We start from the raw sequence: 56,803 nt of genomic DNA on the forward strand, positions 1-56,803 counted from the left end.
TACCTGGATAATACAAGCCAACTTGAATCCTAGCTTATTACTTTCGTATATATGTCTTTCTTTTATATCCATAAAAAGTCCTCCTATCCCTTATAACTAAGAGAATATATTGATTTTTATTTATTTTCAACAAGGTTCACAGTTTGTTACGCTTTTTTAGTATAAATGTTCATCATTAGCTATTTATAACAATAAAAAATACCTTCTTGAAATATCATTCCAAGAAGGTATTATAGCTCAAATTTATTATTCTGTTACAACGTTTTCATCAACATCAGATGTATTTTCTTTATTGAATTCACCTGCTGCTAATTTCTTTTCGTAACGTGTGTAAATAATCCATGCAGCTAATCCGAAGATTACTGGACCACTTAATGACCAGAATGTTGTCTTCCAATCGCCATCAAGAGCTGGCTGAATAATAGCAAATGCGTTTGCAAAGAACAATGTAAGTGTTACAACATAGCCCCAGATATTTGCAGACTTCTGTGTCTTGAATACTTCGAAGCTTCTGTCGATGTTCTTCATCTTCTTAAACTTAGGGAATGCAAATGAAATAAACATGTATGGTACTGTCATACCAACGTTTACCATAGCTGTAAGGATAACGAAGAACTGCTGCATTGTATCTCCACCAAATGAAACTAAAAGAACCATGATGCAAACAATTGCACACTGAATCCACATAGCGTTCTTTGGCATACCATCCTCTGCGATTTCACCCATCTTACCTGGCCAAAGCTCCTTTGGAGTTCCGTCGATAATCTGCTTAAGTGGTGAATAAACAAGTGTAAACATAGCACCCATAAGTGCAAGAAGCATGATAAGTGCGTATACTCGAGCGAATCCGTGAGCAAGCGCAACCTGTGTAGCTGCTGAAGCGCCAAAAGCCTTACCAAATGCTGCTGCAAAGTTTGACATGATTACATATGAAACATTTCCAAGTGTAATATTGTCTGAGCCAAGGATTTCGCTGTAGTTTGTAAATGAACCTACAAGCATGATAAGAAGAGCATAACCAACTACGATTACCATAGCTGCTGTAACAATTCCCTTAGGGAAGTTCTTCTTTGGGTTCTCTGTCTTGTCAACAAGACCACCAACTGCTTCGATTCCGCCGTAAGCGAAAAGTGCATATACAATAAATGATAAAATCATGATTGGGCTGCCCTGGTATGCTGCATTAAGAGGGACCATCAATGACTCTGTGCCAAGGAATGGCTGCTCAAGCTGACCATGACGAGCAATAATCATAACGATTGAACCAACTACTACCATGATGTTGATTACAAGAACTGCTGTACCACCGATTGATGTTACCTTGCTAATCTTATCAATACCCTTTGAATCAAAGTATGTGATAAAGATAAAGAAGATGATTGCCATGATACCAAGAAGTCTTGAGCCAGAAAGGATTTCTGAGCCAAAGAAAGACCAGCTTGATGTGCAATCCTCACCAAAGATAAGGTTTGATACAGGTACCCAGATACCTGATGAAACATTTACCATCCAAAGTACATATGATGTGTACCACATGAATGTTCCGATGAATGCATACTTAGGACCTACTGACTTGCACATCCAAGAATACATACCACCTGTCTCATCCTTAAATGCAGAACCAAACTCTGCTACCATAAATGCAAATGGTATAAAGAATAAAATACCAGCAATTACAAACCAAGGAATTGCTGCATATCCCATCAAGTAATATGAACGTGGGATATTGTTGAATCCGTATACTGATGTAAAGATCATCAGTATGAGGGCCATGAGCCCTAATTTCTTTTCTTCTTTCATTACTACTTCCTTTATAAAATATATTCTGTATTTAATTTTCTTATACACGCAGCGTCCTCGATTATACCATGATTCTCAATGTTTTTAGGGCTCTTAAACACAGAAAATACAATGCATTAGCACTTTAAACTTTAGAACTTTAAATACTAAAATTTCATGCAACAAAAAAACCTCCCTGGATATTTCTATCCAAGAAGGTTTTGAAAATTTATTTTAATACAACTTAGCACCAGCTAGTCAATATACTTTGCATTAACATACTTTGTAGCTCTTGCTCGTCCAATCTTTTTTACAGAGCCCTCCTTTACCATTTTACCAAGAACAGCTTCTACTGTTGTTGGACTAACATCTATCAGCAATTCACATATTTCAGATTTAGACACTGGTAGTACACTATTTAAAACTGTTTGTTCTATTCTTTCACTTTTAGGAATTTTCTTTCCATTAACTGTCGAGAATCTTTTATCTAGTTCTTTATAGCATCTGTATAAAGTTGATAAAAAATTCTTCATAAACTCAAAATAGGAATTTTCATTCTCATGCCATCCTTGTGAAGAATCATGTAACGCTTCATAATAAAAATCCTTCGAATTATTAATTTGCTCCTCAAATGAAACGTATTTACAAACATCATATCCACTCTTATACAATAATAAAATAGATAGCAATCTGGAAATTCGTCCATTACCATCTGAAAATGGATGTATACATAAAAAATCTAAAATTACACAAGGAATTAAGAGCAACCTATTAATTTTAGGATTATCTCTAGCATCTATATAAGCTAATATAAGCTGCTCCATTGCTTCATTAGTCTCATTTGCTGGAATTGGAGTAAAACGTACTTTTCGTCTTCCATTCTCATCAACTTGTAGAATCAAATTATCCTCTTCCTTATATTTTCCGGATAATTCATAACCAGCTAGATTTGTCATCATATGATGCATGTGTAAAATTGTATTTTCATTAAAGCTCATAGATTGATGATTCTTATGAATCTCATCTAATGCGTCTCTGTATCCTGCAATTTCACATTCACTATGATTTAATGGTGCACTATCACCATCTACAATTTCCTTAATCCTTGCATCAGTAGTAATGATTCCTTCAATAGCATTAGAACCCTTTACAGACTGCACTCTAGCGATTTTTTCGAGTTCTGTATAAATACTTTGGTTTCCATCCTTGCGCTCAGATGATATTGCATCAAATGCAGCAATTGATGCTGTCAAATTAACCATTTCAGCAGGCAACATTCCATCATCTAAAAATGAATAATCAAATTTATGCATACTGTACCTCCTCAAGTATCTGCATATAATATACAAAAAAATATGCAGATACTCAAGCAGTATCTGCATATAATTCTCTATTTTATATGCAGATACTTGATTCATCTACTTGATATCATATGCAGTAGGATTCTTGTTGGCAGTGCTACTATCAAAATCTTCTTCGGTACTGCTTTTTCTTCCCAAGTCAGGTAATTCTGCTGGCTGGTCATTGCCAATAGTTTCATAAATTGTACTCCAGTTCTTTCTATTCAACACTATATGATGCCATATAATTAAAAAAAGTAAACATACGCATAATACTTTTATTATTTGTATGCTTACTTTAATATAATACTTTTTAATTAATACAACTTCGCACCAGCTGGAATGTGGTTATCTATATTTTTCCAACAATTCTCTCGCCATATCTACACAGCATGATTTTTTCCACCCCTTTGCATCGCCCACAATATACAATCTATACCTTGCTCTGGTTACTGCAACATTAACTATATTCTTGTTAACAAAGCCTATACCTGTATTTTTATCGCTATCATCACATCCCAGAAGGAATATAACTTCATTAGCCTCCTTACCTTGGAAAGTGTGTACAGTACCGATTTTCTTATACTCATAGTCAAGCATATAGTCTTTGTCTATTTTAGTATCAGGATGATTTTTACAATATCGCTTTATATATTCTTTGATGCCTGCAACAACAGTTGTAAAAGGACTAATAATATATAAGCTAGGCTCAGGATTCTTACTAAAAGCTATTTCTAGTAATTCGCAGACCTTTTCTCCCTGTGCTTCTACAAAATGATCCCCATTACCTCTTTCTTTTCCTACTACATCAATCCACTCAGATCTATCTTTAATAAATTGTTTTTGTAGCCCAGCTTTTGGCTCTGCAGTTTTCTTTTTCATGATGCCATTGTAGGAAATCGCATTGGAAATATCATACATAGGAGAAATGCACCTTCTATGAACCACTAAAGGTGATCCAACCCATTCTTCTCCACCTTCATTATTATCCAAATTGGTCCCTAAACAATTAAGGGTATCTGCAAAGCTCTGCACTGATAAAGTTTTATTTTTATAAAAATCAAGGTCACTATCGCTAAAAGCCATTTTCAAAAGTGCTAAATCATCTGTAACTACTGGCTCTACCTGCCTTGGATCTCCTACGATAATCGCCTTCCTGCTTCTATACAATGCTCCAACTGCCATCTGTGGTTGAGCCTGTCCTGCTTCATCTACTACAAGAGTACCTATCACAGAAGGTCTCTTAACATCTCTTAAAAAATTTCCTACCGAAGCAAAAGTTGTTGATACCACCGGTACAAACAAAAATAATGTCTGCAAAACTGCTGGCACAAAGTTATCCTTATCACTCTGAACAAAATCAATTTTCTTTCCATCATCTCCCATACGGACACCCCAATAATGGCCCAGGGTCTTAAAGTTATCTCGGCAATGGTTGGAGGATAATACAAATTCTTTATTGAGCTTCATGGCAAGTGCAAATAGCTTTTCTCTCTCTCTGTTATACTGCTCAGTAAGCCATGGATTTTCTACCTGTGCATCAGTTGATTCTTCAGTAGTTGAAAGAAGTTTTTCTATAAACGCAGCATCAGCTATTGTAAGTTTTCTCATGCAGTCATTTTGATCATAAGCTTTTATCCGCGCCTCATATTTTGAAACAGCCTCATTATATTCATTCTCACTTGCTACAACTCTCATTTTCTCAGACTCAACATCAGATTTTAGCTTATCAATCTTAGCCTGTTTCTCTTTTAAATTATCATCGACTCCATCGAGTTTATACGTATATTCTGAATACTGTCTCTGCATTTCTGCAGCTGATTTTTGTACTTCCGCAATTGATTTTTCAATTACATTTAATTCTTCCTGCTTCCTTGCAGCCTCCGATTCATAATTGTCTGCCAGACGGTTTGCCGAATCATATTTTTTCTTATTTAGAAGTTTTGTAATAAACGATACACTTCTTCTAGTATTGAACGAGAGTTCATTATTTTCTTTAATCTGCTTATAAAGATTTTCTTTTTCCTGTCCTAAATTCTGATTCTTATACGCAAGCTTTCTTAAAAGTTCAGACCTCTTATCACGCTCTATCAAAAGCGTTTCTCTGTTTTTCTCTATATCAGCCAGTTCTGTCTGTACAATATTTATTTGCTCTGATATCTCGTTAATTTTATTCTTGCTATCATTTCTTGTTTCTTCAATACGCTTCCTGCTTTTCGTACATTTCATCATGGCTAATTGAAGGTTATCCAAGTCTTTTTGATGCTTTAGTACTATAGCAAGCTGCTTGTTAAAAGCATCTCTAGCCTTAATATATTTTTCTCGTCTCTTAACGGCGGCTTCCTTATTGACGTAGAAATCCATATCAATTTTCATCAAAGCATTCCCATAAAAACGAGAAAGATTAGATCGTTTTCCAAGAGGAGCTGCTATCAATCCCCATGCACTAGCATCATCCAAAAGCTCTCGGGCGTATTTTGTGAAATAAACATCTCGATATTCATCACCCGATTTAGTCGTTTCTATATCTTCTGATTTATCCGGATCAAATAGATCTTCCACTTCCCGCAGCTTTTCCTTCAATTCATCAGAATCATTGGCTAAAGGTTTAAGATCAGAAAGCATGCTCTTTGGCAATTCTTTTGAAATATTCTCAACTGCAGCATTATTGCATGAAGTTACAAGCATACTGTAATCATTTATGGAGTCATTTTTCAATGAATACCATTTTTGAACAAACTTTGAATATGCGTTATTTTGCTTGTCACCATATTGAAATCTATGCTCATCAAATGCATCATCCGGATTATCATACTTCGATAGCAGTATCGCTCTGTTTACTATATTTCCTACTATAACTTCTTTTAAAAGAGTTGTCTTTCCTGTTCCTGGAGGTCCATTAACAGAAAAAATATTACCATTACCATCAGTTACATCATCTACACCATTCAACGCTGCATTTATAGCCACCTCCTGCATCATTGCTGGCATAAACCTAGATGGCCACTTACCCAGCGGAGCTACTTGTGGTCTTAGTAACATATTCAATACACATTCATGGAAATACTTATTTATCGGATTTATAAGATCTAACTGTTCATGATTACTATTAGCAGCAATTTCAATGTACTTTTGGAGATCTTCTGTCATCTTGCCAGTTTCAACAAGCTTATTGTTTTTGACCTTTTCCAAAACCATATTAATATCTGTCGAAAAATAATCGTGACTAAGCCCTAAGTAATTATCATCCTCTTTCTTATCCTTAGTTTTCTCATCGGCAAACACTTGAAATGACAATCCATAAATCACTTCATATGCATCAGGATTTTCATCTGTAATTTTGATACTTCCTCTTACATATTCATCAACAATATAAGAATAGAGTTTTTTTACTGTTTCCAGCTTAACAGCTTCAACAGCCAAACTCTTAGCAGTTGATACCTTGTTAACATCAGTAACAATATCTGTACTTTCATGCCTTTCAATATTTTTACCAAAAAACTTTTCTTCAAGGTCTCGGCAATCCGAACTATAATTTTTGGCCTTAAGATACTCTGATAAATCACCATCTGTATCCTTTAATTTATTCATTGCCCACAATACTGGAGATAGTGACAATGACTTTTCAGCGAACTTTCCGTCTGATGTAATCTGGAAACTTACCATAGCAATTTTTTCATTTGATTTTTCAGGACGCTTTGGTAAATCATTATAATCAACTTTGATAAGCTTTGTTATCTCTTCAATACAACAATCTCGCTTTACCTTTCCAACATAGAAAGAAACATCTCCCCATAATTGCATTCCACATTTTTCTGTTTCATCGCTGATTATTTGAAACAGATCTTTATCCATATCGTCATCTTTAAGCTTGATAAATGTTTCGAGGCTTTTGGCACCAGTCGCTCCCATGGCAACTTTTTCTTTCTGCCTCCGAACTTTATTCATGACATCATAATTATCTGGATATTTATCCTGCGATAAAAACTCAATTGCAAACCAGTAATTTAAGACTTTCTCAGCAAGTAACTGTGATTTTTCCATAAATCTATGCCCTCCACGGAGCTTAACACTTAATTTATAAACGACATTAACCATTATACCGAATATTAAAGCGTCTGTCTGTCCCCGATTATACCGCTTAAATCGACCACGTCACTTCCGATTATTTCCTACCACTCAGGTCGATTTTCAGTCAAAAACAGGTCATTTACAATCTGTGTGGTCAGGCGAATGCCATCCCACTTCCCAACTATACATCCGCAATATATTTGTTTTTGCGGATAATTGGTAAACTACAATTGCTTTAAAAAGTCAATCAATCCTTTGGTAACATCTTCTGAATCAACTCCAAGCCAATTAGCATCCCTAGTTCTAAGTCTGCTCGTATAAGATTTATCCTTAAATACCATATTCACTCTTTTGATGATACCGGTTATATCTTTCTCACGCATTTTAGGATCATTATATACATATATTCCTAGACACTTTTTGAACTTATCCGCATCAACATGGCTACTCAGAAAATACATATCAAAGATATCCTTATAACGACTGGATAATGCTCCAAATCGAAGTAACGATCTCAGTTTTTCAGCAAACATCTGCTCGTTCGAATTAATGAGCAGACTGGCTCCATCATCATCATATGCAATGTCAAAGCAATACTCTTCCTGATCTATATCAAACTGCGTATGGACTCCAAGATCGAGTTTATTTTCAATACTAAAGCCCTTAGAATCGGTAATCTTTATGTATATTCGTTTGCCGTGATAATCTTGCTGCTTCAGTTCCTTAATCTCGCCAACTCTTTCAACTGTTATCCCGTCCAGACAATTCAGTTTTCTAACAAAAGCATTTATCGCTTCGTCAGCCAACGAGTATCTAATAAAATCAAGGTCAATATCCTGAGTTGCTCTACGAACATTTCCCGTTTTGCTCCTCATAACTACGCCGCCTTTTATTGTCACATTCCTATTGAGTGTGCTTGCGGAAATAGCTTTTAAAATAAGATCTTGGCACACTTTAGACTGCGCATTTGCATCTCCATAGCCATTTTCTATTTCTTTCTGAATCATTGCATCAATATCTATCATCACAATACCTCCAACTGTAATAGTTCCATTATCATTGAGGTTTTAGGAACCTCATATGCATAGTCTTGTATAAGCGGGATATCCAGATCATGTATCATGTCTCGGTAATTAAGAAGTATCTCTTTATAATAATCAAAAGGCAATTTACTTTTGTGTCTTAACAATTCAACAAGCATTCTTTCCTTGCTGTATATGTTAATCACACATCCTTCTCTTTCCATTTGTTCAACTCCGAGATTTAACAAATTCTTATTTTCGAAAATCTGAATTATATTTTTTTTGTAAATTTTTGCAGCATCCCTGTCCGTGGCTATACAATATTTTTCAGGAATTACGTCGGTCAAGCCATGATAGTAAAAAGCGCTGTCCATTGCAAATACAGCTTTCGGATACTTCATAGATATAATTTGTAATGCCGGAACATACTTTGTATCAGAATAAACACCTTTTTCCTGCTGAAAGAAGTCGCCTTCTCCAACAGCCTTTTTTAAAAGATATTTACTGCCAAACTTAGTAACAGCATCCTCATATGTATATAGCATTTCCCAAACCTCCGCATTTTTGTGTTTTTTGCGTATGTATAGGTAAATTATACATCTGATTTTGTTAATCAGCAAGAATTTAATCTTTTACATAAAATTTTTTTGGACAATCCTTGACTTCTTTTCTTTTTTGTAATCTCCGCTACACTCCTCGTAATACAGGCAAGTCAAACAACATTGCCCACATTGCTTCTCCTGAATCCTCCATTTTCTTCGAAGCCAATATATAAATCTTCTCATCGTCTGCGTCCTCCACAGTTGTTCATCTTCATAAGTTCTGCCAATACTGTAAACGGAAAAATTAAAATACAAAGGATAATCATATGTTACCTCCATGCTTCCGCCATACGTTTTCTTCTTACATCATCAATATACATTCCGACCTGTACGTTAAAAACGCCAGTTCTCTATAAAAAAAATAGAACTACCAACTAAGGTAGTTCTATCACATGTTCTCTTTTTTAATTAGTATAACTTAGCACCAGCTGGGATGTGGTTGTCAATCATAAGAAGGTGAAGCTCTTCATCCTCGCTGTCCTTAAGGTTGTTGACTGCTGAAAGAAGCATACCGCATGATTCGATGCCCATCATTGGTCTTGGTGGAAGGTTTGTAATAGCTACAAGTGTCTTTCCAACAAGCTCCTCTGGCTCATAGAATGCATGAATTCCAGAAAGGATTGTACGGTCTGTGCCTGTACCATCATCAAGTGTGAACTGAAGAAGCTTCTTTGACTTAGGTACTGCCTGGCAAGCCTTTACCTTTACAGCTCTGAAATCACTCTTTGAGAATGTGTCGAAATCAACCTGCTCCTCAAAAAGTGGCTCGATCTTTACGTTTGAGAAATCTAAGCCCTCGTTTGGAGCAAAGAATCCGTTATCAGCACCTGCTGCCTGTGGCTTTGTAGGGTTAAGTGACTTCATAGTTGGGAATAATAATACGTCACGGATTGCAGCGCTATCTGTAAGAAGCATGCAAAGTCTGTCGAGACCGTATCCAATACCGCCTGTAGGTGGCATACCAATTTCAAGTGCGTTAAGGAAGTCCTCATCTGTGTGCTCAGCTTCGTCATCACCAGCTTCTGCATTTGCATCCTGTGCTGCGAAACGCTCACGCTGATCGATTGGATCGTTAAGCTCTGAGTATGCGTTACACATCTCCCATCCGTTGATAAAGAGCTCGAAACGCTCTACCTTTGTAGGGTCAGATGGCTTCTTCTTTGTAAGTGGAGAAATCTCGATTGGGTGATCCATAATAAATGTAGGCTGGATAAGATTCTCCTCACAGAACTCCTCGAAGAAGAGGTTAAGGATATCGCCCTTCTTGTGACGGTCCTCAAACTCGATGCCCTTCTCACGAGCAAGTGCCTTTGCAGCCTCATCGTCTGCAACTGTATCAAAATCGATGCCTGCGTACTTCTTAACAGCATCTGTCATTGTAAGTCTTTCGAATGGCTTGCCAAGGTCGATTTCTACTCCGTTGTAAGAAATCTTTGTAGAACCAACAACCTTCTCTGCCAAGTATCTGAACATGCTCTCTGTGAGTTCCATCATACCTTCGTAATCTGTGTATGCCTGGTAAAGCTCCATAAGAGTGAACTCTGGGTTGTGACGAGCATCAACACCCTCGTTTCTAAATACACGGCCAATCTCGAATACACGCTCAAGACCACCAACGATAAGTCTCTTAAGGTAAAGCTCAAGAGAGATACGAAGCTTACGCTCCTCGCCAAGTGCATTGTAGTGTGTAAAGAATGGACGAGCTGCTGCACCACCTGCGTTCTCAACAAGCATAGGTGTCTCAACTTCCATGAAATCACGATTTGCAAGGAAGTTACGGATTTCGCGCATCATAAGTGAACGCTTGATAAATACATCCTTTGAATCCTTGTTCATGATAAGGTCAACATAACGCTGACGATAACGTGTGTCTGTATCTGTAAGACCGTGGAACTTCTCTGGAAGAATCTGAAGTGACTTTGAAAGAAGTGTCATCTCCTCAGCATGGATAGAAATCTCACCTGTCTTTGTTCTGAATGCATATCCCTTTACACCGTAGATATCACCGATATCTGACTTCTTGAAATCTGCGTATGAATCCTCTCCGATTGCATCACGAGCAACATAAACCTGAATGCTGTTCTGTAAGTCCTGGATATTGCAGAAGCTTGCCTTACCCATAACACGCTTGAACATCATACGACCTGCAATGCTAACGTGGATTGGATCTGCATCCATGATAGCACGACGCTCGTTGTAATCATCATTAATGGCCTGCTTTGCAGCCTCCTCATCCATTCCATCTGTGTTAACAGCTGGACGACCTGCTAAAAGCTTTGCCTCATGCTCCTCGTAAAGAGCGCGAACTTCATCGCTGTGATGAGTCTGATCGAATTTTGTGATCTGGAATGGATCCTTGCCAGCTTCCTGAAGTGCAGAAAGCTTTTCACGGCGAACCTGAAGTAACTGATTAATATCCTGCTCTGCCATAATTTCTCCTTATCTATTTAAAAACATTTTAATTATTGTCAAACTACTTGATTATAGTCTAGTTTCCTCAATTGTGTCAAGGAACTATACTATCTGCTGAAGCCATACATCGCTCTTTACCATGAAATATCCCATGATGTTTTTGATGATTTCTGTTCCCTGTACAAAGAAGTACACCCAAACGATTCCAAGGCCAGTAAAATGAGCCAATACAAATGCAAGTGGAGCCATAACAACCCATGTAAATACTGAGTCGAAAAGGAATGTTACAAGTGTCTTGCCACCTGAACGAAGTGTAAAGTACGAGCAGTGGCTGAATGAACAGAATGGCATCCAGAGTGCGGCTACTGCAATAAACTTTGTAGCAAGCTCTCTGATTTCTGGTGTGACATTGTAAATGTGAGGGAACAATCCTCCAAATGCAAACATGATAACCGCCATGATTGTACAGCAGAATACGCTGAATGCAATCATCTTGTTATCTGCATCCTTTGCCTCCTCAAGCTCTCCTGCTCCAAGGTACTGTCCAACGATAATACTGATACATGCGCCAAGCTGGATAAATACAATATTGAAAAGGTTTCCTACTGTATTTGAAATGCTGAGTGCTGTAAGTACGTTCATTCCACGGATTGAGTAACTCTGTGTTACAGCGCTAACGCCTGCTGCCCAAAGTACTTCGTTGAGCATAAGTGGCGCACCTTTGATGAGAATCTGATTAAAAATCTTTCTTGGGATTCCAAAACCAAGATAAGCTCCTGCAAGATATTTGTTTTTGTCCGCGTGAGTGTGAGCCCAAATAATAACGATGGCTGCTTCGATATATCTTGCGATGACAGTTGCAATAGCAGCACCCTCAACTCCAAGCTGTGGGAATGGTCCAAATCCGAAAATCAAGCAGTAGTCCAAAATAGCGTTTGTAGCAACTGCCACCATACCTGCTACCATAGGAACTACCGTCTGGCCTGTTTCTTTGATGTTTGTGGCGTATGCCTGGTTTACAGCAAATGGAATCAATCCAACTAAAATAATACTTAAGTATTTAAGTCCAAGTGAAAGTGCAAGCTCTGGAGATGCACCTTCGCTTTCTGTAAGGAAAAGGGAAATAAGCTGGCTTCCCCAAACCTTGAACATCAAAATACCTAGTATAGTTACAAGCAATGTGGTGTAGAGCTTGAAACGGAAAGTGTACATATGACCCTTGTGGTCGCCCTTACCAAAGTACTGTGCTCCGTAGATGCTTCCTGCGGAAGCTGCACCAAAAACTGCCAGTGAAAAAACAAAGTTTAACTGATTGACTGTTGCGACAGCAGATATTGCTTCCTGCCCCAATTGTCCAACCATGATATTATCCAAGAAACTTACGAAGTTGGTAATTGCATTCTGGATAATCATAGGTGTTGCCAGGAAAATATATCGTCTGTAAAACGCCTTGTCACCGATGTATTTTTTCTTAAGTCTAGCTAGCATATTTTCCTCCTTTTGTCATGTGATTAATTTATAGGTACAAAAAAAGCGGCCCTGAATAGGCCGCCTTAATGTGCGATATTACTTGTTCTTCTTTGCAGCAAGAATCTTGTACTGGAATTCTCCAGCTTCTGTCTCTACTGTAACTGTATCGCCCTTCTTGTGTCCAAGAATAGCCTTACCTACAGGAGACTCGTTAGAAATCTTACCCTTAAGGCTGTTTGCCTCTGTAGAACCTACGATTTTGTACTCAACTTCCTCGTCGAACTCTACATCAAGAAGTGTAACGGTCCATCCAATGTTAATGTTCTTTGTATCGTGTTCTTCTGTAACGACCTCAGCGTTTTTAAGAATCTTTTCGATTTCTTCGATACGAGCTTCGATATCTCTCTGCTCATCCTTAGCTGCATCGTATTCTGCGTTCTCTGAAAGGTCACCCTGCTCACGAGCTTCCTTAATCTTCTGTGATACTTCTTTACGTTTATTGACCTTGAGATCCTCAAGTTCGTCCTCTAATATTCTAAGTCCTTCAGCAGTAAGTAAATTCTTCTTTGCTTCCATATTATTTCCTCCAGGGTCTATAATTTTCAAAAGAGCCTTGCTAAGCAAGACCCTACTAACTTCAATAACTTAGTGAATTATAAGCCACCCACATATTGATGTCAAGAATTCCAAATTAATTCATAAATTATTTAAAATTTGCCAAAAAGTTGTGGAAAAGGGCTTCTAATTCTTCGTATGATTCTACATCGTTTATCATGCCTCTAAGCTTGCTTGCGCCCTTGTATCCAGCGGTGTACCAAGCTGCGTGCTTTCGCATTTCTCTGATTCCAAGGTAATCCCCTTTGAATTCGATTTGAAGTCTTGCATGACGAAGCATGGTGTCTATCATCTCCTCGATAGGTGGTTTACCAATCAGCTCTCCTGTTTCGAAGTAATGGAGAATCTGATGGAATATCCAAGGATTGCCCTGTGCTCCACGACCAATCATAAATCCATCGCAGTTTGTCTGCTCCTTCATGGCGATCACATCCTTTGCATCAAGAATATCGCCATTGCCAATTACAGGAATTGATACTGCATTTTTAACGTCAGCAATAATACTCCAATCTGCTTTTCCAGAATAGTATTGCTCACGAGTACGTCCGTGGACTGCAACTGCAGCTGCACCAGATTCCTGTGCGATGTGAGCCATCTCTACCGCGTTAATATGTTCATCGTCAAATCCCTTGCGAATCTTAACAGTAACAGGCTTGTCTATTGCCTTAACCATCTTTTCAATGATTTCTCCTGCCAATTTAGGATTCTTCATAAGTGCAGAACCGTCGCCGTTATTAACTACCTTTGGCACTGGGCATCCCATATTGATATCAAGAATATCGAAATTACGATGCTCGATTTTGGCCGCCATAGCTGCCATGATTTCTGGGTCTGAGCCAAAAAGCTGAAGGCTAACTGGGCGCTCTCTTTCATCTACAGTAAGAAGGCTTTCTGTATTTTTATTGTTGTAGTAGATGCCCTTGGCGCTAACCATTTCCATGCAGCAAAGTGCAGCTCCCTGCTCTTTGCATAACAGACGAAATGGCAGGTCTGTTACGCCTGCCATTGGTGCCAAAATTAAATTATTGTCTAGTGTTACATTTCCAATTTTTAATTTATTAATCATTATCTCTTTTGCTTGTTATAAATAAACTTCATTCCATAGAGTGTAAGATTTGGATTGTAGATGTCGATGCACTTTGTTTCGCTGGCAATAAGATTGCCAAGTCCACCTGTTGCTACAACCTTGACGTTGTCATAGCCACTCTCTTCTATCATGTGTTTTACGATGTATTCTGTCTGACCAATCTGACCGTACACAAGACCAGCCTGCATAGATGAGATTGTTTCCTTTGCAAGAATCTTTTCAGGCTTCTTAATTTCGATTTCAGGAAGCTTTGCTGCATCCTCCCAAAGAGCCTTTGCGCTGATGCGGATACCAGGCGCTGTTACACCTGAAACAAATGCTCCATTTCCATCAACCAAATCGTAAGTGGTGGCTGTGCCGTAATCAATTACAAGAACTGGACCACCGTAGAGCTCATAAGCGCCTGCTGCATCAACAATTCTGTCTGCACCAATCTGCTTTGGATTCTCTGTAGCGATTCGAATGCCTGTCTTGATACCAGCCTCAACGATGATAGGCTGAATATCAAAATACTTGATGATTGCACTTGTAAGAGAGTGCATTACATTAGGAACTACAGATGCGATGATAACATCGTTTACCTTGGATGCGTCCAAATCGTTTGAACGAAGAATATCCTTGATTACGATACCGAACTCATCTGATGTTCTGTTTATCTTTGTAGTGATACGGAAGTTGCCAAGGAGAGTATCTCCATCAAAAACTCCCATAGTGATATTTGTATTTCCAACGTCGATTGTTAGTAACATTACATGCCCTCCCCAAGGAAAACTACTTTATAGTATGTCTCAAGTGCCTCGAATAACTCTGTGCGTTCTCTCTGCATTCTTTTTACTTCAAGTGCAGAGCCAATCTCGTCATAGAGTAAATCATCTTCGTTGTGATCTACGTCGATTCTGAGACTGCCATCCTCTTCGTAGATGAACTGAATTGTTCCACTAACTTCTTCAGTGTACATAACGCACATGATTTTTAATTCATCCTTAATCATTGGAGGGAGTCCCTCGAAGTCCGGATTCAAATAAAATTTTTTAGTGTAGCAGCTGGCGCCGCATAATACTACTTCTTCTTCCATATCAAATGTATCCATAGATTCCTCTAACAGAAACCTCTCCTGTACTAATTATTTGTTGCTGACCGTCAACTTCTATGATGAGCTGGCCGCGGTCATCGATTCCTCTAGCAATCGCTTCGTAGGAATTCTCCTGAGCCTCTATTCTAACACGTTCGTTCAGATTAGCAAGATATCTTTCGTATTCTTCCTTAAGGCCGGACATATCCTGGGTCTTAATGAAGATGTTGTAGTACTTCTGAAAGCTCTCCCAGATAGCCTTTGTGATTTCGGAACGATGTCCTTTTTCCCCGGATTGCTTTTTAAGCTCAATATCTACTGAAGTAGCCTTGAACGCAATCTCTTCTGGGAACTGAGTGTTGTGAACGTTGACACCAATACCTACTACAACGTACCAAACCTTGTTGTCCTTCATTTCCATCTCGGTGAGAATACCGCAGATTTTCTTGCCGCCCAACACGATATCGTTTGGCCATTTTATTTTGCCCTCTAGGCCATATAGGTTTGATAACGCATCCCTAACTGCCATTGCCGCAACTACAGTGATTGTTGGAATAGCTTCTAATGAGATGTCATCTGGTCTAAGCAAAAGCGAGGTGGATACTGAATCCTTTGTAGGTGATTCCCACTTTCTTCCGATGCGGCCCTTTCCTGCAGTTTGTGTGCCTGCTGAAATAACTAGTCCCTGTGCTTCGTTGTCATGAGCACGTTCCTTAATTCTGTCGTTTGTTGAATCTACTGATTCGTAATATTCGTATCGTATTTCCTCTAACATGAACCTAATGTTGCATACATAATAGCCTTGATGGAATGCATGCGGTTTTCTGCCTCATCAAATACTATTGAATGCTCGCCTTCAAAAATTTCGTCTGTAACTTCCATACAGTCTATTCCAAATTTGTCATGAATCTGCTTGCCGATTGTGGTATTCAAATCGTGGAAAGCAGGAAGGCAATGCATGAATTTTGCATCAGGCTTTGCATAAGAAAATGCCTTTGCATTTACCTGATATGGGCTAAGGTCGTTAATACGCTCTGCCCAAACCTCATCAGGCTCGCCCATTGATACCCACACATCTGTGTAGATAACATCAGCATCCTTGCAGCCCTCTGCTACATCTTCTGTAAGTGTGATTGTAGCTCCTGTATTGCTTGCAATGTCCTGGCACTGCTTTACAAGTGACTCCTCTGGGAAATATTTTTTGTTTGTGCAAGCCACAAAATCCATACCAAGCTTTGCACAAGTAACCATAAGGGAATTACCCATATTATAACGGGCATCGCCCATATATACAAACTTTATTCCCTCAAGTTTGCCAAAATGTTCCTTTATTGTCATCATATCTGCAATCATCTGTGTAGGATGTGATTCATTTGTAAGACCATTCCATACTGGTACGCCTGCATATTTTGCAAGGTCCTCTACGATAGTCTGCTCAAATCCACGGTACTCGATTCCATCATACATGCGACCAAGTACGCGTGCTGTATCGGCAATAGATTCCTTTTTGCCAATCTGAGAGCCTGATGGATCCAGGTAAGTTACATTAGCCCCCATATCGTAGGCTGCAACTTCAAATGAACATCTGGTACGTGTTGATGTCTTTTCAAAAATCAATGCAATATTCTTTCCGGCCATGTAATCCTTTTGAGACTTACCCTGCTTCTTTTCAGCCTTAAGCTGAATAGATAAATCAATAAGATAATTGATTTCCTCAGTAGTTAAGTCCAACATCTTTAAATAGTTCTTTCCCTTTAAGCTCATAACGTACCTCCTTAGTGATGTATATTTATGCATTTATTGTAATTAATTATGCATTATACAATAAAAGAGCTCTTGGGTAAAGCCCAAGAGCTCGATTTTTTGCATCATTATCAATATATTTAAAACTAGTAGAAAACGTGGTTACCAATGATAAGTCCATCTTTTGAACCTGCGCGTCTAAAGTGTGTTGCGCCACCTGTTGTATCAACACCTGCAAGGGCATCGTAAGCTGCCTGAATACAAGAAGCCTTTGGTCCCTTTGAGATAACTGATGACATACGTGAAGTTGCAAACTGTCCCTTAGCGAAAATAACTCCGCTGATTGTGTTTGCATAAGAACCGCTGCGAACTCTGTTCATAACAACAGAACCAACTGCAACCTGGCCCTCATAAATCTCGTTTCCTGCTTCAATCTGAATGATTGCTGCAAGAAGAGTAACATCGTCTGCAGAATCAATAATGCTTTGATTTGCTGCAGCGGCAGCAGCTGCTGCCTCCTTTGCCTGACGTGCTGCTTCCTCTGCTGCAGCCTTAGCCTCTGCCTCTTCTTCAAGAGTGATAGCTTCGCCAGTAACCATGTCCACCTGGACATACTCTGCCTTAACATATCCTGATACGCCTGCTGATGTAACTGCTACCCAGCCATCAACTACCTCTGCATCAGAATTAACTGTAAGCTTTGTTCCCTTAGAAACAACCTTGAGGATGCTAGAATCCTCTGAAGCTTCGCTACGAATGCGAAGTCCTGCTACATCTGTTGTAGCGTATGTATCACATACATCCATTGCAAGCTCGTAAGCTTCGATGCCTGTGACGCAGAAATCTGCTGATACAAAGCCGTGTGCATTACCTGACTCGATTTCGTACCATCCGTCAAAAACATCTACGAGTGTAGCAACATCGCCAGAACGAAGCTTTCCAATAACTTCTGAATCTGAGCTGGCTTCTGAACGAATGGAAAGATAATCGTCAACCTGTGCCATAACCTTGTCTGCCCACTCATCATATTCATCTTCTAAATCAGGCTCAACCTGATCTGTTGTAGACGCAACCACTGTAACATCCGCTGATGCATAAACCAGACTTGAATCTCCTGCTGTGAGCTCCATTGATGATACTGCTGAGAATACACCTGCTGTGCTAGTTGGCTGAACTTCTACAGCTGTAGTAGAAACCTCTTCCTCAGGTGCGCCTGTGTATGCGCCTGTAAATAAGAGCATCAATGCTACTGCAAGAGCTCCTGACTGCATAGTACGCTTATTGATATACTTTCGATTTTTATCGTACGCTGCAGCAAGATAATTGCTAAATTTAACCATAAGCCTCCGTTGTTTTTTACAAAAAAATTCTATTTATTACAACTTTGTTACGAAGGCTAATATAACATTCTTACAATTTTTTGTCAAATTACGGCATCAATACAGTCCCAAAGCTCTTGATATTTAATTGGTTTTTGGATGCAATACTTAGCTCCCATAAGCTTATATTTAAGCAAATCTGTCTTCTGTCTGCCTGAGCAAACTATGATTTTGGCATGCTCATCAAGCTGAAGAAGTTTATCAATCAACCAATCTCCACCGATGCCACCCTTCATCATAATATCTGTGATTACTACATCAGGATGAAATACTTCATACATAGTGTATGCGTCGTAACAATCCTGTGCCTCGATAATTTCTGCGTCATCAGAAAGGATTCTTTCCAAAGTGCGTCTCGCAAAAAGTTCGTCATCAACTATTAATACTTTCATTAACTATATTCCCCTTTTTTCATAATAGTTATTCTCCATAACTAATTCTATCACGTATTTTCGCAGGATTGTACTATTATTTGACTTTTAATTCACGATTGTTATCATGTAAATGTTCAAATAAAAATACTTTATATTTATATAAGAGGTTCTATATGAAAAAGATAGTAATGACAGGCGGAGGCACCGCTGGTCATGTCACACCAAACCTAGCTTTGGCTCCTCTTCTCAAGGAGCAGGGCTATGAAATCTACTACATCGGTTCATACACTGGAATCGAAAAGAAATTGGTAGAAAATGCCGGTATCACTTACTATGGTATTTCATCTGGTAAGCTTCGCAGATATCACGACTGGAAGAACTTCACTGATCCTTTCAGAGTAATCAAGGGCTTTTCCGAGGCAAATCAATTGCTCAAGCACATTCAGCCAGATGTTGTGTTCTCAAAAGGTGGATTTGTTTCTGTACCAGTTGTTATGGCGGCTGCTCGTCAGCATGTTCCTTCTATTATTCATGAGTCTGATATGACTCCAGGACTTGCCAACAAGCTTGCTATTCCATTTGCTACAAAAGTTTGCTGCAACTTCCCTGAAACACTTCAGTATCTTCCAGAAGGCAAAGCAGTTCACACTGGCTCGCCTATTCGTCGTGAGCTTTTCACTGGCTCAAAGGAAAAGGGTCTTGAGTTCACGGGATTTACTGCCGACAAGCCTGTAATTCTAATTATGGGTGGAAGCATTGGTTCCCGTTTTATAAACAATGCTGTTTGGGAATCACTTGATACTTTACTTGCAGATTTCCAGATTGTTCATTTAGTTGGTAAGGGAAATATCAACAAGGATTTAGAAGGCAAGGCAGGTTATCAACAATATGAGTTTGTCAGTGAACAATTAAACGATGTGTTCGCTATGACAGATTTGATGATTAGCCGCGCAGGCGCAAATTCAATATGTGAGATTCTTGCTTTGAAAATACCAAATATCCTTATTCCACTTTCAGCTGCAGCTAGCCGTGGAGATCAGATTCTTAACGCTGAAAGCTATAAAAAACAAGGATTTTCAACTGTTCTTCAGGAAGAGGAACTTACATCAGAGATTCTTATTAATGCTGTAAAAGATGTTTATGATAGAAGAGATTCTATAAAAGAAACCATGGCATCAAGCCATTTGCTAGATGCTAATAGCACTATTTTGAAGCTTATAACAGATATAAATAAGTAAAAAGAAAGGAGCCGGTACATTAAGTACCTGCTCCTATTTTTATCTTAGTACATTGATGATGCAATTGCAGCGCCGAAAACAGCGATCAAAATGATGTAAAGTACTAACACGATAGCTACCCAGATAAGTGCAGCTCTTGCCCAATTCTTCTTTGATGGCTTTGTGTTGTTGCTGAATGACCAAACAAACATCAATACGATGTTTACGATTGGAATACAGCAAAGAAGTGTTGTGAGCATCCACTCACCTAAACCAACTGTCTCATCAACTACAGGCTGCTGGTATACAGGCTGCTGATTAACTGGCTGACCTGTCATTGGGTCAAAGTTCATATTGTTGTCCATATCTCTTCTCTCCTTTTTGTTATGAAATTAACATACCTGTAAATTATAAATTTCTTAACAATCAGAGTCAAGAGATTAGTTAAATATTTTTAAAATAATTCTTCTTACTATTCTTTTATAATGATAATTTCTTTACAACTTCTGCTGTCTCTTCATCAGTGAATGACTGATGGCTCCATCCGCAGATTGTTTTATCAGGATCATCCTCATATCTTGGGATAATGTGGATGTGCAAATGATGGACTGTCTGACCTGCTGCCTCACCATTGTTTTGTACGATATTTACGCCGGCGCAGCCAAGTTCTGCCTTCATTTTATTTGCTATTTTTTTAGCAAGTGGTAATGCCTTTTCAAGCACATCATCATCTGCCTCAAGAAGGTTTGCAAAATGATTCTTTGGAAGGATAAGTGCATGTCCTTTTGTAGCAGGATCTGCGTCCAAAATCACCTTAAAATCATTATCCTCAAAAATAGAATTTGTTGGAATATCTCCATTTGCCAACTTACAAAAAATACAATTGTTGTCCTTCATTACATTATCCTCCTAGCTAAAAGTGAATATTTCGTCAAGCATGCGAAGGGTTCTGAAATTGCCCTTTGCTGTCATATCACCTACTGAAAATGCACGCTGGAATGTTTCACGGCCGGCCACGATGTTGTCCATGATTGAGCCTGAAAGCTTCATGTAAACATCGATATTGTCCTCTTTGCCGTAGTGACATTCAAGCTGCTCACCCATTACATTCATAAATAATGGCTGGCTTTTTCCCTCTACCATAAAGAGATATTTTGCATAGAATTCAGGGTTTCCTCTAAAGTGAACCTTGAAATCATTTATGTATTCATTGGTGCTGTCTTCCTGCTTCTGTCCCATCATATCTCTGAACATGCTTGTCAAATCAGCGATATCTGCCTTTTGTGTTTGAACATATTCATCGTCAGATACAAACTTTGAAAGCTGCTCTGATTCCTGTGGAGAAAGCTCAAGCTGAGCTGTTCTAAGAATACTTCGTGTGACAGCCTGATTGCTGGTTGGCAATCCCTTTGTATGCTGTGAAATTGTACGGTAAAGTGTCTCAACTTTCTTTTCGATGATGTGAGCATATTCCGCATTTTCTCTGAATTCTTTAAGATCTTCCACGTATCCGCAGAAGCCAGAACATGGCAAACCGCCAAGAATCTCCCACGCATTTTCAAGTGTAACCATAGCCTCACGCTCGCCGTAGGTCGTAGACATTACAACTGGCTGCATATATGTGGTAGCAAGGGCTGATTTGTCTGCATATAACCAACATGCATCCAAAAACTGATTCATATAGCCACCAATTCCAAGCCATTCCACTGTGGTTGCAAGAATGATTCCATCTGCATCCTTAAGTGTCTGTGGAAGCATAGAGATTGCATTCTTTTGTTCGTAAATATTGTAAAGGCGAACCTCAACCTGAAGCTCGGTTAAAACCTGCTCCATTTTGTTAATTACATATAAAGTTGGGTCCTCCAAAAGGCCTCTTCCGCCGTAATAGATATTAACTTTCATACATCATTCCTCATTGATATCATCCTGTTTTAAAGTATAATTTTTTTCGGACTCAAAATCAACGTGTGACCCCTTTATTAATGTAGGAATTCCGTAGGTAAAGAATGTAATGATTATGCCTGCAGTAAGTCCTCCCAGGTGGCCTACATTATCTGTTCCGGCGTAGGCAAATCCAAAATAAAGAGTAAGTCCTGCCATAATCAGCATTCTCTTGGTGCTTATTCCTTTATATTTTCCTTTGTGTACAAGAATAACGATAAGCATTCCACCAACTATTCCAAATATTCCGCCGGATGCTCCAGCCACAATATCATTTTTTCCCATCAAACACATAAAAAAGAATGACAAAAAAGAGCCAGTAAGTCCTGACCCTAAATAAATTCCCAAATAACGCACTGGCCCCACTGCTCGTTCGAAAATCTGACCAAGCAAGAATAAAAGCAGCATGTTATTCATCAAATGTTCAATTCCAAAATGCATGAATGTAGCTGTAAGAAGACGATACCACTCCCCCTCCACAAGTACTTTGTTTGGGTTCATGGCACCATTTAACAGCATGAATAAACCATCCGTAGTGTTTCCCATGATTTCCAACACTATGAATGTAATGATATTTATAGCTACCAATATATATGTTATTGGTGTTTCCTTTGGATTAAAATACTCGTCCCTCAAAACTATGCTAGCATTTCCTGTGGCATTCTGTGTAAGAGCTTACTCATAGCCACTTTGTGCTCTTCCTCCATCTCCGTAAGTGGAAGTCTAAGGCTTCCTACATTAAATCCTAACATATTCATTGTAGATTTAACAGGGATTGGATTTACTTCACAGAACAATGCATCCACTAGCTCAAGGTAATCAAGCTGTAATCTTCTAGCCTTTTCTTCGTTGCCATTGAGGTATTCCATAACCATGTCATGTGTACCCTGTGGTGCAACATTTGAAAGTACGGATATTACTCCGATTCCACCAAGTGAAAGAATTGGAATAACCTGGTCGTCATTTCCTGAATAGATATCAAGGCATCCTCTGCAGAGGCTGGCAAGCTTTGTAATCTGAGAAATATCTCCGCTTGCTTCCTTGATTCCTACGATATTTGAATTCTCAAGGCCAAGACGCATAGCTGTTTCTGGCTGGATGTTGCATCCTGTACGGCTAGGTACGTTGTACATGATGATTGGAAGTTTTACTTCATGAGCGATTGCTGTGTAGTGCTCGTACAAGCCCTGCTGTGTAGCCTTGTTGTAGAAAGGCGTAACAATAAGAAGACCATCTACACCAAGCTTTTCAAGCTTCTTTGAAAAATCGATAACAAGCTTTGTAGAATTGGATCCTGCTCCCGCAATAACAGGAATTCTATGATTAACACGTTTTACTGTAAAATCTATAACTGAAAGCTTTTCTTCCTCAGTCATTGTGGCTGGCTCGCCTGTTGTACCGCACACAACGATTGCATCTGTATGGCCTTCAATCTGTCTATCAATTAAAGTTCCGAGCATGTCATAATTTACGGTATCATCTTCGTTAAATGGAGTGATTAGTGCTACTCCAGCTCCCTTAAATAATGTCATGTCCATCCTCCTTAATAATCTCTGCGATAAGCTCGCGCTCATCCATGTGGTGCTTAACACCCTTAATTTCCTGATAATCCTCGTGGCCCTTACCTGCAAGTACCACAATATCCCCTTCTTTTGCATTCACAAGGCAATAGCGGATTGCTTCCTTGCGGTCAGGGATTGTTACGTATTCTCCATCAGCCTTTTTAACGCCGATTAAGATGTCGTTGATAATGTCCATTGGCTCCTCGTTACGAGGGTTGTCTGATGTGACGACTGTAAGATCAGCAAGCTTTGAGCTTACCTCTCCCATTTCATAACGACGGCTCTTTGCACGGTTTCCACCACAGCCAAAGAGGCATACCAATCTGCCTGGCTCATAAGCCTTTAAAGTTGTGAGAAGGCTGTCCAAGGCCATTGCATTATGTGCATAGTCAATCATGACTGTAAATTTCTTTGAAACTGGAACAAGCTCGATACGTCCCTTTACATGAACATCCTTGAGAGCTGCCTTGATTTTATCCTCTGCAACATCAAACTGCTTGCAGATTGCAACTGCTGTAAGTGAGTTGTAAACAGAGAATGTTCCTGGAACATTTACCTCAACATCCATGTTTTCCTTGCCGGCGATGTGATACTTAACTCCGAGAGCGCCGTGCTCCTTGAGAAGCTCAACATTTTCTGCTATAAGGTCGTTGTCCTTGCCGTAGCCATATTTAACAACATCGCATGTGTGTCCCTTAAGGATACCATCGATGTGCTCGCTGTCTCCGTTGAAGATACCAACCTTACACTGCTGGAAAAGAAGGCTCTTGCAGTGCATATAATCCTCAAAATCCTTGTGCTCATTCTCACCGATGTGATCTGGCTCAAGGTTTGTAAATACGCCAATATCAAAAGTGAAACCTGAAACTCTGTGAAGCATTAGCGCCTGTGAACTTACTTCCATAACAACAGCATCAAGACCAGCATCTACCATCTGTCTGAAAAGCTCCTGAACTCTGTAAGACTCTGGTGTTGTGTTTACAGCTGGGATACGCTCCTCACCAACAATAGACTCGATTGTGCCAATAAGACCTGTCTTGATACCAGCCTTTTCAAGGATTGACTTTACCATGTATGTGGTAGTTGTCTTGCCCTTTGTTCCGGTGATACCGATTGTCTTAAGCTCCTTTGCTGGATGACCGAAATATGCAGCTGAAAGGATTGCAAGGGCCTGACGGCTGTTCTTTACCTTAATGTAAGTAACGCCTGGAACTGCTTCAACATCTTTTTCGATAATGATCGTGCCTGCTCCCTTTTCGATTACATCAGGGATGAAATCGTGGGCATCTCTAACTGTACCTGAGATGCAGACAAACACTGAATCCTTCTCTACTTTTCTTGAATCGTATGTAAGTGTAGATATTTCGCGGTCTAATTCTCCTGCGAATAACTCATAGTCTAATTCTTCTAAAAGAGTTGTTAATTTCATTTTTATACCTCTATTTCTCCTGAAAATACCTCGGTTGCTGGACCTGTCATGAATACGTGATTGCTTGCGCGGTCGTATTCTATAGTAAGGTCGCCACCTCTCAGGTGAACTAATACTTTGTCTTCTGTCTTTCCGTTAAGGATGCATGCCATAACAGTGGCGCATGTTCCTGTGCCGCATGCCCACGTCTCGGCGCTGCCTCGCTCCCAAACTCGCATATTAGCCTCTGTTCGGCTAATGATTTGAACAAATTCTGTGTTGGTGCGCTTTGGAAATCTTTCATGATTTTCAAAAAGTGGACCGTATGTCTCAAGTGGGAAGCTTGCTGTGTCATCTACAAAAACAACTGCATGTGGGTTTCCCATAGAAACACATGTCATGTTCCATGTTTTGCCGCCAACTTCGATTGGTTCATCGATGACCTTGTCATTCTGAGAAACCACTGGGATGTCTGCAGGTGTAAGAATTGGCTCTCCCATATCTACGCGAACCTGCTGAACCTTGCCATTTTCAGGATAAAGGATAAGAGTAAGAACTCCGGCTCCTGTCTCTACTGTGATTTCTGTTTTGTCTGTAAGCTTGTGGTCGTAGACATATTTAGCAACGCAACGAATTCCGTTGCCACACATCTCTGCCTCTGAACCATCAGCGTTATATATATGCATTCTGAAATCTGCCTTGTCAGATGGACCAATTGTAATGAGACCGTCTGAACCGATTCCAAAATGTCTGTCGCTAACTTTAATAGAAACTTCTGCTGGGTTATCAAGCTGCTCCTCAAAAAGGTTTACATAAACGTAGTCGTTACCGCAGCCATGCATTTTTGTAAATTTCATAAGTTGTCCTTTCGAAACTAGTTAACTGTACTGTTTCTATCATACCACAAGTATACTCCGCACTTTTTAATATTATAATGCCGCTTTGTGCTTAAATTATTGCAAATAGTGCTGATAGATATATAATAAATTTAAGATATTTTAGGAGGTTTCCATGGATAGATACTCTAAAAAAGGTTATTTATACGATAATTTCAAGATTTTTCATCTTGTGGATTCCAATTTGGGCGAGATAGATTTTCACTATCACGATTTCCATAAGGTGCTCATTCATTTATCTGGAAATACTTCCTATTCAATAGAAGGGCAGACTTTCGATTTGCAAGCCGATGATATTGTTTTTGTCAGTGCCGGAGAGGTTCACCGCCCTATTTTCCACGATGATTCCCCATATGAAAGAATCATCATTTATATTTCGAAGGAGTTTTTGGCGGAGTATAGTCGAGAGGGAAATGATTTATCATATTGCTTTAGAAATGCCATGGAAAAAGGTTCCCATGTTTTGAGACTTCATTCTTTTAAGAATTCACGGGTTGCCGCTGCTGTCGGAAAGCTTACTGCAAATCTTGGTAAGGATGATTATGCCAATGAGCTGTTTATGCAGGTGCTGTTTTTGGAATTCATGATCGAACTTAACAGGGCAGCAATCAGCGATGAGGTGGAATATATTTCTACTAATTATGCCGGCTCAAAGATTGGTGAAATCATTCATTATATAAACGAACATTTAGCGGAAGATTTATCTGTGGATACAATCGCGGGGCAATTTTACCTTTCACGATATTATTTGATGCACACGTTCAAAGATGAAACTGGCTACACCATTGGAAACTATATTTCAATTAAGCGACTGTCATTAGCTCAATCCCTGATTAATTCTGGTGTTGCTATCGTAGATGCTGCTGAGCAAGCCGGCTTTGGTACATATTCTACTTTCCTCAGAGCATACAAAAAGACCTATGGCACTAGCCCTAAGAAAAAGGCTATGTCACAGGCCTCACTGTCATTTTAATCTATTAGAATAAGTAGCTTGCAATATATTCTGTTTTTTCTGGGATGGCAATTCCTGGATCTGCAAGCTTAAATGTAAGCTGCTTGCCTTCTTCGCGGCACTGGTTTTCAAAATGATACATGGCGATTCCTAAATCTACTTTCTGCAAATCATATGTGCCATTATCGTAACCACGGTCATTTTTCTCGTAGAAATGAACGCCACTTTCTGTTACTACAACTCGCCATGGCTGTTTATTTACAGCTGATGGTGCAAGGCGAACTGCCTCAAGAGCTAAAAGAATGCCACATTCCTTTGCCTCATCCTGTGTAAGCGGAGTGTTGAAATCGCCTTTAAAGAATAGCTCTGAAAAGTCGAATCTTGTGTCGGCTTTTACGCCTTTTCTCATGAGTACTTCTTTAACGCCCATTTTATCTGCCCTATATCCAATAGGGCTCATGCATGGCATAATTTCATCTTCCTGAAGATTTGAAGCTGCTTCAAATTTATCTCTTGGCATTGTTCCACCAATCCAAACTGAACCCATTCCTTTACTTTCCGCATACATTAATAATTCTTCAAAACTATAGCCATAGGCAACATCTGCATTTTCGCCTTTTTTGACTTTTGCTGAAATATAATGCTTTTCGCCAGATAGAACTGGGCTCGATAAATCATGATCTTCCTTATTTAAAAACACAAATTCAACTGGGATATTGTATGGGTTTACAATGCTTGTAGAGTAAGCCTGTAAATCCTTTAATTCTTCTTGAGTTAATCCCTCTCCATCAAAAGTTCTAACACTTCTTCTATTTTTTACATCATCAAAAAACATATACCGTACCTCCAATTAATTTACATTATACTATTTAATTGCGCTAAATCAATCTAAAGTGTTATAGATTTATGTTATAGCGGGTTAATCGCACTCTTTTTGTGCATTATATACATTTTGTGATTGTGTAAATTGTATAATTTGTATAACTTCTCAATGGAAGTTTTCAGAAATCATGGTATTCTATAGATGTTGATTGATAAAAATGTTTATAGGAGGTTTTGACATGAACATTTTCAGAGAGTTATTTGACAGCGAAAACGGCAAGGTTATGACATTTATAGATTATTTAAAAAGCAGCTACATCGACTAAGTCGATTAGCTGCTTTTGTTTTATATTTTCATTGTCTTTTTTCTTAAGAATAATTCCATTGCCATTGTGACAACTTGATTTAAAGTACATCCATTTTCTGCTGCATACACTGAAGCTTTTTCATGAATCTCTGGTGATGTTCTTACATTGAATGTTCCTGAAAACTCTTTTTCTGGAACCTTTCCATATTTTTCACATATTTCCAAATAATTATCAATAGAATCATGAAAAGAATTCTCTAATTCTTCAATTGAGCTTCCATGAAAATTCAATGAATCTTTTATCCCAAAGACCTTTCCAATAAATATATTGTCGCGGCTATCATAGCCTACTGTTGCTCGATATCCTTTATATTTCATCATATCTGATTTCATAAGCTACTACTCCTTTTCTCCAATATCATTTATATATTTTTTAATCATATCCATCTGATATTTATATAATTCTTTACCTGGATGTGGCCCATCAAATTGAACTATTCTACCTGTTTTAATATGAATATATCCTATACTTGAACCTCTACCTCCCTGAAATTTATCGCAATTGCATTTACTCATAAGAGCATCTAAATCTCTAACTGTGAAGTTTTTAGGATATGGTTTTCTAAATAATTTTTCTAATAACTCTTTCTTTTTTGGCATTTGAATCATGCAACTAAATTCTAGTTACATTTTATCATCCTTTCTATTTTTTTCAAATACCCAATTACATAATATATAATTTTTACTTTTTTAATATATCTACAGTATGAGCGCTGGCGCCGAGCAAGTCGGCGCGCTCGCAGACGGCCATTTGATAATTAATAAACTGCATAAACTGTTCCTCTGATAATGCATTAACTTCCCTTCTCATATGATTAGCCGGTCCATCTGGAGAAATAATCTGCATTCGCTCTAAACCAACCTCCTCATTTAGACTTGCTATATCTTCTGTTCGCATAAACATATACAAATCATCAGCGCCCGGCCGTACGTGGAAGGCTTCATCCAACTTTCCCTCAGCAATATTCTCTAAGACGTGTCCCTCTTTGATTCCATAGGTCAGGAAGGCATACTCATTCATTACATACGCAACTAGAATATATCCGCCAGTCTTTGTAACACGCTTTGCTTCTTTCAAAGCCTGAAGCTGCTCTTCTCTAGTCTTTAGGTGATACATAGGTCCAAACAAAAGCGTTAAATCGAAAGACTCATCCTCAAATCTCTTGAGCTTAAGTGCATTTCCCTGGAAAGCCTTTACACCTGTGCCCTTGGCTTTAAGCATACCAAGGTTGTGCTTTACCAATTCCACCGCAGTGACATCATATCCCTCTTCCCAAAGAGGGATACTGTAGCCGCCGGTGGCGGCTCCAATATCCAGAATCTGGATATTGGATTTGTCTTTTCCTGTCTCTGCTGCAACCATATCTAAATATTTGTGGACATACTTCATAGTAACAGTAAACTCCATAATTCCATGGCGGCTTCGCAGGCGTTTGTCCTCATTGAATTTGTTATAGTATTCTTCTAAATCTGTCATACTCAATCCTTTTAAAAGGGCCTCATACTTCGTATGAGGCCCCTAATCTTTATATTATTTTGCTCTACCGCAACATTGTTTATACTTCAATCCTGAACCACATGGACATGGATCGTTAGGGAAGATTTTCTTTTCCTTACGAACCTTTGGTCCTGAAGATGCTGTGTCGTCTTTGTTTGTACCAGTAACCTTAGCTACTTCCTCACGCTCAACCTTCTTTTCAATGCGGATTCTGTAAAGCATTGTAAGTGTATCATTGATGATTGCAGCGTTCATTGCATCAAGCATATCGTAGCTGGCTGCCTTGTATTCATCAACTGGATTACGGTTACCATAAGCCTGAAGACGGATACCCTGACGAAGCTGTTCCATATCATCAAGCTCTTCCATCCACTTGCGATCGATAACTCTAAGAAGAATAACTCGCTCAACCTCACGGAACTGCTCTGGCTGCTCGAATTCTTTTTCCTTTTTATCGTACATATCAAGTGCGATTTCTGTAAGCTTTTCTTTGAGCTGCTTCTTTTCCTTGATGTTACCAAGAGAAAGCTTTGTCATTACAGGAACTGGAATGACTGGGCAAAGGAGGTGGTTAAGCTCCTGAAGCTCCCAAAGGTCTGTCTCAACATCATCTGGAATAGTCTTTTCGATACATTCATCAACCTTGTCCTTAATCATACCGATGATCTGCTCATGCATATCCTCGCCCATAAGTACACGACGACGCTGCTTATAAATAAGCTCTCTCTGCTCATTCATTACCTGATCATAATCAAGCAAGTTCTTACGAGCTGAGAAGTTGTTTTCCTCAATCTTCTTCTGAGCCTTTTCGATGGCATCAGAAAGCATCTTGTGCTTAATCTGCTCACCCTCTGGAACACCAAGAGAGTTGAACATTGTGATGAGACGATCTGAACCGAAGAGTCTCATAAGGTCATCCTCAAGTGAGATGAAGAACTGTGATTCACCAACGTCTCCTTGACGACCTGAACGTCCACGGAGCTGGTTATCAATACGACGAGATTCATGACGCTCAGTACCGATGATCTTAAGACCACCTGCTGCACGAGCTTCCTCATCAAGCTTAATATCTGTACCACGACCAGCCATGTTTGTAGCGATTGTAACTGCGCCGTGCTTACCAGCCTCTGCTACGATTTCAGCTTCCTTCTCATGATACTTTGCATTTAATACGTTATGCTCGATTCCTTCGCGACGAAGCATCTTTGAAACGAGCTCTGAAATATCAATATCGATAGTACCAACAAGTACTGGCTGTCCTTTTTCGTGAGCCTTTTTAACTTCCTCAACAACTGCCTTGTACTTTTCAGCCTTTGTCTTGTAAACAGCATCATCATGATCGATACGCTGTACTGGACGGTTTGTAGGAACCTCTACAACGTCCATGCCGTAGATATCACGGAACTCCTGCTCCTCTGTAAGAGCAGTACCTGTCATACCTGCCTTTTTATCATACTTATTGAAGAAGCTCTGGAATGTGATGCTTGCAAGAGTCATAGACTCGCGCTTAACCTCTACACGCTCCTTTGCCTCGATAGCCTGATGTAAACCATCTGAATAACGACGACCTGGCATGATACGACCTGTGAATGAATCAACGATCATTACCTGACCATCTGAAACAACATAATCCTGATCCTTAAACATAAGGTTGTGAGCACGAAGTGCAAGGATGATGTTGTGCTGGATTTCAAGGTTCTCTGGGTCTGCAAGGTTCTCGATGTGGAAGAACTGCTCAACCTTTGCAACACCCTGTGCTGTAAGGTTAACTACCTTGTCCTTTTCATCTACGATGAAGTCACCAGTTTCGTTGCGCTCAACGCCCATGATGGCATCCATCTTTGAGAACTCAGGAAGATCCTCGCCTCGCTGAAGCTGGCGAGCAAGAACATCGCAAAGCTCATAAAGCTTTGTAGACTTTCCTGACTGACCGGAAATGATAAGTGGTGTACGTGCCTCATCGATAAGAACTGAGTCAACCTCATCGATGATACAGTAGTGAAGACCACGCTGAACCAAATCCTTTTCGTACACACACATATTGTCACGAAGATAATCGAAACCGAGCTCGTTGTTTGTGATATATGTGATATCACAATTGTAAGCTGCCTGACGCTCTTCCTTTGACATGTCGTTTAATACAACACCAACTGTAAGGCCGAGGAAACGATGCACCTCACCCATCCACTCAGCATCACGCTTTGCAAGGTAATCGTTTACAGTAACGATGTGAACGCCCTTACCCTCAAGTGCGTTAAGATATGCTGGAAGTGTTGAAACAAGAGTCTTACCTTCACCAGTACGCATCTCTGCGATACGACCCTGATGCAAAATAACACCACCGATGAGCTGCACTCTAAAGTGCTCCATGCCAAGGGCACGCTTACCAGCTTCACGAACTGTAGCGTATGCCTCTGGAAGAAGGTCATCAAGTGTCTCTCCGTTAGCAAGTCTCTCCTTGTATTCTATTGTCTTATGGCGAAGCTCTTCATCAGTAAGAGCCCCCATAGCTTCTCTATATGATTCAATTTTATCTACGATTGGATTGATGCGCCTTAACTCGCGCTGTGAGTGTGTTCCAAACACCTTATCGATAATACTCATTTTCGTTAACTCTCCTAACTAGGGAAAATCCCACAAACTTTTATTATTTTACCAAAAATAAAGGGAGTTAACAACAAAAGTTGGCACTTTACACCAATTACATAAACACATAGGATTCTGATGCAAATTGGATTATATCCATAGGTTTCAATTTGTATGGAATACGGTAGGACAATATATTTCCGTTTAACAACGTTCCATTTAAACTGTTGTTGTCTACAAGGAAGAAATCGTCTCCTTCCTTAGTAATTTTCCCATGGTTTCCGCTGACTGTACGAGCCTTTAAAATGGCATCATTATTCTTCGATGAACCAATCCTGAAAATATCTTTGTTTATGATGAAGTCATCCTCGTTATTATTGCCATCGTATACAAGCTTCCCAACAGCCTTGGCTTCAGTTAAAAGAACTGTTTTTTCTTCCAGCTCGTAATCTGGCTCAACAAGGAAATCCTCTGTATATATCTCCTCTTCATCTTTTACAGGTTTTCTCTTTGAAATAATATCTTTTGTGACTGACAAAAGCTTCTCAACAAAGGAATATTTTGGCTCATCTTCCTCATAATAATTTGTCAGGTAATCCATATCAGGGTCCTCCTCTAAGGTGACCTTTTCTACATATATCTCTGGTCTTTCGATTTCTGGCTCCTGCACATATTCATCGTTATCCTGATATGATTCTTTGTATTCTCTATCTTGAAGGCAATCAATTATTTCCTCCAAAGTGTAATCATCCTTAAGGCACAAATCATATGCCATGTATAATTGCTTTGCTGATTCCCTGTCAGCCTGAGATGCCTTTGAAAGAAAGAATTCCATCAGCTGTCTAAACTGTTCCTGAACTGACCCAAACTCACCAGGATAATAGCAAAGGCTAAGCTTATAATTCTCATTTGATTTTTCCAAAAACACTGATTCTTTGCTGAGCCAAATATGCTGCTCATCAATAAGGTATTTCCCTACTTCATCGAGAGCCAGCTGCAAATTGATAATGATTCGCTCCAACATTTCTATTGTTATATCGTGGGCATCAATAAAGTCTTCCAGATTTTCTTTTCTACTAATCGTATAACTACGCTTTTCTCTTCCATCCAATGCAAAGCTGCTCATGGTTAACAATGAAGATATATGGTTAGCGTTAATCATTTTGTTTTCATAATCAATGCTTTTCCCATTACCATCTATCACCATGAAGCTATCATTGTGCTTTCGTTCATAACTTATTTCCATATACTCTACTCCTTTATAGCATGATATATTCCTACAAGCCCTTCCTTTAATCTAAATAGGTTTACAGCGTCGAAGTTTCCTTCTTTGTATTTCACATACTCCAAGGTGATTTGAAATAATTCGTAGGCGACACCAATAGCCATGCCAAATAATATAAAACAAAAGCTGATAATAACTGCTGCTTCCACAGTGTAGCTTCCCTTCAGCTTCATAAAACAATTCCTCCTAAAACATGGATTAAATACATGATTATATAGGCTATTAAAAGGAAGGGTACAAATGGTATTTCCATTTTAGGATTATCGTATTTACGTATTAAAACCAATCCTGTCACTGCTGCTAATAGCGAACTGAGCCATAGCAATACTGCTGTATCTATGAATCCTAAATACAAGCCTGTCACCGTAATAATATATGCATCTCCCATTCCAATTTTCTCTTTTGAAATGTAACTAAATAGAATCGTTAAAAGACCTATTCCAACTCCACCTAACACGCTAAGTAACGAATGGGGTCTGTAAATTATATTTATAGCTATTCCAAATATTCCAAATACTATTATTTCTATTACTCGCACCTGCTTCGTTTTCAAATCATCCATAGCTGTTAATCCATACAAACAAGCCAAACCAATTGTTTCCATTCTCTTACTCCTCATCATGGGCTTCCCCTGCAGAGCATTTACTGCAAGGGGCCATAGTATCCTTTACTTCCTCGTAAAGAACCTTCTTTATGTTGTGTTTTATTTCAGTGCAATTTACATCATTATGGTATGACGTTCCATAATCAGTAATGTACAAAAAGCCATTGCCATCTTTGTTTTTGCATCTGTGACATTCATAATAAATCCCGCCACTTTTATTTCTTTTATCCTTAACCTCTGCCTTTGGCACCCTGTGAACCGATGGATTAAGGTAGGTGCAAAAATAGTTCACATGATAAACTGCCCCATGTTCTGTTACGTACACATAACGACCATCGGACTCGTATTCTGCTTTGTCATACCCCACCCATTTTCTGGTTCTGGCGCGCTGATTTACATCGAATGATAAATCGCCTAGCAAGCCAACAGGAAATGTCATGGTGTAGCTGACCTTTAAATCTATGTAGTTGCCTTCCGCTTCACTTTCTAAAAAGTTTAGGCCTAAAGCTCCACCGTCTATGAACTCTAATGGCACATTGTTTTTTACCACTTCTACGCCGGCCACCGCTATAGTCCCTGCTATTAGACCGCCCTCTGATAATTTTCCACTGACAGATGGATCCTGTTCATTAGGATTTACATCCTCATTGGACTCCCCTGTATTAGCAACATTTCCAAGAGTTACTGCCATGGTTCTGCTGGCAAAATCTATGGACTGTTGAATGCCAGACTGTACCTGCAACACCCTAAAAATAAACATTCCAAACACCATCAAGGATATGAAAAGTGGCATTATTATGGCCGCTTCAATGGTGTAACTAGCTTTCTTAAAGGAGGCATAAAAAGGTATCTCCATATCTTCTCTTTTGCAGTTAAGAAACACGGGCATATTACCTTTCTTTAAACTATTTATATAAACAATCATTTTTAAAACCAGTGCAAATGGTTTTATTAGGGAAACAGAATTGATATAAGACTGAGACACCTTTTTACACCTCCTTTCGCTAGAATTAATAAGAAATATATTTATGTTTACTCAAGCTGTATTCGCCTACGGTATTACTACTATCTAAGAGTGACATGAACATTTCATCAGCGGCATATGTTATGGTTACATCTGCTGCAAATGCCATGTTATCCACCTTTACATCCTTGTAATCCTCAGTGGCATTCAATGCATTTTCCATTACATCGCAGGCTCTCATAGCCAGAGTATTATTGCTATTTAAGGTAAGAAATCCTATGAGATAGTCTTTATAGCTAATTCCTGTCTCACTAGGTTTCGCTTTACAATTTACATCCAGGAAATTTGAAAGATGCCACACATCTGATGTCCACTGATCCAGATTTTTAATCAGCGGCACCTTGCCTCCTGATATCAGAAGACGAACATCCAGCGTGCTTTCGATGTATGCCCACGCTGCTATCACTGCATACTTTACTGCTTCGATTATTGCCGGATTCATGGTGAACCCAGCCAAAATATCTGCGACAGCCTGAGCCTGTGCAACCATAGATGGATGATCCATGATGGTAGAAAAGTTTGCTGCTTCTCTAATGAGCATGATTTCTTCTAGCACGGTAGCCAGTGACTGTATATCCGACTCTTTTCCTGCTATCAAATACTCAACCTCATATTTCATGCCATCATGTTTTAAATCCACACCGTAATAGCTGTAGCTTGTCAGCAGATAATCTACAAACAATGCCTTATCAACCAACACATTGCCATTGGTTATCTCCATATTTCCTGTATTTAACGTTCTGTGTGATGGCATGGCACTTAAATCGATTTGTACATCTGATAATTTCTCCGGATCTGCTACTGTAGACAAAAATCCTTTTTGGATTGATTCTTTCATCACACTAAAGGCATCCAACGGATTGTCCTCCACCTCTTCTGGCTCAGGGTAATCTGATGGATTTGTATCTGGATTATCGTCTGTAGCCGCCGCTTGCTTTTTCTCTTGCAAAGCCGCCTTCTCATTATCCAAGGCAGCTTTTCCATCTGATGCTTGCTGCTCCACAGAGACCTTTTCTACTCCGTTTATACTCTCTGCTTTCTGCTGCACTCCAGTGATTATCTGCTCAGCTAGGCCATCCTTTGCAGCCTTTACGCCAAGCATTACCACTCCTGCTCCTTTACTATCTGTAAGCAACGAATAGCTGGAAGCACTACATGATTCTGGTATGAGTCTGGCGTAATTGCTACCATATTCCATATTTGCGTTGTATGTACAATACTCTAGTATCTTTTGCTCTAATGTGGCTGGCCCAACATTTCCACTTCCATATCCCAAATCGATAGCCAAGATTCTATAATTAGTCCAAAGATATGGATTGTATTCTGAGAAACCACTTTCCACTGCCATGTCTGTATATTCCTGGCTAAAATCTTGTAATTCGTATATACGAATACATTCTCCCATAGTGAAAATCAGGGTCATCACAGAAACCATTATCAGAGCAAAAAATACCGTTAACGAACCCTTTTTCACTATACCTTCTTAGCCTGCTCGTTGATTGTTTTGAAGATGCTCTCAACTAATGAATTGAGCTGTTCCTTAAAAATAAGTACGATTCCGATTAAAACAACCAAAATCAAAATCATCTCTACTGTTCCAATTCCATCTTCTTCTGTAAGAAAATCTTTTAACTTTTGTTTAAGCATTAAATAATACATTCTTTACCTCTTTCTATATATTCATTTGCATAATTGCCGGCACTACCAAAATTACTATTACTATAAAAAGCATGCCTGCCATTGGTATCAAAAGCTTTGTTGAAGCTTCCTCTCCAGCTTTGATTGCTCGCTGCTTTCGCATTTCGAAAGCATATTTTTCCTCTTTCTCCAAACAACTAATTAAGTCCGCAGAACCCTTCCTCAGATTCTGTGCAAGGAGCATAGCAAGCTTTCTATACTCCTTGCTTTCGCTATTCATTCCCAGGTCTTCGAGAGCCGCTACTTCCCCTAAGCCATCACACATCTTGCGATAAGTGACAGATAAATCTTCATAGCCCGGACGAAGTAATCCCGATTTCTTTTTCTGGTTATATCTAGCAATAATTCGCTCCAATGCCTTTCTAAAGCTCATGCCTGCGCCCATCAGAATTGACAGCTCACTGACTATCATTGGATAATCTTTTTCCTTCTCTGCTATTTCTAATTGCTTTGCTTTTTTCTCATCCTTCTTTTTCCCAAGCTGAATTCCCAGCACTGTGACAATTCCAAGGATTATTACCTGTAATCCTCGATAATCCATCTTTTTCTTCCAGGAAAGCTTCATATCTTCCACTTCCGTTGGAAGGACCATTTTATCCTTATCACGTGTTGTGGAATCTACATTTTTTACAGCTTTCTCGATGGCTTCCAACTGGCCATCAAGTGTATTGATGCTTTTATGGCATACAAATACTGAGAAGCTATAAAGCTCTGTCCGCTCCTCATAACTCAGCTGAGCTACCAGATTTACAACTTCACCTTCTTCAGGGATTTCTGCCGTTCTTAGCTTTCCATCACTTGAAATCAATCCGTACTTATCAAAAGTCCAATATGCATCTATCATTCCGTCGCAATAGCTTGATTTCAAATTCAAGTCATAGCAAACCTCATTTGCAGATTTATTCCTTCCTAGATAAGTAGCTTCTATTTCTTCTATAGCCTGGCTAATCTTTGTAGATATCTCTTTATCAGAAAGACTCTGATCCGATACCTCAACCGACAATTCTTTATTCTGATCTAAAAAATTTAGCTCTAAATCTTCTGTTGTATTCCCTGTGCCTGCTGCACTTCTTTTTATAGTTCCATCAAAGTTTATTCTTGTTTCCAAATAGTCATGAATTAGTAAGCCTATCCCAAGGGCCACACACACAACTACTATTTCAATCAATTGCTTTGAGGTTAAATCATGATTCTTTTGCAAGACACCCACCTCCCTATTTTTAGACCTTAATATCAATTATCTTTTTTCCTAACGTAATCAAAAATCCATATGCAATTAGGCATGCGCTCATTATGAATATGCCTACTAAATTTCCATATAGTGGCGCTACAAATCCCTTTGATGTAAGGGTGATATACGCAAGAATTCCTATTGGCATAACACACATTACCTTTAGCTCCAGTCGCTTTTCTGTGGTGATTGTTTCTATATCCTGTTTGACTGCCAGATTATCTTCTATCTTCATGGCCGTCTCCCTGATATTCTTTCCATAATCTCCACCACTTCGCTTCGCAAATGCGATAATCTCCGCTAGGCTCATGGCTTCTTCCAAACCTACCGACAAGGCAAATTCCATAAAGGCCTTTTCCAGCTGCACATTCATAGAGATTTTTTGATTCATCACGTGAGCATATGGAAGTAAAACAGAATCGTCTGGATATAGTCTTTTTAGCTCGTTCTCTGCCTGCTTTATTCCTCGTTCCAGGGAATAACCTGTCTGAAGTCCTTGTACTATCAAAATCATGAATTCCTTAAACTCCACCAGCATTCTCGCCTTCCTTTTTTCAACTCTCTCTACTCTATTTAGATGAATCCAAAAGGGCACTACACCTACACCAATCACTAGTCCCATGAAGGATTTATAAAACAGAAATGCGATTACACAAGTCAGCCCTATTCCTTGGAACAGCGGTATCATATCATCCTTTGATAACCTTAAATCTGCATTCCATTTGCTTTTAACTTGTCTTGGTTTACCAGGCTTCCTACCTTTTCCCATTGGCCCACTATCCTTCCATTTACTTCTTCTATCTCTTCAAATCTATACAAGGGATTCAACTGAATTTCATTATCCTCAAGCCCTAATACTTCTGTTATCTCAAGCAGCTTTCTGGTTTTATCACGAAGTCTTCCAAGCTGGACAATAATATCGATTCCAGATGCAATCTGCTGCCTAATAGCAGGCAACGGAATCTCTGCGCCCATCAACACCATAGTCTCCAATCGTGACAACATATCCTTGCAGGAATTGCTATGACCAGTTGAACAACTTCCGTCGTGACCGGTGTTGAAGGCTTGGAGCATTTCAAGAGCTTCTGCACCTCTGCACTCACCAACAATGATTCTGTCCGGGCGCATTCTAAGAGAGGATTTAAGCAAATCTCGGATGGTAATTTCATTCTTACCTTCAAGGTTTGCATTTCGCGCCTCCAGACGAACCAGGTTGTCTACATTTTTCAGCTGCAGTTCTGCGGAATCCTCTATAGTAATAACTCTTTCATCACTAGGTATGAATTCACCCAGGGCATTCAAAAAAGATGTCTTTCCACTGCCCGTTCCACCTGACACAAATATGTTGTATCCGCTTGCCACCAGCTTCCGTAGAAGGTCCACCTGCTCCTCTGAAATGGAGCCAAAGGATTTCAATCTTTCCATGTTCATTTGCTCTTTTGGAAACTTTCGTATTGAAAGAATGCTGTAGTCTACAGCTGCAGGTTTCAACACAATATTCACTCGCGAGCCATCAGAAAGTCTGGTGTCCACGATGGGGTTTGACTCGTTAACGATCTTGTTACTTTGAGCTACGATATTTTGAATAATGTCATTCAATTTCTCCTCGGAAGAGAATTTTTCACTGCAATGAACCACTCGGCCCCTCTTTTCTATAAAGATATTCTCCGGGCCATTAATCATTATTTCCGTGATTTCCTCATCGTTTAGCAAGTCTTCAAGAACATCCAATTTTCGCAGCGAATTAAAAACATGATTTTCAATTCTCTTCCTATCCACCAGTGAAATTGGTCTGTTCTTTCCCTTTTCGATTATGCTGTTTTTAATTAGCGTTAATATTTCTTCATCAGATACATCTATTGATAAATCAATTGCGTTCATTACCTCCTGACGTATCTCTTTTTCTAAATCATCTGTAACATTCAATTGCATTTTTGACCTTCGTACTAATTAGCTTTTTTACAAATACTCCTAAATTGCCCTGCATCAGCTCCTGAATCTGGTATGTACCATCTGTCAAATTTCCTGCAGACATAGGAAGTATTACACTCTCCCTATCTACTTCTGCATTTATTCGCTCAAGATATTCCATAAATGCTTCCTGGCCCTTTTTGAAGTAATCTCCCGGTTTTCCCAAAACATAAAGGTGCTCAAATCTTTGAAGGATTGAAATAAATCCGTTTATTGTTCTTCCAAATAAAACTACAATCACGTCATAATCTGATTTGGCAAGAACATCAAACAGCAAATTCCATGTTTCTGCCTCAATCTCACAGAGCTCATTTGGATTTCTAAATGGCTGAATAAAATCAAATCCCATAAAGTTTCTTACATATGTAGTTATGTCAAAATCGCCTGCGCTTGTATTGATTTCGTATAGAAGATCCAGAAGATTTCTTTCCATTTCACTGCCGATTAAATCTGACATGATAGATATCTCTTCTAAATCCAAGAACAGAACTTTCCCACCTGTTCTGTATCCCTGACCCAGCGCCATTGAAAATGGCAACTGCAATTCATGATCAACAGGAGAATACACTCCTATAAACTTTGAATTTCCATTAGACTTTTTTATACTAGCGCCTACACCTTTTTGTTTTCGTAACTCAGTTATTTTTCCCAAGACGTTGTCGATAGATTGGTATTTATATATGTAATCCTCATCTTCAACATCCGGTTCTTCACATAAGAAGTATTTACGTTTTACTTCTCCCTTAGGTCTAAACTCGGAAACTTCTTTAAAATCCTCAGACATAATCGCCACATCATAGCAACCCTCATCAGAAAAGAAGCTTTCTGTTGTTGTAAAAATATGAATGCTGGCATCCACATTAGACATAAGATACGAAGCAAACTTTAATATGTAATCTTCACAGCAATCACATAAAGCAACTTCCAAATTTCTCATGGTAACTCCTCCATTATTTCTCTTGTTCATTTATACTGCAGTAAAAAAAACGCAGCCGTTATATAAAAAGAATAATGAAGCTTTCTTCTTATTAATTGCCCTTCATATATACTCACAACGACAATCGCGATCCCAGCAAGAATCACAGAAGTGATCATCGTATTTACGGTAATGTTTACACCCACCAGTGTTGCCATTACAGAAAACAATTTGATGTCACCAGCGCCAAGCTGTTTACCAAGAATATACAGCAGCGATAAACATGCTATTGGCCACATTGCTTTCATAAGGAAGTATGCAATTCCTATCCATCCATAGCTCAACAGGTTCACATAAATTCCTGCTAAGTAACCCAGGATGATTAGTTGATTTGGAATCCTGTACGACCTGGCATCAAACAGCGATGCCGACGTCAAAATGCTCCAGATCAAAAACGTACTCGTCTTTTTCACCTCCTGTCGACGCAACAGTATGCTCCGGATCCAGGAATAATTCCATAGCGTTTGACACTATGAAATTCGCTTGTATATTTTTAACAATAAATATATTTATAAAAAGCGCACAAAAAATGAGACCCTAGCGAACTAGAGTCTCATTTATTATTTACTACTGTTATGCCCAAAATCCTCTTCTTGCCTGGTTACCCATAACACTTTCATTCAAAGAATTTTTTCCATAAGTTATTCCTGCCATTACATGTTGTGTATTTTGCATAATCGGTGCGGACGTATCTTCCTTTGCCAACTGTTCAAAGGCATCTCCTAACTCATCCATCACCTTTTTTGCTTCTAATAAGCCGTCAGCGTTTGCCTTGTATATGGACTTGGATACATTTCGCTGTACATAATCGTAAAGCGCGTACAGATTTCCACTTACCTTGTATTCAAAATTTAAATCTTTCTGGAGGTGACTTACAACTTCTGCGCACTTTTTAAGTGCTGCGATTGCTTCTATCACTTGGCCAGCTTCAAAATTTTCCAGCGCGTCTGTTTCATATTCTTCATATATATCATAAAGAATTGAAATCAATCCACATCCATTGCTGGACGCTATTCTCAGGGTAAAAGCTGAAATCTTATCTCTGTTCATTTATTTCACTCCTATCAAAGGCAAACTGTTTCTTTAATTATCACTGAAGCAACTGTAATGCAAGTTGTGGTAACTCATTTGCCTGCGCAAGTGCAGATGTACCTGCCTGCTCTAATACGTTGAGCTTTGTGTACTCAACCATTGTTGTTGCCATATCAGCATCCTCTACACGAGAAATAGCTGATGTCATGTTCTCTTCTGTTGTATCGAGAGATTTTGTTGTATGCTCAAGTCGGTTCTCATATGCACCAAGCTGAGATCTGACTGAGGTCACATAATTGAGGGCTGTGTCGAGAGAATCAAGTGCATCCTCTGGACCATTTACTCTTGTTACACTAAGGTCATCAATGTACATGAACTCTGTTGTAACTGCTGCAATTCTTACTTCCATGTTCTGGTTCTTATTTGCACCAACATGAAGTGTCATTGAGCCGATGTCTGTAACGTTGAATTCTATTTTTCCACCTGTCACTGTATCTGTAGTAGAATCGAATCCTGCTTCTGCAAGGAATGATAATTCGAATCCATCTACGTCTGTAACAGTAATATGATTTCCATCGTATCCTGTAGTTGCCTGTGGGCCAAACATTGATGGTGATGTCTTGTCCAATTCAACAACAGCATCAACACCTACATTCTGGATAATTGCACCTTCTGTAATCTGGCCCTCAGGAAATCCTAATGCTACGGCAAATTCCTTAGAAGAAAATTCGATTTCCAAATCTGCCTTTGCACCATATTTTAATGAATAAATTGCAATGTTGTCATCTGGGTCAGAAATTGTTGCGCTACCTTTTTCACAAGCATCTCGCATAGCTTCGTATACTGCTTCACGAGACATTCCCTCTGTAAATTCAACTCCGTATCCGTTAATATTCATTGTTCCAGCCATTGAAAGAGCTGTAGCTGTTGCACTTCCAAGCAATGGATTAACTCCACCTGCTGTTCCACGAGTTGCAGCTGATGTTATAGTCAATGTATATAATCCTGCTGGAACTGTGTTTGAAGTTTGCATACGAGTTGCATGCTCAGCATAAGTTCTATTATCAAGTGAACCATTTAATAGGTTGATTGTGTTGAACTCTGTTGTTTCTGCTACTCTATCAATTTCCTCTAAAAGAGAATCAATTTCTTTTTGAATTGTCTCTCGCTCTGAATCTGAGTTTGTGCCGTTTGCAGCCTGAACCGAAAGTTCTCTCATTCGCTGAATCATATCTGTTACTTCATTAAGAGCACCTTCAGCTGTTTGAAGTACTGAAATTCCATCGCTACTGTTTGTAGAAGCTTTATCTAATCCATCAATCTGTGCCTGCATTTTGCCCGCAATAGCAATACCAGATGGATCATCTGATGCATGATTAATGCTAAAGCCTGAACTTAACTTTTCCATTACATCTGCAAGGGAACTTTCTGTACCAAGAAGTTGGTTGTTGGTAATCACCGCTGACATGTTATTGTTAATTCTCATAGTTGCCTCCTAAATAGCCGTAATAAAGCAAGTCTAGCATCCGTGCGGTGTATTTGAAATTGTTAGGTCTTCCATGTCCTTACACATTTAATATCGGACGAGCCCCCTTAAACTTAACCCAATATATGCAACTTTTCAGCTATAAAAAATGCAAGACCTTGTATTTCAAGGCCTTGCATTCTATAGTTTCTCACTATTCATTTTTTATGGTTTCTATTTAAAACAATTCTGCAATTACATTTATATAGCCACGGGCGATGCTATAGAGAGCCTGTGTTTGTATTTCGTCCTGGCTAGCTTCGCCGGAAACGCCAGCTGCTGCTATTCCTTCATAATTTCCCTGCTCCATATTATAGATGTCAGCGGCGCTGAGTCCGAAGGACTGTGTGAAACTGAAGCTAAAAGCGAAGCCTGTTTCTTCCTGCATGATCTGTGCAATCATAGGTGCCTGGCTGGCGAACATTTCTCGCATTTGAGCAGTTTCGCATTCTACTGATGCGCTAACAGAACCAGCTTCGTAGCGGAATGTAGTAGATACTGTGCCAGTTGTCTGCAAATGAAGTGCCATCTGGATTAAGCCGGATTCGCCGTCACCACGGACAATTTTCAGGTTCATATTGCCGGCCTCATCAGCAACCATAATAGGAATGTGATATGTTTCACCTGTGCGTGCCATTTCAGACATAACCTTTGTCTGCTGCACAACAAGCTTCATTCCATCCATATCTACAGTGCGGACATCCTCTGTTTCAATCATGGTCTTCATTACATTCTCAGCCAAAGTTCCCAGCGCTTCCTGAGCCTCTGCCATTTCCTCAGGTGTATGGCAAGCATCAGCGAAGCGTGAGTATGCCAATTCAATAATGTCGTCCACATCCATGCTTTCAAGAGCGCCAAAAGTGGTGGCTGCTCTGCCAGTTGCCTTAGAGAATAAGTCCTTGAATACCTGGCCATTGTTTTCAACCATTGCCTCAACTGCTGCAATCATGTTTGCAGAATGAGGTAAGTTGTATTCATCTAATATAGAAGAAACTTTTGCATCCTCTGCAATAGTTGTCTTTAACTGTTCTGTTACATAATTGTTGTAGGCAGCTTCTGTCTGCTCATCAGATGTCTCTTCCATGGCAGTTGCAAACTGGTCTACATTCATTTCCATGATTTGCTCTTCGCCAAAGACGTGCATCTTTGCAGGGGTCATAGCTTCCTTAGCGTCGCGGCAACGGTTTGTAAGGAAGACTTTCTCAATCTGTTCTGTAATAGAAAGATCCTTCACAACCATTTCGTCCAGCTGACCAAACTTGTCGTCTATTTCATACTCTCTGCCTGTGTGCTTGCTAGAGCGAACAGCAGTCATAAGATTTCGTAATGTTACCTCAGTACCCTGACTTATCAACGCACCGATGGCTGCACCATCAGACTTTTCCACTTGATGAAGAAGTCTGTACACCCCCACATAAGCATCTCTTTCTGCTTCAGAGATTTCCGCGTTGTGCTCTGCCTTCCAAAGGAACTTTGAAAAGCTTTCTTCATCAGATGTGCTACCCATTTCAGCCTTAATGCTTTCTGCTTTTGCCTTAAGACTTTCCATAGTCATATCAAGAGGATTCTCTCCTCGCTTAATCATCTCTGCAACAACAGCTGGCGTCATGCTCTTGAATGTGCGAGCCACCATTTCTGTAGAAGCTTTCATTGTAGTAACAGACTCTGCTGTGATTTCCATTTTGTTGTAGGCAAGCACGCGAACTGCCTTCTGGCTAGATTCTGTCGCCTCGATATCAAGGTCTGCCAAAATGTCATCCACGTTCTGGAATGCCTTGTTCATGCTGTCGCCAAGGTCTGTTCTTACCTCTGTTCCAACAGATTCATAGGTCATTTCCATGCGAGAATATTCTGCTGTAACAGACACACTGACTTCGTGTACGTAAGAGAATGTCTCTGCATTGATATTTGAAAATCTTCCAAGCATGGCTGCTGGCGCAGACTGGATGTCTGCCATCTCGTTCATTACCTGCTTGAACAGATTTACATTCGCATTTGTTGCTTCGTTATTTTCTGCCTTCATAAGAATCTGAAGGAGATTTGTTTCCTGTAATTTCAGCTTATCAAGGAGATCAGACAGGTCACTTGTGTTAACAGTTATGCCATTTTTCATCATTGTGAATGTGGCCTCAACTGTCATTGTGAGCTGAATTTCTGTAAGCTGACGCTGAGCAGTAATAGATGAAAGTGAGCTTGCATCCATTCCCATGACTTCTTCAAAAGTTTTCTTGGCCTGATCCATAAGGGAGTAGCCAGGGATAAGATATGCGTCGGTTGGCTCTTTGCCTTCTGCCACGATATCATCTATCGCATTTACGATATTTTCTTCCGATGGTTTTTCGTACTCGCCAAGCTCAACCATGTACTCAAGATGCTCCTTTGTGATTGGAACATCTTGCTTGAGCATGGTTGCCACAGTATCTTTCAATTCCTGTGGTGTCATTGGTTTCTGCGCAGACTCGGTTAACTCACCTTCGACTTGTTCTATAAGTGAATCCAGTTTATCTCCTAAATCTTCAAGAAGACTGATTATGTCTTCGTCGGTTGGCTCCGATGTTCCCTTTGGACCTGTTGGTGCCGAATATGTGGCGTTGTAGATATTTGTGATGGTTGGCTCAAGCTCGTTCTTTACAAGATATGCCTGTGCTTCCACTGGCAAAGTATCAGAAAGGCCGCGAGTCATCTCAACTGCCTGTGCCACTGAGCCGGTCATAGCCTGAATCTCGTCCTGGTCCAGGCCACCCATTTTGCTGATGTCTTTTCCAGCTTTTGCAAGATTCATTTTGATTTCGTCCACAACTGTGACGAGAGCCTCTGGCTCCATGTCCATTGGATTATGGCCGTCTTCGCGAGCTTTTGCTGTGGCTTCTTCATCCCAGCCGCGCTCGATATTTTTCACCTTATCAACTGTAGACATGCCAAGAGCTGATGCCTCATTTACCTCCTTGGCAAAATCTTCATCAGTCATTTTTCCTCTATTATCATAGAATGCGTTGTCTACTGAAAGTGTTCTTAATTCTGTATTAAAATTTGCTTTGTTATCGTCCTTGATACCGCTGGTGCCTACGCCAAATCCCTGGTCTGAAGCACCTTCTGTTTTGATGTAATCCGTTACCTTGAGTCCTTCAATTTGCATATAGTTCCTCCGCGGTAATTTTTCTTACAATCTTTATTTCGGACGAGTTGTAAAAAAAATTAATGCCGAGGATTTTTTCCTCGGCATCTAATCTATATTATGAACAATTTACACTCATTGCTACGCTGGGCACCGGCTGGCTGACGCCCTTGTAATTATCATAAACATTTTTCAAATCCGCTGCTAAAAAACCTGGAAAACAAGCACAAAGCGTGTCGAAATCCATGCCACAGCTACACATTGCCTCTACGGCTCTCAAATCCTGTTCCTTCATACCGGTACCTCCCATTATATTTCTAGATACAATATCTAGCACTAACTTGAGTACTAGTATAACAATATCTTGTGAAAAAACAATGTTATTTTTCATAACCAAATCAATAAAAAAGCTCCCATTACCTGGGAGCCTGTTGGCAATCACATTATGAACAATTAGCTTCTTTTATCATCATGTTTTCCACGTTGATTAACCTGTAATCTGAATAACCTGTGTTCTCTGTTGTCTTTTTGTACCCTGGAAAGCATTTGCAAATTGAATCAAAATCCATTTCATTCTCTAATAATAATTGTAATGCCCTTAAGTCTTGTACTTTCATGTCTCGTCTTTCTTCCTCCCCGAAGTTTCTTCTTTCCGAAGAACTACTACGGGAGCTAGTTTAACAATAGAATGTGAAAAAGCTATGACCAAACTTTTTAAAATTTATGATTCTTTTCATTACTCCTCCGTCTTCTTGTTCGTATATACGTTAATCTCTACGCCGGAGTACATGCCTTCTGGTTGAACCCAGAAAGTGTACCAGCCCTTTTCGGTTTCATAGGTGTAGTAATCAAGCTGGACGTAGCCGTTGTCGAAAGAGTTGTCGCTTTTTGTGAGTGTGCCGTATTTTTCCTGAAGATCATCAAGTGTGGCTTCGAACTCAACTCCTTGAGCAATCTTAAATGGAAAATCTTGATACTGGTTGAAACCAAAAATAGTTGCGCGAACATACTGCACAGGGATGTCACCTAATTTAGCTTCCTCCTCACCATTATTGATGACTATAAAGTTCATTTTGCTGTATTCATTTCCTAAATAGTATCCGGAAAATTCGTACTGCTCATCAGGTTGAACAATGGTATCTGCGCTATCGTCAAAAATGAATCCCAATTCTAACAACTGCTGATAAGTTGTTGGCAGCTGAATAACTGTGTTGTCAATCTGGATTGTGAAATCATCCAGGCTGTCTGAGAGGGCCAACTCAGGGAGGCCTGTATACTCTGCACCAGGACGATATTTGTCTGTCTTCGCTTTGATAGTCATTGCCTGAGCGTAGCTGTAGTTTGAACCGTCTTCCTTAAGAGTGGTGTAGTATTGATCCATGTTTTGCTGTCCGTTTAAAACAGAGACAAATAGCACGAATGAACTGACCTTGCCGTCTTCTTCTGTAATGCAGATTTTGCTCTTGTTATCGCTGTCATCTGAGATATAAAGCAAGATTGAATCTGTCATTTCATCGTTTTCAATTTCGAATTTATCAATAACATCCTTGGCATCTTCCATGTCCATTCCGGACTTTATATCACCTGGAAGTGATACCTCTACATCTCCCAATGTGGCGGTGTCAATATAATCTACAAATCCGTACTGAACATCAGTGTAGCCTTCTGAAATAGCTTCGGTAGTGACTTTGATGGTCTTTCTGTTGCGGGTAAGCTTGATGGTGTCGTCTCTGTTGACGTCCAGCTCAGAAGGAGCATCCTTTATTTCCCAGCCGTTGTCTGTAAGCTGCTTGATAGTAAATGGGACATGATACAAATCACCATCGATTTCTATGTTGCCACTTGCTGGATTCTCACCAAGCTCAATTGGAGCAATGTAGCCTTGCACAAATTCAGGAGCTTTGCCCTCCAGGGACTTTGTATCTACCTCCTCAGGCATTTCATCAAAATATGTAGAGTAGGCTTCGCCTGTCAATTCCATATCATAATCGATTGCGTATGCGCCATCATAATATGCCGCCATTCCAACGAAAGCCTGCTGCAACACAACTCTGTATCCTACGCGAGATGCATCGCCACAATCCCCCTGTCCAACATGACACATATATCCAGTCACATAGTTGTCTCCGTAGTCGTCGAAGCTATCGAATTCCTGCTGAATCATTTTGGCAACAGGGACTGCATGCATCAAATACTGATTGAACTCTACATCACCTGCGCAGTAGCTGGCTGCCAGAATCGACTCAGCTGTGCCCAGGTTGTAAGCTCTCTCATATGCTTTTGTATAATCTTCCTCCACCAATGCACTTGCCGCCTCTAACGCAGCATCCCCATCCTTTGCATTGTTTTCATTGAGGTATTTTTTTACTGTTTCTATATCCTCTGCTGTTGATTTGGTTCCACCAATCTGCTGCCAATCCAGGCCCTGGCCTTGAACCTCCACAGCAGTCGTTGCCAACAGCCATCTTACTAAATCATTACTCACATTGCTTTCAGTGCAATCTGAAAATGAATCATCCACTAATGGTATATCCACTAACTCCTTTTTATCGATTTCAGCCGCTTCTTCCTTTTTTGCATTTTCCTTGGCAGCTTTGAGGGCTTCATCGTGGATAGTGGTCACGCCACAACCCGCAAGAAGCACCGCCGACATAGAGAGAGCAGTTAACTCTACCATTTTCTTTTTCATAAAATATCCTCCGCGCATTATACAATTCTATTGCAATTGTTCTATTATCTCTTCCTCTGTATATTCTCCATATAATTCTTCAAAAGCGCAAGAATTATATTCCTCAACTTTGTTCTTCAATTCTTCAGGTGATAGTTGCTCATCAGTGTAATTATTATAATTTACGGTTTCTTCCTCGTAATAACAATCTTCTGAGTATGTAGTTACAAGCTTGTTGTTTTCTATTGTCATGAGTGTATGGCCGTATGTTTCCATGTCATGTCCAAAGTATCTAAGACTATTTTTATAAGGTACATATTCGTAATTCACGCATCCACCTACACCATATGCACAGTATTCCATAGGCTCTGTCACTATGCTATTAGAAAAGCTATAAACGCTTATCCAGTATCCTGTATCATCAACAAGAAGTTCGGGTATATCATCTTCATCTATATAAACCAAACTATACTTCAAATCTAATGATTCATTTTCTATTTGGTTAAACGCCACAATTGCTTTGTATGCATCACTATATGAACTGATTTCACCATTAACAAGTCCATTTGTAAGCGCATTTATAATATTCTCTGCAGAATAATCATCAGATAATTCTTTTTCTACATATGATTCTATATCATCATCATTTACAAAATAACACGTATCCTCTTCGTATTCGCGCACACAACCTCTGTAGAGCCAGAAATCCTTTTTTCCATGATTGTAACCAACAAAAACAATATCAACGTTTCCATCAAAATTATAATCACATGTTTCTATTTCTGTTATTTGCTCTGGGAATATAAAATTAAAATCACACTTCTTTTCACCATCAATTAGGTATTCTACTCTCTGATCTGAGCTGCCATTGTATTGAGGTATGATTAATTCTATTTCACCATCAACTAATTTAGACTCTAGTTTGACACTTGATTCACTGGCACTCTCTTTGCTCCATAAAGATTCTATTTCCTTTGTTTCTTCTGAACTTCCGTTCAAATCATGCACATTGGTGCCTGACCCCAATTCCTCAAACTCTTCCCTGGTTCCATTGAAGACATTTACATCAATGTATCTTTCTTCACCTTCGTATCCGTTTAGTACTGTTCGATTAGAATACTGCCAAAATGTCCAATTTACTTCTTTTGGAACCTTTGAGTAGACGCTTCGATACCATAAATCACAATCATCAAAATAGCCATTTACTATTGTGTCATAACTATTTTTTGTGACATAAAGCACAGGCTTCAATCCATATTCTTCTTCCAGAATGTCTACCATTTCCCTTAGATTTTTTCGAACAATATCAACATCGATATCATCGACGCATTTTTTATCTCCGTAGTATTCAACATCGATAACAGGTGGAAGCATACCTTCTGTTATACTTACATTTTTACAATAATTTTCAGCCTGTTTTTTCCCAGATGATTCGAAACTAAAAAAATGATATGCACCAACTCTAATGCCTGTTTTCAAAGCATTATTAAAGTTTGCATCATAGTATTCATCAACATGTGATGAACCTTCCGTAGCTTTTATATAGGCAAAACTTATGTCTTGCTCTATAAGTTGATTCCAATCAATAGCCCCCTGATATTTCGATACATCTACACCAACTACTGGGTACTCTTCTCTACTTGGATTATTGAAATGTATTATCCCCATATAGAGTATTGAAGCTATTAGGATAAGAATTATACAAATAACTATCGAGATTATTATGTATTTCTTTTTTATATGAATGTTTTTCAATCAACTCCCCCCTGTATTACACTTACTCTCAATATCGTATATACGTTATTATATTACTTTACTCATTTAGTAGTATTGTAATACTCTTCATTCCTGCTTTCAAGGGATAATTATAAGATTTTAAATAAAAAATCGGCCTCCTAGGAGACCGATTTGACTTCGAATTACTTCATCAACTTCTTTATTTTCTTTTCATTTTCTCTTGAAAATGAACTAAGTTCATAAGATCTAATTCTTTCCTTTACCATATTTGGTGTTACAAAGCCACTTTTAACAAGTACTGCTAATCGATTAATAACTGTCTTATTTGTAACTCCAAGCTCACGGCTAACTTCTATAGGAGTAAACTCCCCTTTATATTTCTTGAGCAGCAATACTAGCAGTTCTTTTTCCTTGCCTTTCAGATATGATAAACTGCCTTCCAGTTCCTCTCCACTGCTACTCTCTGATATTTCACAAACCTTATTAGAATATAGTAAAACCATTCTAAGGAAATAATTAAACCAAATCTCTGGATGCGGTGGATTATCTCTACCTGAATAATATAGTGAAGGTAATCCCATCTGAATAGAATCATAGTATTCTTCTATGTCATAAGCAAAGTACTCTTCAAGCGATCCGATTCCATTAAATCCAAATCCATTAATATCTAGAATATAGCCTGACAGTAATCTGGCAGTTCGTCCATTACCATCTTCAAATGGATGAATAGCAACTAACTGATAATGAACAACCGCAGCAATAATAAGAGGATGATCATCTGTTGTATTTACATACTCTACTAATTCATCTAACAGATTTGGGATATCAATGTATTCTGGAGGGATATAATCAGGATAACCAGTTTTCGAATCGTATACTGCAAAAAGTACTCCAGGTGGCATTGGTCCTCTAAGACCGATTTTCTCCTTTGATGCTCCCTTTTCAACATATTTCTGCACATCTAGGATTAGTTTCTTTGAGAACTTCTCATTTTTCTTAGCCTTTTCTTCGAGATAATTCAATGCAAGAAAATAGTTGCGAACTTCTTGTTCCGGCCTTAGATAATGTTTTCGCTCATCACTTTCAATAACCTCATCAACTTGCTTTTCTGAAAGTGGATTTCCCTCTATTTTATTAGAAGCATAAGAGCTCCTTTTTTTTGAGTTTTTTCGCAACTTATTAGCTACGGAAACAGATATATTATCTGTTGATACTTTATATCTATTCTTTTCTATCTCAGTAATATACTTTAAAATTTCATTATTTAAGGTTACTTTTATCATAAAATAGCACCTCCTGAATAAATATATCATATCAGAAAGGAGCATTTTTCTCCACTAAAATTACACTATTTTTACACTATTTTTCATCCCGTACATTGGTGCCTGCCCCCATTATGATACTATCCCCACTGCTATTGCTGTCCCAATTTTATTTCTTTTAACTATTATTTTGTCCATTTCTTTATCCTAAAACTGTAGCCCACCAATGATATCAAATCTTTGTCCAAGCTGAAGCGTCCAACTGGTGATCCAGGATTTGGGACTTCAGTTTCTGCTCAAATTTTTCCTTTGATACTTCGTTTCCATCAATTAAATATTCAGGACACTTAATTGACTCATATCCGTTGTTATCTTCTCTTACAAAAAGCTCTGCGATTGACTCCGTCTCGCCTGTCGCATCGTACTTGAAGATGGTGTAGGTTATAGATTCACCATAGTTGTACTCCTCGACCATGTTCCCATTATCAAGAGGATAATCAAAACATGTCTGCTCTAAACTATCGCTAAACCAGCACACCACTTTGTTATCTTCCACATGAAAAACAGAAGAAAATCCCTCTGGCTGATTCTCCATCTGGATTATCATCTCCTCTTTTCCATCTCCATCTAAATCCAGCAAAGTATACTCATAAGTAAACTCATCGCTCTGAAAGTCCGGAATATACCATTCCTCCTGCTGGCCATCCTTAAGAACCGATGTATCTCCCAGCGCAAACTTTGTCAAAATGTCTTTGGTATCTGCATCGGCACCTGTACTATCTTGTGAACAAGCCGTAATGCTAATGGCGCATGCAAGGCTTGCCGCAAGCACTGCTCTTTTTGTAATTATATTGATGCTTCTTTTCATACTATTTTTCTCCCTCGTATATAGATCTTGCCCTCATTATTCTTTGTTTCCTTCGAATTCTATTTATCCTCGAGCATTCGCAAATCAGCTTTCCAGGTATAATAAGCATTAGCAAACATATACATTGTGATTGATATTATTATTAAACATAAAATAATATATATCTTTGCATATTCCGGCATAGACATAGCTCTAACCTCATCCCTGAATAGTAAATATGTTCCCGGTAATATGCCTGAAACAATTCCAGCAACATTTTCACCTTTTTTCTGTTCTATTTTTTTAGTTTCCGCTCTTTTTCTAACTATATAACCCAAGATACTCATTATAATTATTGGAATCACAAATAAAGCAGAGTACCATGCTGATTGTCCAGCAACTGTTAATTGACTTAACATCACCAAATAATATGCCAATAGTACTATTAGAGTCTCCATTCTGGATACTCTAAGTAATTGCCTAACTTCTAAATTATTCTCATTAATATATTTTTCAGTAATAAGAAGCGATACTACGCATATACCTTCAACTAATATTATCCACACATGCTGATTCCAATAATTTGACGTTAACGCAACATCTAATACCACTCCGGTTACAACAATTAATATATAGTACTCTGTTAATTTTTTTATTTTAGTTACTATTTCTTCCATAATCTTATTCGTTATATATTAATGTATGCCTTCATACAAATTCAAAACCATGTGCTTGCCCCATTACGTATGTAGTGTCTCATCTATTTCTCCCAGAGCTTTCTTGCACATAGATGGCCTGCCATAGGATTTCACACTGCATACAGATTCAAGCTTTCTGCTTTTTTAATTTATATAGTATTGCAAATATGAACACTACTAGAAGATAAACTAGAATAATCATCACTATTTCACCAATAGCAATACTCCCCACATTAGGAATAATTGCACCAAACAAAATGGTTGATAATGCCATTGGGCTCACTCGCAATAATAAAGATACAAATATTACTTTGAAAGATCTGCTATCAATCTTCGCTATATGCTTTTTCTCTTCATTATTAGATTTCTTGGTTTTCCTTGCGCGCACTACTCGCTCCCATTGACTACTATATAAAGTATATACATTAACATTATTTTGAATGATATAATCAACCACCTGATTAAATTTCTCATCGCCAATAATAGCTTGCGTTAAATCAATCCAAAATATTTTCTTGTAACTAAATATTATCGCATCCGAACTCGAATATTGATTGTATTTAGCAGCATGTACATATCTACAACTATCAATTCTATTTCGTTTCAAAAATGGCGCATAAACTATAGTTATATTATTTCCATCGATAATTACTTTTTTGAACATCGATGAGAGCATGGCTATTATTATGGTGATTGTTATTAATGCTATAACACTCCCAAAAATTCTCAGATCCTTAAAGATAAATTTTACGTCAAGAAATAAAAGTGTCCCAGCTGATACTATCAACGCAATCGGCAATGATTTATCATTTTTGATTATTGTTCTATTCACTGAAATCAAAATACCCCCCTTGTCCTTCATTATTCAACTTCATCGTACCTTCTACACATCCGGTTTGTATATTGTAAACATATAGGGTTCCGTAATTCGGTGTTGTAAATAGCCCAAAATGTAATACCGAATATGCTATGTACTTTCCATCATTATTTATAGAAATCCATTTATCTGATTGCCTTTCGGCTATAATCTCCTTCTTACCTGTAACAAGATTAGGACATTGGTGCCTGCCCCTGCCACAAATCAACGACTCTATATTAATCATGTTGCTTATTTACTTATTTAGTAGTATTGTAATACTCTTAATTGCTGCTTTCAAGGGATAATTATTAGAATTTTTAGTGAAATAAAAAAGAGCAGTTATCTTTTCATAACTGCTCTTGATATAAACTTGGTGGCAGGTTCTTTTTTTATATACTCTACTTGTATAGATCTTCTACTGTAATCAGCTTTACATTAAACATATCAGTATTTTTTACCCAATCTGTAAAGCCGCTTAAAGAAAATAGAATTAATGTTGTGACATTATAGCTGCCTGATATTAGCTTAGATCTTCTAATAAGGGTATCTAATATCTCTTTATCTATTTTTTCATTTTTAAATTTACACTCACCTAAAATAGCTGTTTTATCTATTGTAGATATACCTACAACATCGATATCTGCAGACTGTTGAAACCGCTCTCCGTTCGCATCTATCATCTGCTCTACACCCCACCAAGTACCAACTTCTGTAATAAATGAACCAAATTCTCCAAGAATACCGTGCTCCAATGTGTAATAACGGCACATGTCTTCAAATACACTTCCCATAAAAGAATGTAATCCACTCTTTACAACTTTTTCATAATATACCTGGCCCTGCCCCATTTCTATTACACTTATAGCCTTAGGAATAAACTGATACCAGAATTTAAACATATGGTCTTTAAGAACATATTGGGTTTTCTTCTTATTCTTTTCCTCTGTAATACATTTTTTCTTTTCAACAAGCCCTACATCGATAAGCTTTTCTAAAGAATAGAGAACCGTACTGTCCTTTTCCTTTACCTTAGCGGCTATAATATTAAGAGCGGTCTCGCCTGAAGCTACCTGCTCAATAATATTGTTTACAAGGGTCACATCAGAAAATTCTTGCGTTAACAGGTTCTTTGTTTCATCAAATAAATAGCCATCCGTATTAAAGAAAAGTTTGATTATGTTTTCATCTAGGCTTTTTGAAGAATCAAAAAGTGCCAAATACTTTGCTACACCGCCAGTAACACCATAACAAATAGCCTTGTCTTCTGGTGAATAGTTAGGTACAAATAGAGCAGAATCCTTGTAGTTGAATGCATCCAGTTTTAGCTGAGAATCTCTACGACCGAAAATAGGACTCTTTTCACTAAGCACTTTCTTTTCCATGAAGCTAAGAGCTGAACCACACAGAATAAGCATCAAGTTTTTATCCAGCCACTGAGTATCTATATATTTTTGTAAAACAGATAATAAAGCATCGTCTTTTTCTGCCCAGTATGGCAGTTCATCAATAACCAAGATTAGCTTTTCTTCTTTACTTGACGCCTTGCTTGTTATTATATCAAGAACACTTTCTATATTGGGAAATGTGGCGTTACTATACGCAGGATCTAATACATCAAAAACCTGTTTTGAGAACAACTCCAGATTTCTTTCGGCACCTACTTTTGTGGCTGTATAAAATATAGCCTTTTTACCTTTAATGAACTCACTAATAAGGAATGATTTACCTACTCTTCGTCGACCATAAATTACTGTCATTCCAAAGCCATCTTTTTCGTATATAGTCTGTAGTGATTCTAATTCTTTTTCTCTACCAATAAACATGTGCGCTCCTTTTGTTCAAATCGTTTTCATTCAAACGCATTTGAATCAAATCTATTTGAATATAATATAGCACATTTTATACTCACTTGCCATACACTAAGAAAGAGTTCACAATTTTTTTATACCACATTAAATTTTGCAGGCATTGAACCAACTTTTATGATTTCCTATTAATTCAACTCTTCTTCCGTAAAAAACTTATTTACAATGCTACGAAACCACTTATCAGTATC

54 protein-coding genes (1 of these 54 running past the window's edge) are annotated in these 56,803 nt (G+C 38.8%); 2 read left to right on the forward strand and 52 right to left on the reverse strand.

Going from position 1 to position 56,803, the window contains the following annotated elements; translation table 11 throughout:
• The 17 genes from BM102_RS08745 to BM102_RS08820 all read right to left on the reverse strand — a co-directional run.
• On the reverse strand, positions 1–72 hold the 5' portion of the coding sequence (locus tag BM102_RS08745) for a methyl-accepting chemotaxis protein (RefSeq protein WP_090481055.1). Its footprint begins 1,404 nt before the window's first position; only the first 72 of its 1,476 coding nucleotides appear in the window; its start codon is at positions 70–72; the stop codon falls past the left edge of the window.
• Positions 73–246: 174 nt separating this feature from the next.
• Positions 247–1,800: a glutamate/gamma-aminobutyrate family transporter YjeM gene (gene yjeM / locus BM102_RS08750; protein WP_090481058.1), complete on the reverse strand. Its 1,554-nt coding sequence runs from the start codon at positions 1,798–1,800 to the stop codon at positions 247–249.
• A gap of 233 nt (positions 1,801–2,033) precedes the next feature.
• Positions 2,034–3,092, reverse strand: a complete 1,059-nt coding sequence (locus BM102_RS08755; protein ID WP_090481061.1) for a Fic family protein — start codon at positions 3,090–3,092, stop codon at positions 2,034–2,036.
• 105 nt (positions 3,093–3,197) lie between these two features.
• Positions 3,198–3,350, reverse strand: a complete 153-nt coding sequence (locus tag BM102_RS14315; RefSeq protein WP_177194941.1) for a hypothetical protein — start codon at positions 3,348–3,350, stop codon at positions 3,198–3,200.
• Positions 3,351–3,467: 117 nt separating this feature from the next.
• The gene (locus BM102_RS08760; protein WP_177194942.1) at positions 3,468–7,163 is read right to left on the reverse strand and encodes a DEAD/DEAH box helicase; all 3,696 of its coding nucleotides are present in this window, start codon (positions 7,161–7,163) and stop codon (positions 3,468–3,470) included.
• Positions 7,164–7,414: 251 nt separating this feature from the next.
• Positions 7,415–8,215: a nucleotidyl transferase AbiEii/AbiGii toxin family protein gene (locus tag BM102_RS08765; protein WP_090481067.1), complete on the reverse strand. Its 801-nt coding sequence runs from the start codon at positions 8,213–8,215 to the stop codon at positions 7,415–7,417.
• A complete protein-coding gene (locus tag BM102_RS08770) occupies positions 8,215–8,757 on the reverse strand; it encodes a type IV toxin-antitoxin system AbiEi family antitoxin domain-containing protein (protein ID WP_090481070.1) in 543 nt (180 codons plus the stop codon). Before BM102_RS08770 ends, BM102_RS08765 begins: the two co-directional genes overlap by 1 nt.
• Before the next feature lie 465 nt (positions 8,758–9,222).
• The gene (lysS, locus tag BM102_RS08775; RefSeq protein ID WP_090481074.1) at positions 9,223–11,244 is read right to left on the reverse strand and encodes a lysine--tRNA ligase; all 2,022 of its coding nucleotides are present in this window, start codon (positions 11,242–11,244) and stop codon (positions 9,223–9,225) included.
• 84 nt (positions 11,245–11,328) lie between these two features.
• A complete protein-coding gene (locus tag BM102_RS08780; RefSeq protein ID WP_090481077.1) occupies positions 11,329–12,714 on the reverse strand; it encodes an MATE family efflux transporter in 1,386 nt (461 codons plus the stop codon).
• 78 nt (positions 12,715–12,792) lie between these two features.
• The gene (gene greA, locus BM102_RS08785) at positions 12,793–13,272 is read right to left on the reverse strand and encodes a transcription elongation factor GreA (RefSeq protein WP_044936502.1); all 480 of its coding nucleotides are present in this window, start codon (positions 13,270–13,272) and stop codon (positions 12,793–12,795) included.
• Positions 13,273–13,399: 127 nt separating this feature from the next.
• Positions 13,400–14,377 carry a tRNA dihydrouridine synthase DusB gene (gene dusB / locus BM102_RS08790; RefSeq protein WP_044936504.1) on the reverse strand — a complete coding sequence of 326 codons (978 nt, stop codon included), beginning with the start codon at positions 14,375–14,377 and terminating at the stop codon, positions 13,400–13,402.
• Entirely contained in the window at positions 14,377–15,147 is a 771-nt protein-coding gene (locus BM102_RS08795; RefSeq protein WP_044936506.1) for a type III pantothenate kinase, read from the reverse strand. The genes dusB and BM102_RS08795 overlap by 1 nt, the downstream gene beginning before the upstream one ends.
• Positions 15,147–15,488 carry a DUF6145 family protein gene (locus tag BM102_RS08800; RefSeq protein ID WP_330371741.1) on the reverse strand — a complete coding sequence of 114 codons (342 nt, stop codon included), beginning with the start codon at positions 15,486–15,488 and terminating at the stop codon, positions 15,147–15,149. The genes BM102_RS08795 and BM102_RS08800 overlap by 1 nt, the downstream gene beginning before the upstream one ends.
• A complete protein-coding gene (locus BM102_RS08805) occupies positions 15,475–16,245 on the reverse strand; it encodes a biotin--[acetyl-CoA-carboxylase] ligase (RefSeq protein WP_090481080.1) in 771 nt (256 codons plus the stop codon). Before BM102_RS08805 ends, BM102_RS08800 begins: the two co-directional genes overlap by 14 nt.
• Positions 16,239–17,234 carry an ornithine carbamoyltransferase gene (gene argF / locus BM102_RS08810; protein WP_090481083.1) on the reverse strand — a complete coding sequence of 332 codons (996 nt, stop codon included), beginning with the start codon at positions 17,232–17,234 and terminating at the stop codon, positions 16,239–16,241. Before argF ends, BM102_RS08805 begins: the two co-directional genes overlap by 7 nt.
• A 125-nt stretch (positions 17,235–17,359) precedes the next feature.
• On the reverse strand, positions 17,360–18,553 hold the full coding sequence (locus BM102_RS08815) for a cell wall hydrolase (protein ID WP_049960334.1): 1,194 nt from the start codon (positions 18,551–18,553) through the stop codon (positions 17,360–17,362).
• An 83-nt stretch (positions 18,554–18,636) separates the two neighbouring features.
• Positions 18,637–18,984 (reverse strand): response regulator, encoded by a 348-nt coding sequence (locus BM102_RS08820; protein ID WP_090481086.1) that lies wholly within the window; start codon positions 18,982–18,984, stop codon positions 18,637–18,639.
• A 155-nt stretch (positions 18,985–19,139) separates the two neighbouring features.
• Here BM102_RS08820 and BM102_RS08825 point away from each other — a divergent pair, with 155 nt between their 5' ends.
• Complete coding sequence (locus tag BM102_RS08825) at positions 19,140–20,204, forward strand: undecaprenyldiphospho-muramoylpentapeptide beta-N-acetylglucosaminyltransferase (RefSeq protein WP_044936514.1); 1,065 nt, start codon at positions 19,140–19,142, stop codon at positions 20,202–20,204.
• A 44-nt stretch (positions 20,205–20,248) separates the two neighbouring features.
• On the opposite strand, the gene BM102_RS08830 is transcribed toward BM102_RS08825, so the two are convergent.
• The 7 genes from BM102_RS08830 to dapF form a co-directional block, all read right to left on the reverse strand.
• Positions 20,249–20,548 (reverse strand): hypothetical protein, encoded by a 300-nt coding sequence (locus BM102_RS08830; RefSeq protein WP_207646571.1) that lies wholly within the window; start codon positions 20,546–20,548, stop codon positions 20,249–20,251.
• A 115-nt stretch (positions 20,549–20,663) separates the two neighbouring features.
• Positions 20,664–21,080, reverse strand: a complete 417-nt coding sequence (locus BM102_RS08835; RefSeq protein WP_044936516.1) for an HIT family protein — start codon at positions 21,078–21,080, stop codon at positions 20,664–20,666.
• A gap of 12 nt (positions 21,081–21,092) precedes the next feature.
• A complete protein-coding gene (locus BM102_RS08840; RefSeq protein WP_044936519.1) occupies positions 21,093–22,085 on the reverse strand; it encodes an SCP-2 sterol transfer family protein in 993 nt (330 codons plus the stop codon).
• A gap of 3 nt (positions 22,086–22,088) precedes the next feature.
• On the reverse strand, positions 22,089–22,760 hold the full coding sequence (locus tag BM102_RS08845; RefSeq protein ID WP_242942919.1) for a rhomboid family intramembrane serine protease: 672 nt from the start codon (positions 22,758–22,760) through the stop codon (positions 22,089–22,091).
• A 2-nt stretch (positions 22,761–22,762) separates the two neighbouring features.
• Positions 22,763–23,656 carry a 4-hydroxy-tetrahydrodipicolinate synthase gene (gene dapA / locus BM102_RS08850; RefSeq protein ID WP_090481089.1) on the reverse strand — a complete coding sequence of 298 codons (894 nt, stop codon included), beginning with the start codon at positions 23,654–23,656 and terminating at the stop codon, positions 22,763–22,765.
• Positions 23,643–25,115, reverse strand: a complete 1,473-nt coding sequence (locus BM102_RS08855) for a UDP-N-acetylmuramoyl-L-alanyl-D-glutamate--2,6-diaminopimelate ligase (RefSeq protein WP_090481092.1) — start codon at positions 25,113–25,115, stop codon at positions 23,643–23,645. The genes dapA and BM102_RS08855 overlap by 14 nt, the downstream gene beginning before the upstream one ends.
• A 2-nt stretch (positions 25,116–25,117) precedes the next feature.
• On the reverse strand, positions 25,118–25,951 hold the full coding sequence (dapF, locus tag BM102_RS08860) for a diaminopimelate epimerase (RefSeq protein WP_074791485.1): 834 nt from the start codon (positions 25,949–25,951) through the stop codon (positions 25,118–25,120).
• A 154-nt stretch (positions 25,952–26,105) separates the two neighbouring features.
• On the opposite strand from dapF, the gene BM102_RS08865 reads away from it, so the two are divergent.
• A complete protein-coding gene (locus tag BM102_RS08865) occupies positions 26,106–26,963 on the forward strand; it encodes an AraC family transcriptional regulator (protein ID WP_090481096.1) in 858 nt (285 codons plus the stop codon).
• A gap of 4 nt (positions 26,964–26,967) precedes the next feature.
• On the opposite strand, the gene BM102_RS08870 is transcribed toward BM102_RS08865, so the two are convergent.
• From BM102_RS08870 to BM102_RS09000, 28 genes are all read right to left on the reverse strand, one after another.
• Complete coding sequence (locus BM102_RS08870) at positions 26,968–27,777, reverse strand: nitroreductase family protein (RefSeq protein WP_090481098.1); 810 nt, start codon at positions 27,775–27,777, stop codon at positions 26,968–26,970.
• Positions 27,778–28,110: 333 nt separating this feature from the next.
• Entirely contained in the window at positions 28,111–28,464 is a 354-nt protein-coding gene (locus BM102_RS08875; RefSeq protein ID WP_090481101.1) for a type II toxin-antitoxin system HicB family antitoxin, read from the reverse strand.
• A 6-nt stretch (positions 28,465–28,470) separates the two neighbouring features.
• A complete protein-coding gene (locus BM102_RS08880) occupies positions 28,471–28,731 on the reverse strand; it encodes a type II toxin-antitoxin system HicA family toxin (RefSeq protein WP_090481184.1) in 261 nt (86 codons plus the stop codon).
• A gap of 82 nt (positions 28,732–28,813) precedes the next feature.
• Entirely contained in the window at positions 28,814–29,608 is a 795-nt protein-coding gene (locus BM102_RS08885) for a class I SAM-dependent methyltransferase (protein ID WP_090481104.1), read from the reverse strand.
• A gap of 54 nt (positions 29,609–29,662) precedes the next feature.
• On the reverse strand, positions 29,663–32,233 hold the full coding sequence (gene secA, locus BM102_RS08890) for a preprotein translocase subunit SecA (protein ID WP_090481107.1): 2,571 nt from the start codon (positions 32,231–32,233) through the stop codon (positions 29,663–29,665).
• 97 nt (positions 32,234–32,330) lie between these two features.
• Positions 32,331–33,461 (reverse strand): DUF6382 domain-containing protein, encoded by a 1,131-nt coding sequence (locus BM102_RS08895; protein WP_090481111.1) that lies wholly within the window; start codon positions 33,459–33,461, stop codon positions 32,331–32,333.
• A gap of 5 nt (positions 33,462–33,466) precedes the next feature.
• Positions 33,467–33,673, reverse strand: a complete 207-nt coding sequence (locus BM102_RS08900; protein WP_090394858.1) for a hypothetical protein — start codon at positions 33,671–33,673, stop codon at positions 33,467–33,469.
• Positions 33,670–34,104 carry a prepilin peptidase gene (locus BM102_RS08905; protein ID WP_177194943.1) on the reverse strand — a complete coding sequence of 145 codons (435 nt, stop codon included), beginning with the start codon at positions 34,102–34,104 and terminating at the stop codon, positions 33,670–33,672. The genes BM102_RS08900 and BM102_RS08905 overlap by 4 nt, the downstream gene beginning before the upstream one ends.
• 4 nt (positions 34,105–34,108) lie before the next feature.
• Positions 34,109–34,960 carry a TadE/TadG family type IV pilus assembly protein gene (locus BM102_RS08910; protein WP_143085477.1) on the reverse strand — a complete coding sequence of 284 codons (852 nt, stop codon included), beginning with the start codon at positions 34,958–34,960 and terminating at the stop codon, positions 34,109–34,111.
• 154 nt (positions 34,961–35,114) lie between these two features.
• The gene (locus tag BM102_RS08915) at positions 35,115–36,602 is read right to left on the reverse strand and encodes a DUF5702 domain-containing protein (protein ID WP_090481120.1); all 1,488 of its coding nucleotides are present in this window, start codon (positions 36,600–36,602) and stop codon (positions 35,115–35,117) included.
• Complete coding sequence (locus tag BM102_RS08920; RefSeq protein WP_090394862.1) at positions 36,602–36,787, reverse strand: Flp1 family type IVb pilin; 186 nt, start codon at positions 36,785–36,787, stop codon at positions 36,602–36,604. Before BM102_RS08920 ends, BM102_RS08915 begins: the two co-directional genes overlap by 1 nt.
• A 13-nt stretch (positions 36,788–36,800) precedes the next feature.
• Complete coding sequence (locus BM102_RS08925; RefSeq protein WP_090481123.1) at positions 36,801–38,027, reverse strand: type II secretion system F family protein; 1,227 nt, start codon at positions 38,025–38,027, stop codon at positions 36,801–36,803.
• 19 nt (positions 38,028–38,046) lie between these two features.
• On the reverse strand, positions 38,047–38,826 hold the full coding sequence (locus BM102_RS08930; protein ID WP_090481126.1) for a type II secretion system F family protein: 780 nt from the start codon (positions 38,824–38,826) through the stop codon (positions 38,047–38,049).
• On the reverse strand, positions 38,763–39,989 hold the full coding sequence (locus tag BM102_RS08935) for a CpaF family protein (RefSeq protein WP_242942920.1): 1,227 nt from the start codon (positions 39,987–39,989) through the stop codon (positions 38,763–38,765). Before BM102_RS08935 ends, BM102_RS08930 begins: the two co-directional genes overlap by 64 nt.
• Positions 39,967–40,965 carry a hypothetical protein gene (locus tag BM102_RS08940; protein WP_090481129.1) on the reverse strand — a complete coding sequence of 333 codons (999 nt, stop codon included), beginning with the start codon at positions 40,963–40,965 and terminating at the stop codon, positions 39,967–39,969. Before BM102_RS08940 ends, BM102_RS08935 begins: the two co-directional genes overlap by 23 nt.
• Positions 40,966–40,991: 26 nt before the next feature.
• Positions 40,992–41,417 (reverse strand): prepilin peptidase, encoded by a 426-nt coding sequence (locus BM102_RS08945; RefSeq protein WP_242942921.1) that lies wholly within the window; start codon positions 41,415–41,417, stop codon positions 40,992–40,994.
• Between the two features lie 160 nt (positions 41,418–41,577).
• Positions 41,578–42,054, reverse strand: a complete 477-nt coding sequence (locus BM102_RS08950; protein ID WP_090481134.1) for a flagellar export chaperone FliS — start codon at positions 42,052–42,054, stop codon at positions 41,578–41,580.
• A gap of 40 nt (positions 42,055–42,094) precedes the next feature.
• Positions 42,095–43,522, reverse strand: a complete 1,428-nt coding sequence (locus BM102_RS08955) for a flagellin N-terminal helical domain-containing protein (protein WP_090481137.1) — start codon at positions 43,520–43,522, stop codon at positions 42,095–42,097.
• A 217-nt stretch (positions 43,523–43,739) separates the two neighbouring features.
• The gene (locus tag BM102_RS08960; protein WP_090481140.1) at positions 43,740–46,697 is read right to left on the reverse strand and encodes a DUF6240 domain-containing protein; all 2,958 of its coding nucleotides are present in this window, start codon (positions 46,695–46,697) and stop codon (positions 43,740–43,742) included.
• A gap of 97 nt (positions 46,698–46,794) precedes the next feature.
• A complete protein-coding gene (locus tag BM102_RS14320; protein WP_155952460.1) occupies positions 46,795–46,971 on the reverse strand; it encodes a hypothetical protein in 177 nt (58 codons plus the stop codon).
• Between the two features lie 148 nt (positions 46,972–47,119).
• Positions 47,120–47,293: a hypothetical protein gene (locus BM102_RS14325; RefSeq protein ID WP_177175715.1), complete on the reverse strand. Its 174-nt coding sequence runs from the start codon at positions 47,291–47,293 to the stop codon at positions 47,120–47,122.
• A 119-nt stretch (positions 47,294–47,412) separates the two neighbouring features.
• On the reverse strand, positions 47,413–49,365 hold the full coding sequence (locus BM102_RS08965) for a DUF1266 domain-containing protein (RefSeq protein ID WP_177194945.1): 1,953 nt from the start codon (positions 49,363–49,365) through the stop codon (positions 47,413–47,415).
• A gap of 27 nt (positions 49,366–49,392) precedes the next feature.
• A complete protein-coding gene (locus BM102_RS08970; protein WP_143085478.1) occupies positions 49,393–51,012 on the reverse strand; it encodes a GH25 family lysozyme in 1,620 nt (539 codons plus the stop codon).
• Positions 51,013–51,263: 251 nt separating this feature from the next.
• Positions 51,264–52,364: a Fic family protein gene (locus BM102_RS08975; protein WP_090481146.1), complete on the reverse strand. Its 1,101-nt coding sequence runs from the start codon at positions 52,362–52,364 to the stop codon at positions 51,264–51,266.
• A 211-nt stretch (positions 52,365–52,575) separates the two neighbouring features.
• Complete coding sequence (locus BM102_RS08980) at positions 52,576–53,211, reverse strand: hypothetical protein (RefSeq protein ID WP_090481149.1); 636 nt, start codon at positions 53,209–53,211, stop codon at positions 52,576–52,578.
• A gap of 59 nt (positions 53,212–53,270) precedes the next feature.
• Positions 53,271–53,867: a hypothetical protein gene (locus tag BM102_RS08985; protein WP_090481152.1), complete on the reverse strand. Its 597-nt coding sequence runs from the start codon at positions 53,865–53,867 to the stop codon at positions 53,271–53,273.
• Positions 53,868–54,015: 148 nt separating this feature from the next.
• Positions 54,016–54,729 (reverse strand): hypothetical protein, encoded by a 714-nt coding sequence (locus BM102_RS08990; protein WP_090481155.1) that lies wholly within the window; start codon positions 54,727–54,729, stop codon positions 54,016–54,018.
• 416 nt (positions 54,730–55,145) lie between these two features.
• The gene (locus tag BM102_RS09000; protein ID WP_090481162.1) at positions 55,146–56,570 is read right to left on the reverse strand and encodes an ATP-binding protein; all 1,425 of its coding nucleotides are present in this window, start codon (positions 56,568–56,570) and stop codon (positions 55,146–55,148) included.
• Positions 56,571–56,803 lie beyond the last annotated feature (233 nt).

The sequence above is a fragment of the Pseudobutyrivibrio sp. JW11 genome, from assembly GCF_900115355.1.
In the GTDB taxonomy this organism is placed as follows: domain Bacteria; phylum Bacillota; class Clostridia; order Lachnospirales; family Lachnospiraceae; genus Pseudobutyrivibrio; species Pseudobutyrivibrio ruminis.

What these genes read in the sequence shown, in the direction of transcription:
- yjeM (WP_090481058.1), bottom strand. Translation starts at nt 1,800, where the DNA reads ATGAAAGAAGAAAAGAAATTAGGGCTCATGGCCCTCATACTGATGATC.
- BM102_RS08755 (WP_090481061.1), bottom strand. Translation starts at nt 3,092, where the DNA reads ATGCATAAATTTGATTATTCATTTTTAGATGATGGAATGTTGCCTGCT.
- BM102_RS08760 (WP_177194942.1), bottom strand. Translation starts at nt 7,163, where the DNA reads ATGGAAAAATCACAGTTACTTGCTGAGAAAGTCTTAAATTACTGGTTT.
- BM102_RS08765 (WP_090481067.1), bottom strand. Translation starts at nt 8,215, where the DNA reads ATGATAGATATTGATGCAATGATTCAGAAAGAAATAGAAAATGGCTAT.
- BM102_RS08770 (WP_090481070.1), bottom strand. Translation starts at nt 8,757, where the DNA reads ATGCTATATACATATGAGGATGCTGTTACTAAGTTTGGCAGTAAATAT.
- lysS (WP_090481074.1), bottom strand. Translation starts at nt 11,244, where the DNA reads ATGGCAGAGCAGGATATTAATCAGTTACTTCAGGTTCGCCGTGAAAAG.
- BM102_RS08780 (WP_090481077.1), bottom strand. Translation starts at nt 12,714, where the DNA reads ATGCTAGCTAGACTTAAGAAAAAATACATCGGTGACAAGGCGTTTTAC.
- greA (WP_044936502.1), bottom strand. Translation starts at nt 13,272, where the DNA reads ATGGAAGCAAAGAAGAATTTACTTACTGCTGAAGGACTTAGAATATTA.
- dusB (WP_044936504.1), bottom strand. Translation starts at nt 14,377, where the DNA reads ATGATTAATAAATTAAAAATTGGAAATGTAACACTAGACAATAATTTA.
- BM102_RS08795 (WP_044936506.1), bottom strand. Translation starts at nt 15,147, where the DNA reads ATGTTACTAACAATCGACGTTGGAAATACAAATATCACTATGGGAGTT.
- BM102_RS08800 (WP_330371741.1), bottom strand. Translation starts at nt 15,488, where the DNA reads ATGGATACATTTGATATGGAAGAAGAAGTAGTATTATGCGGCGCCAGC.
- BM102_RS08805 (WP_090481080.1), bottom strand. Translation starts at nt 16,245, where the DNA reads ATGTTAGAGGAAATACGATACGAATATTACGAATCAGTAGATTCAACA.
- argF (WP_090481083.1), bottom strand. Translation starts at nt 17,234, where the DNA reads ATGAGCTTAAAGGGAAAGAACTATTTAAAGATGTTGGACTTAACTACT.
- BM102_RS08815 (WP_049960334.1), bottom strand. Translation starts at nt 18,553, where the DNA reads ATGGTTAAATTTAGCAATTATCTTGCTGCAGCGTACGATAAAAATCGA.
- BM102_RS08820 (WP_090481086.1), bottom strand. Translation starts at nt 18,984, where the DNA reads ATGAAAGTATTAATAGTTGATGACGAACTTTTTGCGAGACGCACTTTG.
- BM102_RS08825 (WP_044936514.1), top strand. Translation starts at nt 19,140, where the DNA reads ATGAAAAAGATAGTAATGACAGGCGGAGGCACCGCTGGTCATGTCACA.
- BM102_RS08830 (WP_207646571.1), bottom strand. Translation starts at nt 20,548, where the DNA reads ATGGACAACAATATGAACTTTGACCCAATGACAGGTCAGCCAGTTAAT.
- BM102_RS08835 (WP_044936516.1), bottom strand. Translation starts at nt 21,080, where the DNA reads ATGAAGGACAACAATTGTATTTTTTGTAAGTTGGCAAATGGAGATATT.
- BM102_RS08840 (WP_044936519.1), bottom strand. Translation starts at nt 22,085, where the DNA reads ATGAAAGTTAATATCTATTACGGCGGAAGAGGCCTTTTGGAGGACCCA.
- dapA (WP_090481089.1), bottom strand. Translation starts at nt 23,656, where the DNA reads ATGACATTATTTAAGGGAGCTGGAGTAGCACTAATCACTCCATTTAAC.
- BM102_RS08855 (WP_090481092.1), bottom strand. Translation starts at nt 25,115, where the DNA reads ATGAAATTAACAACTCTTTTAGAAGAATTAGACTATGAGTTATTCGCA.
- dapF (WP_074791485.1), bottom strand. Translation starts at nt 25,951, where the DNA reads ATGAAATTTACAAAAATGCATGGCTGCGGTAACGACTACGTTTATGTA.
- BM102_RS08865 (WP_090481096.1), top strand. Translation starts at nt 26,106, where the DNA reads ATGGATAGATACTCTAAAAAAGGTTATTTATACGATAATTTCAAGATT.
- BM102_RS08870 (WP_090481098.1), bottom strand. Translation starts at nt 27,777, where the DNA reads ATGTTTTTTGATGATGTAAAAAATAGAAGAAGTGTTAGAACTTTTGAT.
- BM102_RS08875 (WP_090481101.1), bottom strand. Translation starts at nt 28,464, where the DNA reads ATGAAATCAGATATGATGAAATATAAAGGATATCGAGCAACAGTAGGC.
- BM102_RS08880 (WP_090481184.1), bottom strand. Translation starts at nt 28,731, where the DNA reads ATGCCAAAAAAGAAAGAGTTATTAGAAAAATTATTTAGAAAACCATAT.
- BM102_RS08885 (WP_090481104.1), bottom strand. Translation starts at nt 29,608, where the DNA reads ATGACAGATTTAGAAGAATACTATAACAAATTCAATGAGGACAAACGC.
- secA (WP_090481107.1), bottom strand. Translation starts at nt 32,233, where the DNA reads ATGAGTATTATCGATAAGGTGTTTGGAACACACTCACAGCGCGAGTTA.
- BM102_RS08895 (WP_090481111.1), bottom strand. Translation starts at nt 33,461, where the DNA reads ATGGAAATAAGTTATGAACGAAAGCACAATGATAGCTTCATGGTGATA.
- BM102_RS08900 (WP_090394858.1), bottom strand. Translation starts at nt 33,673, where the DNA reads ATGAAGCTGAAGGGAAGCTACACTGTGGAAGCAGCAGTTATTATCAGC.
- BM102_RS08905 (WP_177194943.1), bottom strand. Translation starts at nt 34,104, where the DNA reads ATGGAAACAATTGGTTTGGCTTGTTTGTATGGATTAACAGCTATGGAT.
- BM102_RS08910 (WP_143085477.1), bottom strand. Translation starts at nt 34,960, where the DNA reads ATGGAGATACCTTTTTATGCCTCCTTTAAGAAAGCTAGTTACACCATT.
- BM102_RS08920 (WP_090394862.1), bottom strand. Translation starts at nt 36,787, where the DNA reads ATGTATTATTTAATGCTTAAACAAAAGTTAAAAGATTTTCTTACAGAA.
- BM102_RS08930 (WP_090481126.1), bottom strand. Translation starts at nt 38,826, where the DNA reads ATGGGAAAAGGTAGGAAGCCTGGTAAACCAAGACAAGTTAAAAGCAAA.
- BM102_RS08935 (WP_242942920.1), bottom strand. Translation starts at nt 39,989, where the DNA reads ATGCAATTGAATGTTACAGATGATTTAGAAAAAGAGATACGTCAGGAG.
- BM102_RS08940 (WP_090481129.1), bottom strand. Translation starts at nt 40,965, where the DNA reads ATGAGAAATTTGGAAGTTGCTTTATGTGATTGCTGTGAAGATTACATA.
- BM102_RS08950 (WP_090481134.1), bottom strand. Translation starts at nt 42,054, where the DNA reads ATGAACAGAGATAAGATTTCAGCTTTTACCCTGAGAATAGCGTCCAGC.
- BM102_RS08955 (WP_090481137.1), bottom strand. Translation starts at nt 43,522, where the DNA reads ATGAGAATTAACAATAACATGTCAGCGGTGATTACCAACAACCAACTT.
- BM102_RS08960 (WP_090481140.1), bottom strand. Translation starts at nt 46,697, where the DNA reads ATGCAAATTGAAGGACTCAAGGTAACGGATTACATCAAAACAGAAGGT.
- BM102_RS14320 (WP_155952460.1), bottom strand. Translation starts at nt 46,971, where the DNA reads ATGAAGGAACAGGATTTGAGAGCCGTAGAGGCAATGTGTAGCTGTGGC.
- BM102_RS14325 (WP_177175715.1), bottom strand. Translation starts at nt 47,293, where the DNA reads ATGAAAGTACAAGACTTAAGGGCATTACAATTATTATTAGAGAATGAA.
- BM102_RS08965 (WP_177194945.1), bottom strand. Translation starts at nt 49,365, where the DNA reads ATGAAAAAGAAAATGGTAGAGTTAACTGCTCTCTCTATGTCGGCGGTG.
- BM102_RS08970 (WP_143085478.1), bottom strand. Translation starts at nt 51,012, where the DNA reads ATGGGGATAATACATTTCAATAATCCAAGTAGAGAAGAGTACCCAGTA.
- BM102_RS08975 (WP_090481146.1), bottom strand. Translation starts at nt 52,364, where the DNA reads ATGATAAAAGTAACCTTAAATAATGAAATTTTAAAGTATATTACTGAG.
- BM102_RS08980 (WP_090481149.1), bottom strand. Translation starts at nt 53,211, where the DNA reads ATGAAAAGAAGCATCAATATAATTACAAAAAGAGCAGTGCTTGCGGCA.
- BM102_RS08985 (WP_090481152.1), bottom strand. Translation starts at nt 53,867, where the DNA reads ATGGAAGAAATAGTAACTAAAATAAAAAAATTAACAGAGTACTATATA.
- BM102_RS09000 (WP_090481162.1), bottom strand. Translation starts at nt 56,570, where the DNA reads ATGTTTATTGGTAGAGAAAAAGAATTAGAATCACTACAGACTATATAC.